This is a genomic window from Actinoplanes sp. NPDC051861 (assembly GCF_040681145.1).
Lineage (GTDB): Bacteria > Actinomycetota > Actinomycetes > Mycobacteriales > Micromonosporaceae > Actinoplanes.
Genome location: NZ_JBFAYE010000027.1, coordinates 56,181 through 113,851 on the forward strand (window position 1 = coordinate 56,181; position 57,671 = coordinate 113,851).

The window sequence follows — 57,671 nt, forward strand, 5'->3', positions numbered from 1 at the left end:
ATGGTCCAGGCCCAGCTTGCGCAGGGACCTGTCGAACTCGCGGCGGGCGGTCTCCTCGCCGGTGTGCTGGATCCACATCTTGGTGGTGACGAACAGCTCGTCGCGCGGGATGCCGCTCGCGGCGATCGCCCGGCCGACGGCCTCCTCGTTGCCGTAGGAGGCGGCGGTGTCGATCAACCGGTAGCCGGCCGCGAGGGCGTCCGTGACGACCTGCTCGGTCTGCTCGCCGGGGACCTGGAAGACGCCGAACCCGAGGATTGGCATCGGCACGCCGTTGTTCAGCGTGATCGTTTGGTGCTGTGCTGCCATGACTCCACGAAACCCCACGGGCGGCGCGGGAGGCAGTGGAGGTTTTGCCTGGTATTGACAGACCCTCCCTGGCGGCTGCCGCGCGCCGTACCCTTCGACGACATGGGCAACCGGGACGAGGTGCGCGACTTCCTCACCACCCGCCGTGAACGGCTCACCCCGCAGCAGGCCGGGATCCCGTTCTACGGCGGCAGGCGGCGGGTGAAAGGCCTGCGCCGCGAGGAGGTCGCGATGCTGGCCGGGATGAGCACCGACTACTACACCCGCCTCGAGCGGGGGAACCTCACCGGCGTCTCGCAGTCCGTCCTGGAGTCCCTTGCCCGCGCGTTGCACCTCGACGATGCCGAGCGTTCGCACCTGCTCAATCTCGCCGACACCGCCAACGCCGCCGGGCGGTCGATGAGGGGGCCGGTGCGGCGCTCGGGTGTGCGCGAGGGGGTCCAGCGAATCCTGGACACGATCAGTGCGCCCGCATACGCACGGAACGGACGGACCGACGTCCTGGCCGCCAACCGGCTCGGCCGGGCGCTGTATGCCGACGCCAGCGCGGGCGGGTCCACCTTCAACCTCGCCCGCTATCTGTTCCTCAATCCCGGGTCGCAGGACTTCTACCGTGACTGGGAGAGGGTGGCGCGGGACTGTGCGGCGGCGCTGCGCACCGAAGCCGGCCGCAACCCCTACGACCGCGGCCTCACCGATCTGATCGGCGAACTGAGTGCTCGCAGCGAGCAGTTCCGCACCTGGTGGGCCACCCACAGCGTGAAGCTGCACTACACCTCGACCAAGACGATGCACCATGCCGTCGCCGGCGAGCTCGAGCTCACCGGCGAGGCTCTGCACCTGCCCGGCGATCCCGGCCTGACGATCGTCACGTACACCTTCGAACCGGCCAGTCCCACCGCCCAGGCGCTGGACTTCCTCGCCAGCTGGACCGACCGCGAGGCCGCCACTCAGTAAACGGTCAGGCCGTGGGCGCGGAACTGGGTGCGGACCCGGTCGATCAGCTCGGGGGAGGGCGCGGGGGTGTCGGCGAGCGGGAACGGGATGCTCAGGGCGGTGTACTTGGCGGCGCCGAGGCGGTGGAAGGGGAGGACCTCCACGCGCTCCACGGTGCGGATCGAGGCGGCGATCCGGGCCACCGCCTCGACGTTCTCGGCCGAGTCGGTGAGGCCGGGGACGAGAACGAAACGGACCCAGACGGGTACGCCGAGGGCGGCGAGCCGGTGGGCGAACTCGACGGTCGGCGCAAGTTCTCCGGTGCGGGTGACCTTCCGGTAGGTCTCCTCGTCGCCGGCCTTGATGTCGAGCAGTACGAGATCGGTCACGGCGAGCAGGTCGTCGGAGGCCTTCGCGCCGAGGAAGCCGCTCGTGTCGAGGGCGGTGTGCAGGCCCTTGTCGTGGCAGCGCGTGAAGATTTCGCGTACGAAATCGGGTTGTTGCAAGGCCTCCCCACCACTCAGGGTGACGCCGCCGCCCGCGACCTTGATGAAACGCTCGTAGCGGGAGATCTCCGTCAGGAGATCGTCGGCGGTCATCTCCCGGCCGGTGCGCCGATACCAGGTGTCCGGACTGTGGCAGTACTGGCAGCGCAGCGGGCACCCGGCCAGGAACGCGACGAATCGCGTCCCCGGCCCGTCGACGCCGGTCGAGACGTCGAACGAGTGCACGCTGCCCGTAACGGTCACAGCGACCCGTGGAACGTGCGGGAGATGACGTCGCGCTGCTGCTCCTTCGTCAATCTCACGAAATTCACGGCATATCCGGACACCCGGATCGTCAGCTGCGGATACTTTGCCGGATTCTCCATGGCGTCCTCGAGGGTCGCCCGGTCCAGCACGTTCACGTTCATGTGGAAACCGCCGCCGTCGGTGTATCCGTCGAGCACCCCGACCAGGTTGCCGACCTGCTCGTCACGGGTGCGGCCGAGACCGTCCGGCGTCGAGGTGATGGTCAGCGAGATGCCGTCGCGGGCGCTGCGGTACGGCAGCTTCGCCACCGACAGAGCCGCCGCCACCAGGCCGTGCTTGTCCCGGCCGTTCATCGGGTTGGCGCCCGGCGCGAACGGCTCGCCGGCCCGGCGCCCGTCCGGCGTGTTGCCGGTGTGCTTGCCGTAGACGACGTTCGACGTGATCGTCAGCACGGAGAGGGAGGGCTCGGCGCCGCGGTACATCGGCTGCCGGCGGATCTTCTCCATGAACCGCTCGACGAGGTCCACGGCGATCGCGTCCACCCGGTCGTCGTTGTTGCCGAACGTCGGGAACTCGCCGTCCACCTCGTAGTCGACGACGATGCCACGTTCGTCGCGAACCGCCTTGACCTGGGCGTACTTGATCGCGGAGAGGCTGTCGGCGGCGACCGAGAGGCCGGCGATCCCGGTGGCCAGGAAGCGGTGCACGGGGTAGTCGTGCAGGGCCATCTCGAGGCGCTCATAAGCATATTTGTCGTGCATGTAATGGATGACGTTCAGCGCGTCAACGTACGTCTCGGCCAGCCAGTCGAGCATGCGGTCATAAGCAGCAAAAATCTCCTCATAAACCAAAATGTCCGAAACTGGCGGGCTGGGCGGTGCCACCTGTGCGCCACTGATCTCGTCCCGGCCACCGTTGATCGCGTACAGGAGCGCCTTCGCCAGATTCGCCCGCGCACCGAAGAACTGCATGTCCTTGCCCACCCGCATCCCCGAGACACAGCAGGCGATCGCCGCGTCGTCGCTCAGGTACGGCCGGAGCAGGTCGTCGTTCTCGTACTGGATGCTGCTGGTGTCGATCGAGACCCGCGCGCAGAACCGCTTGAAGCCCTCGGGCAGGCGCGGCGACCACAGGACCGTCAGGTTCGGCTCCGGCGCCGGGCCCAGGTTGTAGAGGGTCTGCAGGTACCGGAAGCTGGTCCGGGTCACGAGCGGCCGGTCGTCGGTGCCGATCCCGCCGATCGACTCGGTCACCCAGGTCGGGTCGCCGGAGAACAGCTCGTCGTACTCCGGGGTGCGCAGGAACCGCACGATCCGCAGCTTGATCACGAAGTCGTCGATCAGCTCCTGGGCGTACTGCTCGTCGATCCGGCCCTCCTCGATGTCCCGCTGCAGGTAGACGTCGAGGAACGACGAGGTCCGCCCGAGGGACATGGCCGCGCCGTTCTGCTCCTTTGTCGCGGCCAGGTACGCGAAGTACAGCCACTGCACGGCTTCCCGCGCGGTCGAAGCCGGCCCGGAGATGTCGAAACCGTACGCGGCGGCCATCTGCTTGAGCTCCCCGAGCGCCCGGGTCTGCTCGGCGATCTCCTCGCGGTCGCGGATCACGTCGGCGACCGAGAGGCGGGCGTCCAGGGCCGTCCTGAGCTGCCGGCGCTCCTCGATCAGCCGGTCCACGCCGTAGAGCGCCACCCGGCGGTAGTCGCCGATGATCCGGCCACGGCCGTACGCGTCCGGCAGCCCCGTGATGATGTGCGAGCGCCGGGCGGCGAGCACGTCCGCCGGGTACGCGTCGAACACACCCTCGTTGTGAGTCTTGCGGTACGTGCTGAACACCTTCCGGACGTCCGGGTCGAGTGTCCGCCCGTACGCCTGGAGCCCGCCCTCCACCATGCGCAGCCCGCCGAACGGCATGATCGCCCGGCGCAGGGGCGCGTCGGTCTGCAGGCCGACGATCAGCTCGGCGTCGCGGTCGATCCAGCCCGGCGCGTGTGCCGTGATGGTCGACGGGGTGACGGCGTCCACGTCGTAGATCCCGTTGGCGCGCTCCTCGGCGAACATCGCGGAGAGCCGCTGCCAGATCCGGGTGGTCCGCTCCGTCGGCCCGGCGAGGAAGGCGGCGTCACCGTCGTAGGGCCGCACGTTGTCGTGGATGAACCCGGAAACGTCGATCCCGGTGCGCCATGTCGTCCCCGTGAAACCTCGCCACGCGTGCATGTCTTTCCTCCCACAATCGGCTCACTCCCAGACTCCCGCCCAGGTCCCCTGCGGGGCAGGGCCGTTGGTCCCGAACGGCCGTTACAGGGGGAGCCGGACGCTCGCGATGGTCCCGCCCTGATCGCCCTCGGCAAGGGTGACGGTGCCTCCGTGCAGGTTGACGATCGCGCGGGTGAGGGCCAGACCCAGGCCGATGCCGGGGATGCCGCTGTGCCGGGCGTTCGTGGCGCGATAGAGGCGGGCGAAGAGCCGGTCGCCCTCGCCCGCCGGGATGCCCATGCCGGTGTCGGTCACGGTGAGCACGGCGGTGTGGTCGTCGGTGGTCAGGGTGACCAGCACCTCGGTCTCGGTGGGGCTGAACTTGACCGCGTTGCCGATCAGGTTCTCGGCGACCTGGCGCAGCCGGGCCGCGTCGCCGGGAACGATCAGCTGAGCGGGCAGGTCGGTGCGGACCGCGGGATGCGGATCGGGCGCGTCGGCCTCGACCGCGCCGGCGGCCGCGGTCACCACCGGGACCAGGTCGACGGCACCGACCGTGAGCCCGGCGTGGCCGGACTCCAGGGCGGCCAGGTCGAGGAGCCGCTCGACCAGGGACCGGAGCCGGGCGTTGTTACGCTCGATGACCGCGAGCAGCTCGCGAACCTCGCCGATGGTGGTGTCGTCGCCGGACTCGGTGATCAGGTCGGTGTAGGTGCCGATCGAGGTGAGCGGGGTGCGCAGCTCGTGGCCGACCAGGGCTACGTACTCGCCGATGCTGGCCGCCAGCTGGCCGGCGAGCTCGTCGGCACGGCGCCGGTCCAGGTAGGCGCCGATGTGCCCGGCGATGCCGGTGAGCAGGACCGCCAGGGCGGGCTCGGGCTCCTGGTGCTCGTCGGTGAAGAACGTCAGCACGCCGACGACCCGGTCGCCGCTGCGGACCGGTACCGCGCCGGCCGCCCGGTAGTCGCCGGAGGAGGCGACCTCGGGGAGCACGGGCGAGCCGGGGGCGTGGATGTCCGGTACCCAGACCAGCTCGCCGCGCTCCCAGCATGTCCCGGCCAGCCCGGAGCCGCGGTCGATGCCCGCGGGCAGGTGCATCTCGGCGTAGCCGGGCCGGCTGTGCGTGGCCACCGGGCGCAGCCGGTCGGTGACCTCGTCGACCAGCCAGAGCCGCAGGTACGGCCAGCCCAGCTCGCCGGAGATCGCGTCCAGGACGGACTCGGCGGCGTGCACGGTGTCGGTGGCGCGGACGAGCGCCTTGAGGACCCGGCTCTTGCAGCTCTGATACAGGTGCTGATGACGGTCGGCGGTCACGTCGTGCACGGCGGCGACCGCGCCGAGCGGGACACCGGCGGCGTCGCGTACCGGGCGGGCGTTGATCGAGAACCAGCGCAGGCGGTGCTGCCGGTCGTGTGCCAGCACGTCGGCGTGGCGGACGTCCTCGCCGGCCAGCGCGCGCAGCAGCGGCAGCTCGTCGGGTGGCAACGGGGTGCCGTCGTGGCGGCGCAGGCCGAACTGGCGCACCCAGTCGCGGATCGTGACCGTACGCAGCTGGTCGCCGAAGAAATCCCGGACCGCCTGGTTGACCACGACCGGCCGGCCGTCGAGGTCGCACGCCACCACACCGGTGTCCAGGCTGTGCAGCATCGCCTCGACGAAGGCGCTGTGGTGCCCGCCGGGCGGCGGCTGCGCCGGTGCCTCCAGGCAGGCGCGCAGCGTGTCGGTCAGCTCCTTGACCCGGAACGGCTTGGGCACCACGGCCACCGCCTCGGCGCCGGCGAGCAGCGAGTCGCCGGGCGGCAGGTACGCCGTGACGAGCACGACCGGCACCCCGGCGGTCTCCGGGTCGTCGCGCAGCGCGCGGCACATCCGGATGCCGTCCATGTGCGGCATGTCGACGTCCGCGACGACCAGGTCGGGCCGGTGGGCGAGAGCCGCAGCCAGCCCGGCCAGCCCGTCGCCGGCCAGCGTGACGTCATGGCCGAGCCGGCGGACCACCTCGGCGATGACGGCCTGGTGTTCCGGGTTGTCCTCGACGACGAGCACCGCTGCCATGCATAAATCATATGAAAAGCGACATTGCGCCTGGCGAGGTTTCGGCTCGGCCCGGCCCTGGGTATCGTCCGCCCGCACATCGGCGACTCCCGAGGTTGTACTGCATGAGCGCGTTGACCGCACACCTGGACGTCCCGCTGGATCGGGGCGCACCCGCCTCGGCCCGGCGGGCCGTCACGGCGGTCCTGGGCGGCTGGGGCTTCAAGGACCCCGACTGGCTGGACGGTGCCGCCGTCGTCGTCAGCGAACTGGTCACCAACGCCGTCCGCCACGGCGGCGGCTGCATCGAGCTCCAGCTGGAGGCACACGACGGGCGGGTGGTGGTGTCGGTCGCCGACGGTTCGTCGGTGGTGCCCCGGCGCCGCGACCCGGACGAGGGCGGCCGGGGCCTCGCGCTGATCGAGGCCATGTCATGCAGTTGGACCGTGCAGAACTACAAGGGCGGCAAGAGGGTACGCGTGGAGCTCCTCCCGTGCCCGACGGGAGAGGGCCCGCTCAGACGGTGAACCGGCCGGCCGCGGCCCGCAGCCGGTCGGCCAGGCCCTGCACGTCCTCGGCGGCGCGGGCGGCCTGACCGACGGCCTCCCGGCTGGCCGCCGTGCTGTGCGCGACGCCGGCGATGTTGGTCGCGATGTCGGTGACGCCGCTCGCGGCCTCGCCGACCCCGCGGTTCATCTCGGCGGTGGTGGCGCTCTGCTGCTCCACCGCCGAGGCGATCGTGGTCTGGTAGTCGCTGATCTGCTCGATGATCCGGCTGATCTCGTCGATCGCGGTGACCGCCTGGCCGGTGTCGGCCTGGATCGCCGAGATCTGCTGGGAGATCTTCTCGGTCGCGCGCGCGGTCTCCTGCGCCAGGTCCTTGACCTCGCTGGCGACCACGGCGAACCCCTTGCCCGACTCGCCCGCCCGGGCCGCCTCGATGGTGGCGTTCAGCGCGAGGAGGTTCGTCTGCGCCGCGATCTGGGTGATCACGTCGATCACGTCGCCGATCTGCGCGGACGACTCGCCGAGCCGGTTGATTGTCTCGCTGGTGGACCGGGCGGCGCCGACCGCGTCCGAGGCGACCTGCGCGGCGTCGGCGGCGTTGCGGGAGATCTCGACGATCGCCGAGCCCATCTCCTCCGAGCCGGCCGCGACCGTGTGCACGTTGCCGGAGACGCCACCGGCGCTGGCCGCGGCGAGACCCGCCTGCTGGTCGGCCTCGGCGACCGAGCTGTCGATCTGGTGGCTGATCCGGCGCATGGTGTCGGACGCCGTGGTGAGCCGGTCGGCGTCCTCGACGATCTCCAGCACGGTGCCGCGTACCCCCTCGACGGCCTCGCCGACGGCGCGGCTCATCGCGCTCATCTCGTCGTTGCCGGACGCGTCCACGGCGACGGTCAGGTCACCTCGCGCCATGCCCTGCAGGGCCTCGACCAGGCGCCCGGCCGGGCGCACGACGCTGCGGGTCACCAGGACCGTGCAGAACAGCGCGGCGATCGCCGCCAGCACGAAGATCACGATCATCGTGGTACGCGCGGTCCGCGCCGCGTCCTGCGCGTCCCGGGCCGCCGCGGACGCCCGTTCGGTCACCGAGGCGACCAGCTTCCCGGTGCCTTCGACGATCTTGAAATACAGGTCGTAGCTGTCGCCGAGCAGCAGCGCGTCGCCGTCCTTGACCTGCCCGGAGTTGTAGAGGGCGGCGATCTGCTCGTCGGCGGCGAAGAACTGGTCCCAGAGCCCGCGCAGGTCCTCGAAGATCGCGCGCTCGGTGCTGGTCATGGCCGACACCGGGAAGTCGGCGAGCAGCTTGCGCAGCGTTTCCGCGTCGGTGAGGAAACCGGCGCGGTTGGGGTTCTTCGGATCCACGGCGGTCTTCGGATCGAGGCGGTAGACGTCCCATGCGTACGCGAGCTGCCACCCGGAGATGTCGGCGTTGTAGAAGTTCTGCAGGTCGACCTGGTGCATCAGCTCCTGCAGGCGGTGCAGCCCGCGGGTGACGTCCTGCTGCCGGGTCAGCCCGGCCGCGCCGACCGCGACGGCCGCCCCCAGCAGGACCAGCACCAGCGTGAACGCGATGCCGAGCCGGCCGCTCAGCCGCAGACGCCGCAACAACGCCATGGTTCCCCCTGCCCGAAACCGGTCTTCTGCCTCCTTTTCGGCAGGACCGGCACCGGACTGAGACAGTCAGTCCTTGGGGAGCGACATCGTGGCGATCGTGCCGTGTCCGGACCCGTTCGACGTGACCGTGAGCGTGCCCTCGTGCGCCCGCACGATCCGGTCGGCGATGCTCAGGCCCAGCCCGACGCCGGGCACCGCCTGGTCCCGGGCGAACCGGCCACGGTAGAAGCGCTCGGCCACGTGCGGCAGCTCGTCCGCGGGGATGCCGGCGCCGGGATCGGAGACCTCCAGCTCGTCGGTGGTGACCCGGACGGTCACCGTCGCGCCGGCCGGGCTGAACAGGACCGCGTTGCGGATCAGCTGCTCGGCGGCCTGGCTGAGGCGGGTGAGGTCGCCGGGGACCGGGGCGGGGGAGACCACGGCGTCGACGACGACCCGCACGTCACGAGGCCCGGATTGCGGCCGGCAGGCGGCCACCGCGGCCTCGGCCACCGTGACGAGGTCGGTGCGGGCGCGCAGCAGCGGCAGCGGGGTGCCGGCCGGGCGGGTGCCGGCGAGCAGGTGGTCGACCATGCGGACCAGTCGCTCACCGTTGCGCTGGATCGGGTCGATGAGTTTCCGGTACGGCGTGAGCTCCTCGTTGTCCACGAGCAGCTCCAGATATCCCTGGATGGTCGTCACCGGCGTACGCAACTCGTGCGAGACCGTCGCGACGAAGTCCTCCTCGCGGCTGATCGCCCGGGACAGCTCGTCGCCGACCTCGGCCAGCAGCAGGCGGTTGCGGATCGCCGCGAGGTGACCCGCGGCCTGTCCCGCCATCGTGCTCAGCAGATCGAGCTGGCGGTCGCTGATCTCGCGGGGCTGGTGGTCCAGCACGCACATCGTGCCGATGACGAACCCGTCCTCGTCGACGATCGGCACACCGGCGTAGAACCGGATGTGCGGCACGCCCACGACGTTGGACCAGGTCCGGTACTCCGGGTGGGCCAGGGTGTCGGCCACCACCAGCGACAGCCGGCGGTCGACGACACGGCCGCAGAACGACGAGCTGAGAGGCCCCTCGCCCGCCCCCGGCATCCCGGTGTTGCCGGCGAACCACTGCCTGTCCCGGTCGATCAGCGTGACCGTGGACATCGGGGTCTCCAGAACCGAGCTGGCCAGTCTGGTCAGCTCGTCGAGCACCACCGGGCGGGGGGCGTCGAGCAGGTGGTAGCTGTGCACCGCGGCGAGGCGGGCGTCTTCCCCTACTGCGCTCACATCGGATCCGTTCTCCAGAGTCGGCGTTGGCACGAATGTCGGCGGTCCGCCGGGTGTGCTTGAGGAGTTCGGGGCGGCGAAATCACGCGGTGCTGATCACTCATGCGGCCTGAGCGGGTGGCGATAGTTCCCGGCGTATCCGAAGTGCCGGTGAAGGAGAGCACCACATGCGGACCGAGCTGTACCGTTCGGCGGGAGCCGACAGCGGCAAACCCCTGGTTTTGCTGGTCGACGACGAGGAGTCGGTCCTCGAGACGCTCTCGATGCAGCTGGGCCGTGACTACCGGCTGCTGACCGCCGCCGACGGTGCCGAGGCGCTGCGGGTGCTGGCCGAGCACGGCCCGGCCGCCGCGGTCGTCAGCGACATGCGGATGCCCGGGATGAACGGCATCGAGCTGCTGCACCGCGTGCAGATGGAGTACCCGTCGACGACCCGCGTGCTGCACACCGGGCACGGGGACATGGCCACCGCGGTCGCCGCGATCAACTCCGGCGGCGTCTACCGGTACCTGCCGAAGCCGGCCGGCACGGAGACGCTGCGGGCCGCGATCCGTGACTCGGTGCGCCGGAACGAGGAGGCGCGGGAACAGCGGCAACTGCTCGACCGTACGCTGCGGACCAGCGTGAAAGCGCTGTTCGGGGTGCTTGAGCTGTCCAATCCGCCGGCCTACAAGCGGGCCGGGCGGATCAGCACGCTGGTCGGCGAACTGTGCGAGATCCTGCAGCTCGGCGGCCTGTGGGAGATCGAGGTCGCGGCGATGGCGTCGCAGCTCGGCGCGGTCACCGTACCGGCCGCCACGCTGTCGAAGCTGGACCGGGGCCTGCCGCTGAACAGCGACGAGCAGGCCTCGGTGGACGCCATGCCGCGTATCGCGCTGCGGCTGCTTGGCGACATCCCGATGCTGCAGGACGTGGTGCAGATCGTGCAGGGTCTCACCGGCGCGCCGGCTCCCGCGGAGGGTCGCTCGGCGCTGGTCGAGGACGCGATCGCGGTGGTCCGCACGGCGATCGTCTTCGAGACGCTGGAGAGCCGCGGGCTCAACAACGTGAACGCGATCACCGCGCTGGAGGAGCGCGACGACGCGGCGCCGCACGTCATCGCCGCGCTGCGCCGGCTCAAGGGCGTGCGGGCGGCGGTACAGGACACCGTGCGCAGCGTGCGGGTCATGGAGCTCGAGGTGGGCATGCGCCTGGTCGAGGACGTGGTCGCCACCAACGGGCTGGTGCTGATCGGCAAGGACACCGTGATCACCGAGCTGATGCTGGACCGGCTGCAGAACTTCGCCCGTGCCGTCGAACTGGTCGAGTCGGTGCTGGCGGCCGTGCCCGTGCTGCGGGGTGCGCTGGTCGGCAGCCGCTGACTCAGCGTTCGTACTCACCGGCGATCACGGCGACCGCTCGCAGCGCCCCGGCGACCTCGTCGCGGACCCGCACCGAGGTGGTCGCCGGGTCGGCCACCACGCCTACCCGGGCCTGATCCTCGACATCGGCGCAGAGATCGGCCAGAGCCGTCGCGCCGATGTTCGCGGCCGACCCCTTCAAGGCGTGCGCCTGTTCGCGCACGGGGCCGGGTTCACCGTCGTGCAGCATGCCGACCAGCAGGTCGGCGGCGGCCGGGACCTTGCCCTCGAACGAGCGCAGGAGCCGGATCACCAGGGCTACCTCGGCAGGGGTCGGGTCGTCCTCGGTCAGGTCGGACAGGCGGGCGCGCACCTCGGCGATGCGGATCTGGTCGCGGGCGTCTATGACGCTTTCCATGCGTCACATGGTGCGCCGTGGCAACGGTCCGGCGTGGAAGGTTCCGGGATTTCCTCTCGGGGCCAGGCCGCCGTACCGGCCTGGCCCCGAGAGCTCAGGCGCCCCAGCCGGCCTGTGTCCCGCCCACTCGCGCGGCGGCGACCGTGTCCGCGTACCCCGAGGCGGCGAACGCGGCGACCGGGTCGCGCGGCAGGCCGCGCTCCTCCCGCCGGTCCGCGAGCGTGGCTCGCACATCGGTCTCGTACGCGTCCATCAGCACCGCGTTCGCCCCCAGCACATCGCCCTCGCGCTGCGCGGTGGCGAGCGCGCCCTGGTCGACCAGCAGCGCCTTCGCGAGGGCCTGCTCGACGTTGAGCACCGAGCGGATCTGGCCCGGGATCTTCTCCTCGATGTTGTGGCACTGGTCGAGCATGAAGTTGACCTTCGACTCGGGCCGGTGCGCGCCCACCGACACGATCTCCGACATGATCCGGAACAGCTGGAACGGGTCGGCCGAGCCCACGATCAGGTCGTCGTCGGCGTAGAAGCGCGAGTTGAAGTCGAACGCGCCGAGCTTGTTGACCCGCAGCAGCTGCATCACGATGAACTCGATGTTGGTGCCGGGCGCGTGGTGGCCGGTGTCGAGCACGACGGTCGCCTTGTCGCCGAGTGCCAGGCAGTGCAGCAGCGAGGTGCCCCAGTCCGGGATGTCCATGCTGTAGAAGTGCGGTTCGAAGAACTTGTACTCGAGCAGGATCCGGTGGTCGTCGTCGGTCGCGTCGTAGATCGTCCGCAGCGACTCGGCGAGCCGGTCCTGCCGGCCGCGCAGCGAGTCCTGCCCGGGGTAGTTGAGGCCGTCCGGCAGCCAGATCTTCAGATCCGTGGAGCCGGTCTGCCGCATCACGTCCAGGCAGCGCAGGTGGTGGTCGACCGCTTTGCGGCGGATCGCCGGGTCCGGGTGGCAGAGCGAGCCGAGCCGGTAGTCGTCCTCCTGGAACAGGTTCGAGTTGATCGCGCCGATCCGCACGCCCAGCTTCTCGGCGTGCGCCCGCAGGTCGTTCCAGTCGTCAACGACGTCCCACGGGATGTGCAGGGAGACCCGCGGTGCCAGCCCGGTGAGGCGGTGGACCTGTGCGGCGTCGGAGATCTTCTCGTACGGGTCACGCGGCACACCGGGACGGGCGAAGACCTTGAACCGGGTGCCCGAGTTGCCGTACGCCCAGCTGGGGACCTCGACAGTGAAGTCGTTCAGTTCGTCGAGGGTCATGAGGTACCTCCGTACCGTCTGTTGGTGAGCCCGTTGAGCAGGGCGGCGAAAACGAGCACCGTGCCGAGCGCCAGCAGCTGGTACTGCGCGCCCTCGTTGCCGACGAAGGCGAGCAGGATGCCCGCGTTCAGCCAGACGATCAGCAGCGTGGCGAGGACGACGCCGGCCACCCTGCCGATGCCGCCGGTGATGGCCACGCCGCCGAGCACGGCGATGGTGATGGCGGGCAGGGCCATGCCGCTGCCCGAGACGCCCGCGTCGGGGCGGGCGGAGGCGAACTGGGCGACGGTCACGACGGCCACCAGACCGGAGATCAAACCCGCATAGACGTACGCCTTGAAGCGCGTGTCCCGGACGGGGAGCCCTGACCAGCGGGCGGCGACGTCGTTGGTGCCGATCGCGTAAAGGCGCCGGCCGTAGGCGGTGCGTGCCAGCAGCACCCAGACCACAACGACCGTGGGCAGCAGGAACGTGAAGATGCCCAGTGGTACGTCGGGGACGTACTGGCCGAACACGGGCAGCTCGACGGACTTGCTGAGCGAGTAGAGGTCCTGGATCGGCGGGGTGCTGATCGGCTGCTGGTTGTTGATCACGATGGCGATCGACTTGAAGGCGTAGTAGGTCGCCAGCGTGGCGATCAGAGCCGGGAAGCCGATGTAGGAGACCAGTACGCCGTTGACGGCGCCGCAGAGGGCCCCGAAGGCGGCGGTGGCCAGGATCGCGATCCAGAGGGGCCAGCCCCATTCGCCGTACGCGAAGCCGAAGACCATGCCCGCGAGGGAGACGATCGCGCCTACGGAGAGGTCGATGCCGCCGCGGCCGGAGAGGATGACCAGCATTTCGGCGAGGCCGAGCATGGCCAGGGGGACCGCGTTGATCAATGCTGCCGACATGTAGTCGAAGTCGTACGGTGCGGTCAGGTAGCCGCCCGCGTCGTTGATGAAGAACGTGACGACGACCACGACGAGCAGGACGGCGAGCAGGGCGATGCGCTGGGTGAGGAGAATTTTCAGGAAATCTGGCCTTTGTCTGGTCTTTTCAGCCGTTAGGGTCATCGGTTCCTCCTCGCCCGCGCCCGGAGCAGGTCGGCGCCGACCGCCACGATGATGAAGATGCCGACGAACAGGTCGGAGAGTTGCGAGCGCCAGCCGAGCTGGGTCACGCCGGAGGCCACCGACTGGACCAGCAGCGCGCCGAGCAGGGTGCCGAGCACCGAGCCGCGGCCGCCCATGATCGAGGTGCCGCCGATGACGACGGCGGCGATCACGGCCAGTTCCTTGCCGGAGCCGACCGACTGGTCCAGCGTCGAGGTGCCCTGCGCGATCACGAAACACGAGGCCAGCCCCACGAGCAGGCCGGTCAGGACGTAGGCGAGCAGGACTCGGCGTTGTACGCGTACGCCCGCGAGCCGTGCCGCCTGCGCGTCCCCGCCGATGGCGAAGAAGTGCCGGCCGCCCGCGGTGTTCCGCAGGTACCACCAGGCCGCCGCGGTGAGCAACAGCGTGATCAGGAACGCGTGCGGGATGCCCAGGGTGCGCCCGTCCGGCCCGCGCCCGAAGAACGCCAGCGTGGCCGGGATGCCGTTGACCGTCCCGGAGCCGAAGATCCGCAGACCGGCGAACATGAACAGGTTGGCCGTGCCGAAGGTGATGATGATCGCGTGCACGCGCCCGTACGCGATCAGCACGCCGTTGATCAGCCCGAGCAGACCGCCCACGGCGACCGACAGCAGCACCGCGACGCCGAGGTTCACCTCCGCGTTGACCAGCGCCTTCGCGGTGATCACCGAGCAGACCATGATGGCGCCGCCGACCGAGACGTCGATGCCGCCCGTGATGATCACGATGGTCATGCCGACGCCGACCAGCGCGATCGGCGCCGTCGCCACCAGCAGCGGCTGGATCGAACCCGCGGTCATGAACGCCGGCGTGCTCAGCGCCAGTGCCACCCACAGCACCGCGATCACGCCGACCAGGACGATCTCCTGCCCGGTTACGCGGTTCCTTATTATTTTGAGCTTTGGCGCAGTCGTGGTCACTCCCGGCCTCCCGCCGCGGCGGCCAGCAGGTCGACCTGGCTCGCGTCCGGACCGAACTCGTCGGTCGTCGTCCCGCCCCGCACCACCTGGATGCGGTCGGCGATGCGCAGCGCCTCCGGCAGGTCCGACGTCACCACCAGCACCGCGGTGCCCTCCTCGGCCAGCTCGGTGATGATCCGGTGGATCTCCTCCTTGGCGCCGACGTCGACGCCCTGAGTCGGCTCGGCGAGCACGAGCACCCGCGGGCGCTCGACCAGCTGCCGGGCGAGGACCACCTTCTGCGCGTTTCCGCCGGACATCGCGTTCACCGGCTGGCGCTCGCTCGGCGTCTTCACCGCGAGCCGCTTGATCAGCCCGGTGGCGACCTTGGTCTCTTTCGCCCGGTCGATGAACACGTTCAGCTTCGACAGCAGCCTCAGGTGGCCGGCGGAGATGTTGAAGGCGATCGACTGGAAGCTGAACATGCCCTCGACCTTGCGGTTCGCCGGCAGTAGTGCGATCCCCATTCGCTGTGCGTGTCCCGGATCTCTTGGCTTGGCGACTTGTCCGTCTATGCGGAGTTCGCCGCTGGTAGCTCGATCTATGCCGTAGATGCAGGCGGCGATCTCCGAGACACCGCTGCCGACCAGCCCGTAGAGGGCCACGATCTCGCCGGCTTTCACGCTCACGTCCACGTCGCGGAACTTCCCGGCGCGGCTCAGCCCGCGCAGTTCGAGCACGGCCGGTCCCTGCGGGACCTCACGATGGGGCCTGGCGTCGGAGAGCTCCTCACCCACCATCAGGTGAGCGATCTGCCGCACGCTCAATTCACCGATCGGGTACGTGCCAATCGTTCTGCCGTCACGCATGACGGTGACCTCGTCCGCGATCCTGAAGAGCTCGTCGAGACGGTGCGAGATGTAGATGACCGAGACTCCGGAGGCGGTCAGTCGCCGTACCACCTCGAAGAGGACCTCGATCTCGGCGTCGGTGAGGATCGCGGACGGCTCGTCGAGGATCAGCACCTTCGCGTCGCCGGCGAGGGCCTTGGCGATCGACACCTGCTGCTGTTCGGCGATGGAGAGGTCGCCGACCGAGGAGGTCGCGTACTTCGCCGGGAGCCCGAGCAGTTCGAGGAGCTCGACGACGCGCGCGTTCTGCCCCGCCCAGTCGACCCGTCCCTGCTTCTTGAGCTCCCGGCCGAGGAAGATGTTCTCCGCGACGGTCAGCTCCGGGAACAGCTGCGGCTCCTGGTAGACGGTCGCGATACCGAGAGCGATCGCGTCCGTGGTGGAGTTGATCTCGATCTTCTGCCCGTCGTACTCGATCTCGCCGGTGTCGGCGGTCTCCGCCCCGGCGACGATTTTGATCATCGTGGACTTGCCGGCGCCGTTCTCACCGACGAGGGCGTGGACCTGCCCCACCCGTACGGTGAAATCGCCGTGCTGAATGGCCCGGACCGCGCCGAACCGCTTGGAAACAGCGGTCAGGCGCAGCCGGACGTTGTCGTTGTTGTCGGCCATCAGTAGTTGAACTGGTCGACGTTCTGGTCGGTGATAGCGAGGGCCGGGCCGAGCAGCAGCATCTTGTCGGCCTCGGTGTAGGCCACGGCCGAGAGGTCGGAGGAGACGTTGTTGGTGGCCGCGAACGGCTTGCCCTGCGCGATCTGGGCGCCGGCCCACGCGGTCAGGTAACCCAGGTTCTCGACGTCCCAGAGGATCGCCGCGGTCGACGACTTGTCCTGCAGGTACGGCTTCATCGCCTGCGGCGTGCCCAGGCCAACGGTGAAGACCTTGCCGATCTTGCCGGCGTCCTTGACCGCCTGCGCCACGCCCGGCGCGGACGAGGTGCACTCGCCGACCAGGCCGGTCAGGTCCGGGTGAGCGTTCATCAGGTCGGTCGCCATCTGCGTCGCCTTGGCCTGGTCCTCGCCGGCGTAGACGATGTCGACGATCTCGGCCTCCGGGTACTTCTCCTTCGTGTACGCCTTCTGCACCTCGATCCACGAGTTCAGGTTCTCGGCGGTCTGGCCGCAGGAGACGATCGCGTACTTGCCCTTGCCGCCCATCGCCTTGAGCAGCGAGTCGGTCAGTCCCTCGCCGATGCCCTGCGCGGTGGCCTGGTTGACGAACACCTCGCGGACACTGCTCGGGGCGTCGGTGTCGGCGGTGGCGACGTGGATACCCGCGTCCTTGGCCTGCTGCAGCAGCGGGGCCATGCTGTCCGGGTCGTTCGGCGCCACGATGAGCGTGTCGACCTTCTGCTGGATGTAGGACCGCACGATGTCGGCCTGCGCGGCGGCGTCGGCCTGGGTCGGGCCCTGGTAGAGCCACTCGACGTTGCCGAGCGCGGCGGCGGCCTCCTTACCTCCGGCATTCATCGCCTCGAAGTAGGGCACGCCCTGTAGCTTCGGGACAAAGGCCACCTTGTACGTCTTGCTACCGGCATCGCTCGTCGTGCCGGAGTCGGTGTCGTTCTTCTTGGTGCAACCGGTGAGCGCTATGGCAGCCGTCGCGGTGAGCGCGACGGCGGCGGCGAACCGAGGACGCATGACGCCTCCTGTTTAAAGGGCTTCTTGAAACGTTCTATCAGGGGTGTGACTCACGTTACGATCCAGTTAGCGCAGGGTCAAGAGTTGAGTCACACCGGTCCGAAGGACTCGCCCAAAGGTTGAGCCCTACAGCCAGGATGGTGAGTGAGACGTTTCAAGATTTGGCCGGTTGCGGCCCGCCGCGCACTCTGACCTCGGCCGTGCGTTGGCCTTCGCGGTCCCGCGTGGCCTTTCGCCTGTTGGTGCTGATCCTTCCGGGATCGCCGCGGTGGGTCCCGCCGGAGCGGGACCCACGGCAATCACCGCTTGCGGCGAATGAGAACGATGCCGGCGGCCGCGGCAGCGATCGCCGCACCCACCATCGCGTAGCGCTGCGGATCGGCCGAAATGCGCCGGGGAAGCGACCCGATGGCCGTCCCCGCACGCTGCGCCGTCTCGGCAGCCGACTCGGCAATGTGCGCCCGAGTCTCCGCGGTGGACTGCTTCACATGAGCCCCGCCGCCCCCACTCGTCGCGGCCTGCTTGACCCGCTCCGTGGTCGCCACAGCGGTGTGCTTGACCCGGTCCGCTGTCTCGCCGGCCGTCTGCTTGACCCGGTCCGCTGTCTCGCCGGCCGTCTGCTTGACCCGATCGGTCGTCTCGGCAGCCGTCTGCTTGACTCGATCTGCTGTCTCGCCGGCCGTCTGCTTGACCCGATCGGTCTTCTCCGCCGCGGCCTGCTTCATTCGCGCCGGCACATCTACCCGGGCGACGAGTTCCGCCGCGGTCTCACCCATCTCAGCCCGCGTCTGAGCGATCTCGGCCTTGAGCTCCTCGATCCGGCCCGGAGACTCCTCATGCCCGTCATCCGACCCGGGATCTCGTCTCCCGGTCGCCGCCTCCGGTGCCTTGTTCTCTCCCGATGCCGGCGCCGGCCTCGAACCTGGCGTGGGAGTCGCCACAACCCCGGCCCCCATCGACCCCGCCGCGGAACCCGTGCGGCTCTCACCCACGGGCCGCCCCGTCGTCGTGGTGTCAGTACTCCGCTCAGCCACACTCCGCTCAGCCACACTCCGCTCAGCCACACTCCGCTCAGCGGCACTCCGCTCAGCGGCACTCCGCTCAGCGGCACTCCGCTCAGCGGCACTCCGCTCAGCGGCACTCCGCTCAGCGGCACTCCGCCCAGCGGCCGAGGCCGTGTTCGCGGAAGTCGCCGGTTTCGCGCCTTGGGCCGGGTCGTCTGGCGAGGCCATGGGTGTTGTGGGTTTCGCCGTACTGGCCGGCTTGCCGGGGTGCGCCAGATCGCTCGGCGAGGGTGCGGCGGGTTTCGGGGTGTCGGCCGGCCCGGCGCCCTGTGCCGGATCGTTCGCCGATGTGGCCGTCTGGTCGCGGTTGGGCTTCGCCGGGGCCGGGCCTGACCGGTTCTGGCCGGCCGGCGCCGGGCGGGAGTCGGTGCGGTTGCGGCTCGGCGGCGCCGGTTTCGGGTCGGTGCGGGCCCGCTCGCCAGCCGTAGGAGCCGAACCCTGCCGATCCCGCTTCGGCTGGGCCGGGCCAGGCTTGGGGTTGCGGTCGGCGGTCACGACTGCCTCCCGTGGCGAGCCGCGGCCATCAGGGTGTCGACGTCACGTCGTCCGCTGGCCATCGCGGCCTCGGGGGTGGGCGGCACAGCCTGCTGCACCTGCTTCTTGCCCACCATGGCGGCGATTCCGGCCACCGCCAGCAGCGCCACCGTCACGATGAGGGCGGCCGCCCACACCGGCATGACGAGTGCCAGCGCCGCGCCGACGGTGACGAACAGGGCGCCGACCCCGTAGAGGGCGATCACACCGGCCCCGCCGAGCAGCCCGGCGCCCTTGCCGGCCTTTTTGCCCTTCTCCGTCATCTCGAGACGGGCAAGCGCCAGCTCGTCACGTACGAGCGTGGTCACCTGCTCGCTGAGCCGGCTGACCAGATGTGCCGTCGACTCCTGGTCGATTCGTGCGTCTGTGTGGGTCATCGTCCCCTCCGTCCTGCACGGTTGTCCGAAGGATCACGTACCCCTGCTAAACCCGACTAATCGCACTCAGCGCAGCGTGAGTGTCCTGGTCAGCCGCCGCCAGCAGTCCCATCGCCCCGGTGTGCAGCGGTTGCCCCTCGATGCCCGTCACCACACACCCGGCCGCCCGGCAGATAGCCATCCCCGCCGCGAAGTGCACGCTGTCCCGCAAGTCCCCATAAGTGACATATGCCGCACGCCGCCCGCCCGCCACCCACAAAAGCGCCAGCGTCGTGGACAACACCCGCGGCCGAAACCGCTCCACAAACCCCGGCGCCGCCAACAACAACGCCGGATGCCGCGGATAGGGCGGATCAAGGTTGACGTCCACCAGCGCCGACCCGGCCGACGGCACCAGCGGCTCATCCACCCAGTCCCACCCCGCCGATGCAGCCAGTTGCCCAGCCGAGCCCCACTCGCCCTCCAACTCCCGGTCGAGCCGAGCGGTCGGAGAAGCCGGCGGCGCCTGGTCCCGGTCGAGCCGTGCGGTCGGAGAATCCGGCGGTGCCTGGTCCCGGTCGAGCCGTGCGGTCGGTGGAGCCGGCGGTGCCTGGTCCCGGTCGAGCCGTGCGGTCGGTGGAGCCGGCGGTGCCTGGTCCCGGTCGAGCCATGTGGTCGGAGAATCCGGCGGCGCCTGGTCTCGGTCGAGCCGTGTGGGTGGTGCTACCTGGTCCCGGTTCCGGTCGAGCGGTGGGCTCGGCGCTGCGCGGTCCCCGGCGGCTGCGGTGTTGGTCCGCGCGCGCCGGCGCATCTGGGCGCTCACCCCGTCGGTCCAGAAGATCTCTCCGGCGAAGGGGTCGGCAGCCGCGGCCACCGTGACACCGTCGGCCGTGCGTAGAGCGACGTTGACCGCGACCATCGGCGTACGAACGGCGTAGTTCAAAGTCCCGCACAACGGGTCCACCAACCAGCGCCGCTCCGACCCCGCCGGCCCCGAGGCGCCTCCCTCCTCCCCGGTGACCCCGTCACCCGGCCGATGCTCTCGCAGCACCGCAAGAATCGCCCGCTCCGCGGCAACATCCGCCTCCGTCGCGAAGTCCCCGCCACCTTTGTCGAGCCGGGCCATCGCAGTGCCGTACCTCTCCCGAACCACAGCCGCCCCCGCCTCCGCGGCGGCAATCGCAACCTCATGATCAAGCATGCGCCAACGCTAGTGCGGCTCTCCAAGCGCCCGTTTGCGCCAGCGACGCGCCTGACAACGCTGGTGCGGCTCTCCAAGCGCCCGTTTTGCGGCGGCGGCGAGCAGTGGCGGTGATCAATGGGGCGCGGCCGACGGGTGTGCTGCGTCGAGCGGGCGGGGAGGCGGAGCGCGCTGTGGTGTCTGCATCGGATCAGCGGGCGGGGACCACGAGGCCCGACTCGTAGGCGACGATCACCAGCTGTGCCCGGTCGCGCGCCTGGACCTTGGCCAGGAGCCGGCTGATGTGTGTCTTCACTGTCGCGAGGCTCAGGCTCAGGTGGCCGGCGATCTCGGTGTTGGAGAGGCCGCCGGCGACCAGGGCCAGAACTTCGCGTTCTCGATCGGTGACGTTCGCGAGGTCCACGGCGGGCCGGCTGGACGGCTCCGGGCGAGCGGCGAAGTGGGCGATCAGCCGCCGGGTGATCGCCGGGGCGAGCAGGGCCTCACCACTGGCCACCACCTGGACCGCGGCGATCAGGTCGGCGGGCGCGGTGTCCTTGAGCAGGAACCCGCTGGCTCCGGCTCGCAGGGCGGCGAACACGTACTCGTCGTAGTCGAACGTCGTCAGAATCAGCACCCGAGTGCCGGATGTCTCGGCCGACCCACAGATCTGGCGGGTCGCCTGGATCCCGTCCAGTTCGGGCATGCGGATGTCCATGAGCACCACATCCGGCTGCTCCCGCCGAGCGATCTCGACCGCCTCCGTCCCAGTACCCGCTTCGCCGACGACGGCCAGCCCCGGCGTGCTGTCCACCAGCAGCCGGAAACTGGCGCGCAGCAGCGCCTGGTCATCCACGATCAGCACCCGAAGCGGCGCCCCGGCCCCGGTCACGATTCACCTCCGGCAGAAACGAACGATAGGAAAGCGGCAGTTCGGCTGGTCGCCTGCGAGGTCAGCGCCTGCTCGCCGCCGCCGAGTCGGGTGAGGCCGCGCATGATCGCGGCGATGCCGCTCGAGGTGGCAACCCGAGCGTTCCGAGCGGGAGGGGCGATCGCATCCGGCCGGGCGGCCGTCGGCCGGCAGTGCCTGGCGGCCGACGGCCGGCAATGCCTGGCAGGGACCACGGCAAGGACGGCGGTCATGGAGTGGCTCCGTAAGGCAGCGTGGCGACGACCGCGAAGCCGCCCCCGGCCCGGGGTCCCGCGCTGAACGTTCCCCCGAGCGCCGCGACTCGCTCCCGCATGCCGACCAGGCCTGTGCCGTCGGCGGCGAGGGCGGGGCGGCGGGAGCCGTCGTCGGTCACCTCGATGCGGAGCCGCCCGCCGGTGTCCTCGACGTCGACCCGGCATGCGGCGGGCGCGGCGTGCCGGACCACGTTGGTCAGGGACTCCTGCACGATCCGGTACGCCGCCAGTGCTATCCCGTCCGGGAGGGTGTCGTCTGCGCGTACGTCCAAAGAAACCGCAATGCCGGCGGCCTCCGCCTGGCCGGCCAATTTTCCTAGATCGGTCAGCGTTGGAGGCACGGAGTAGTCCGGCTCGGTGCGGAGCGCGCCGACCGCCCGCCGCAGCTCGGTGAGCGCGCTGCGGCTCGCCTGCTCGATCACCGACAACGCCGCGACCGCCGCCTCGGGACGCTCCGCCGCCACGTGGGTGGCCACGGACGCCTGCACGGTGATCAGGCTGAGGTTGTGGCCGACCGCGTCGTGCATCTCGCGGGCGATCCTCAGCCGCTCCTCCGCCACCGCCCGCGCGGTGGTCTGCGCCGCCGTCACTTCCGAGTGCCGCCGCCGCTCGCGCAGCGTCCAGCCGATCGCCCAGCTCGCGCCGCAGACCAGCGCGGCGAACGCGGGCAGGGGCGGGCCCGGCTCGTCAGCGCTGCCGACCGCCGGGCCGACGAACAGCGCGACGATCGTGCCGATGAGCACCAGGGCGGTCGCCGCCGACGCGAAGATCGCGCCGCGCCGGCCGGGGACGAGCCGGCCGACCGTATAGATGGTGAAGGCCGCGACAGCGATCGGAGCGGGTGAGGCATAGTCGGGGACGATGCCGGTCCCGAGCAGGACAGCGGCAACCAGGCCGGCGACGACGGCGGTCGCGCCCGGCCAGCGGCGACGGGCCAGCAGCGGTGCGCCGGACGCGACTCCGGCGAGGATGGTCAGCCAGGCCGGCTCGGGCACCGCGGCGGGCGGCGTCTCGGCTGCGGCATACCAGCCGAGCAGCCCGGCGCACTCCGCCAGGATGAGGTTGGCGGTCCACCTCGAGACCGGGCCGAGCCGGTTGATGAGCGACACCCGGCGAGCGTATCGATGAAGGCCCGGCGGTGCGTCAGCCCGCGGGACGTCATCCCCAGGGATGACTGCGGGCCCGCCGCCGTCCCACGGGATGACGCCCAGGTGCATTCCCTGGCCGGACGACTTTTCCCGGCCGCACCGACATCGTTTCAGGCATGACAGTCGATCTGCACGAGGTGAGCAAACGCTATGCCGGCGGCGCCGGTGAGGTGGCCGCGCTGGACGGGGTGTCGGCCCGGTTCGCCGAGGCGACCTTCACGGCCGTCATGGGCCCGTCCGGGTCCGGCAAGTCGACCCTGCTGCACTGCGCGGCCGGGCTGGAGCCGCCCACCTCGGGGACCGTGACGATCGCCGGCACCGAGTTGTCCGGGCTGGGAGAGACCGCACTCACCCGGCTGCGGCGTGACCGGGTCGGCTTCGTCTTCCAGGACTTCAATCTGGTCTCCTCCCTGACCGCCGCGCAGAACGTGGAACTGCCGCTGCGCCTCGCCGGGCGCCGTGCCGCACGGTCCGATGTGCTGGCCGCGCTTTCCGAAGTGGATCTCGCGGACCGTGCCGGTCACCGCCCCCGGGAGCTCTCCGGCGGCCAGCAGCAACGGGTGGCGATCGCCCGCGCGCTGTTCAGCCGGCCGGACGTCCTGTTCGCCGACGAGCCGACCGGCGCGCTGGACAACCGGACGTCGCACCAGGTCCTGACACTCCTTCGGGGTCTGGTGGACAGGCACGGCCGCACCGTCGTGATGGTCACCCACGACCCGGTCGCCGCGGCCGTCGCGGACAGGGTGGTGCTGCTGGTCGACGGGCGGATCACCGACGAGCTGACCGGCGTTGACGCGGCCGGCGTCGCGGACCGGATGACCGCGCTGGAGCGGACATGCTGAACCGTGACCGAATCGGCACATTCGTCGCGGTGCTGCTGGGCACCGCGCTCATCACCACGTTCCTGGTGCTGCTCACCTCGGCGCAGCCACGCGTTCCGGAGCGGCTCGCCGGATTCCCCGCGCTCGTGCAGGCACCCGCCGCCGACAACCGCCCCGACGAGTTCGCCGAGCCTGTGCCGTGGTCGCCGGAGACCGCGCAGGCCCTGCTCGACCGCCTGAGCGGCGTCCCCGGGGTCACCGGGGTGGTCGCCGATCGCAGCTTCTACGCCCAGCCGGTGCTGGACGGCCGCCCGGTCGAGGACAGCACCGCCGGTCACGCCTGGCGGGCCGGATCCCCGCTGGTCGACGGCACGGGGCCGGCCGCCGGCGAGGTGGTCGCGGATCAGCCGGTCGGCGCCACGATCACTGTGCTCACCGGCTCCGGCCCGGAGACGCGGCGGGTCAGCGGGCGCAGCGAATGGCCGGGGATCTACCTGCCCGAGAGCGAGGCCGCCCGGCTCGGCCCCGGCGTGCGGGTGCTCGGCGTGGCCGGGACACCCGATCCGGAGGCCCTGCGTGCCGCGGTCGGCGACAGCGGCGTCGTGCTGACCGGCGCCGAGCGGGGGAGAGCCGAGCCGCAGGACGACGCCCGGGTTCGGTGGATCGGCATGCAGGTGCTGACTGCCACCGCCGCCATAGCGGCCTTCGCGTGTCTGTTTCTGATCGCATCCACCTCGGCCTACGCCGTCGATCAGAGCCGCCGCGAGATCGGGCTGCTGCGCGCGGTCGGGGCCACCCCGCGCCAGGTGCGGTCCATGCTCTACCGATCGGCGCTGCTGCTCGGTGCCCGTGCTGCGGTGGTGGGTGTGGCGCTGGGTGCCCTCGCGGCCCTGCCACTCGCGTCGGTGCTGGTGGACGGGGGGTTCGAGCCGCACGGCTATCACGTGCGGTGGCAGTGGTGGGTGCTCGCGGTGGCGTTCGCGGCGGGCCCGCTGGTCGCGCTCGCGGGCGCGGTCACCGCAGCGCGGCGGGTCACCCGGATCGGCCCGATGGAGGCCCTGCGCACCGCTGAGCTGGAACCCCGGGCGATGAGCCGCGCACGCTGGGCGATGGGGCTGGTCGCGGTGGGCGGTGCGGTCACGGCGGGTGTCGCAGCGGCAGGGGCAGAGGACGTACGCGACCTGGGCACACTGGCCCTCCTAGGAGCAATGGCCCTGATCGTCGCAGCCGTCCTGCTGGCTCCCGCGGTGGTTCCCGCCCTGATCCGGGTTCTGCTCGCGCCCCTGTCCGGGATCACCGCCACGTTGGCGAGGGAGAGCGCGGGTGCTGCCGTGCGGCGTACCGCCTCCACCGCCGCCCCGATCCTGTTCACCGTCGCCTTCGCGGTGTTCGTCACCGGCACCGTCCGCACCTCGGCCGCCGCCTTCGACGCCGAGCGCGTCGCCGCCGTTCCCACCGGTCAGGTCCTCGTCCCGGACGGCACGCCCGGCCTGCACGACGGCGTCGCCGGGCGGGCACCGCTGGACAGCACCGTCTACCTCGACGGGTCAGCCACCGTCGTCATCGGCTCCGACGAGGTCACCCCTGGGACCGCCCTGGTTTCGTCCGCTGCAGCCGAGCGTCTCGGCGAGGCGGTCAGCGTCACGTTCGCGGACGGCAGCACCGAGCGCCTCCGCGTCGCCGGCCCTGCTCCGGACGGCCCGTTCATGTCCGACCTGGTTCTGTCGCGTGACGCCGTCCGGCAGCACGACCCGTCCGCGCTGGCGCCCGCCGTCTACCCGGCACCCGACGGACCCGCGGGCGTGGGCGCCCGGAAGGCGTCCCCGGCCGACATGGCCCGCCGGCTGGACGCCGAGGACGACCGGCTGGTCGCCACGTTCACAATCCTGCTGCTCGCCGTCTCGGCTGGGGCGGGCGCGCTGGCCGTGGCGAACACACTGCTCATGGCGTCTCGAGGACGCCGCCGCGACCTGCGCGTCCTGCGGCACTCCGGCGCCACGGGCTGGCAGGTGATCCGTTCGGTCGCCCTGGAGTCCGGACTGGCCGTGGCGATCGGGTCGCTGCTGGGCGGCACGGCCGGGCTGATCGCCGTCGCCGGTTCCGCGCGGTCGCTGGGCGAACAGGTCGGCACCCACGTCCCGGTCCTGATCTCCTGGCCGGTCATCGCGGGAACGGTGCTGGTCTGCCTCCTGCTCGCGGTCGGCGCCGCGGTCCTCCCCGCACTGCGCCTGATCCGCTCTCCGGCGGCGACCCGATGAGCCCCGCCGGAACCCGGGCGGTGCGCCACTGCCAGGGCGATGGAACGGATCGAATCCGCGGGCCGGGTGCGGTCGTGAGCTGTGGCCCTCACCGAGCCGTGGCGGCCTCCCTGAGCCGTGGCGGCCTCCCTGAGCCGCAGCCCCGGAGCCGTGCCCTCCCCGAGCCGGTGCCCTCCAGAGCCGTGCCCTCCCCGAGCCGGGGCCCTCCAGAGCCGTGCCCTCCCCGAGGCGGCGTCCCTCCTTGTGGGTGCTCGATGAGGCGACGAGGATCACAGGCTGCGGGTGGGTCGCGTCATACCTGATGGGTATGCGGCGTGTGTCGGGTACCCGGGACGGAGTGACACGTGCGTCGGGCGGGTATAACGGTGCCCATGCCCGATGCGCCCCCACTGCTCGCCGCACGTTACCGGCTCGGCGAGCCCCTGGGCCGCGGCGGCATGGGTGAGGTGTGGCTGGCTCGTGACGAGACGCTTCAGCGGGACGTCGCGATCAAAGCCATCGACCAGCCGCCGGGTGCGGAGGACGAGGCGGCCGCTCGGCGTACGTTGCGGGAGGCCAGGGCGGCTGCGCGGCTCAACCATCCCGGCGTGGTCCAGGTGTACGACGTGCTGCAGTTGGACGGGCGCACGTGGATCGTCATGGAGTACGTGCCGTCCCGGTCGCTGCGGGACGTCATCGCCGAGGAGGGGCCGCTCGAACCGGAGCGGGTGGCGCGGATCGGGCTCGACTTGGCTCTGGCCTTGCGGGCCGCGCACCGGGCCGGCGTGCAACACCGGGACGTCAAACCGGCGAACGTGCTGCTCGCCGACGACGGCCGGGTGCTGCTCACCGACTTCGGCATCGCGGCCGTGGACGACGACGGGGTGATCAGCAGGTCGGACGTGGTGGTCGGTTCGCCGCAGTTCATGGCGCCGGAGCGGGCGCAGACCGGCTCGGGTGGTGCGGAGGCGGACCTGTGGTCGCTGGGTGCCACGCTGTTCGCCGCGGTCGAGGGTCATGCGCCGTTCGAACGGCCGTCGACCATGGCCACGCTGGCCGCGCTCACTACCGAGGAGGCGCCGTCACCGAAGCGGGCCGGCTCGCTGCGGCCGGTCATCGACGGCCTGCTGCGCAAGAACCCGGCTGACCGGATCAACGCGGAGGATGTCGAGGCTCAGCTGCGGGCGGTGATCGGGGGCAGGACGTCGTTCGTGTCCCGGATTCCCCGGCAACGAAAGGCGGCAAAACCGGAACATGCGCCCGGAACGGCGGCGGCGGGAACGGCGGCGGGAACGGGAACGGCGGGGGCGGGAACGGCGGCGCCGGAGACCGGAGCAGCGTCGGAAGCTGTGGGCGCACCGGGTGAGACAGCGAAGGCCGGACCGGCCGCTGTGCCGGTAACAGCGCCGACGACTGACGCCTCTGGCGCAGCCGCGAGGGCCGGGGCGTCCGGTGCGGCGGCGAGCGCGGGGACGTCGGGTGCGGAGGCGAGCGCGGGGCTGTCGAGGGCCGAGGCGTCCGGTGCGGCGGCGAGCGCAGGGACGTCCGGTGCGGCGGCGAGCGCGGGGACGTCCGGTGCGGCGAGGGCTCGAGCGGCTGGGGCGTCGGATGTGGCCGAGACACGGGTGGCTGCGAGGTCGGCGGCTGTCGCCGAGGACGGCGCTCCGGGGGCTGGGCGGAACCAGCGGACGATCCTCGCCGGGGTGGCGGTGCTCGTGGTGCTGATCGTCGCGGGGGTTGCCTGGCTTGTGGCGTCGCGTGGGGACGGCAAGACGCCGCAGGCGCAGACCTCGCCTCCTGTTGTGACGAACGGGACGGCCACGGCGGCACCGTCGGCTGGGGTTTCGCAAGGGCCGGACCAGGCTATGCCGCCGCCGTCCACTGAGCCGGTGGCTACGCCCACTGCTGGCGCCGGCGGGCGGCCGGAGCTGCCGGCGGGGTGGCGGGAGTACACGGACTCGACGGGCTTCTCGCTCTATGTGCCGTCGGGTTGGAAGCGGTCGAGGGACGGGACGATGGTCTACTTCCGGGGGGACGGGCGGGTTCTCGGCATCGACCAGACCGACAGGCCCAAGTCGAACCCGGTGGCCGACTGGCGGGGGCAGGCCGATTACCGGGTTTCCCGGGGGGACTTCCCGTCCTACAAGGAGATCAAGATCGAGTCGGTGAAGTACTTCCGCAAGGCCGCTGACTGGGAGTTCACCTTCACCCGCAACGGCACCCGCCAGCACGTCAACAACCGCGGTGTGGTCGTGGCCGACGACAAGGCGTATGGCTTCTACTGGCAGACCGCCGACTCGGAGTGGGACGCCGCCCGGCCCGACCTCCAACTGGTCTTCGACAGCTTCCGCCCCGCGAAAAGCTAGCGCGGAAGGCCAGCGCCGAAGGCCAGCGAGAAGGCCAGCGCGGAAGGCCAGCGAGAAGGCCAGCGCGGAAGGCCAGCGAGAAGGCCAGCGCGGAAGGCCAGCGCGGAAGGCCAGCGCGGAGGGCCAGCGCGGAGGGCCAGCGCGAAAACCAGCGCGAGAAGCTAGCGCCAGAAGCCAGAGCGAGAAGCCAGAAGCCGGGACGTGCGAAACGGGCGCAGCGTCAGAGACAGTCCGGCCTCGGGCGGATGCCGAGCAGCATGGTGGTGTCGATTGCGATCGGGTAGGGCAGGTCTGAGGTCAAGATCTCGCCGAACCCGGCGATCGCGTGTTCGATGTACTTGTCACCGTCCAGGCGCAGCAGACATACGGTGACCGACTGGTAGGTCTTCTTGTCGGGCTCGATCAGCAGATACCAAGGGATCTTCGCGGCGGCGTAGAAGTCCTTCTTCTGAACGCGATCGACGGCCGCGTTGCTCGGCGAGGTGATCTCGCAGGCGAGCAGGACATCGGCAGCCTCGGCGATGGTGCAGACCTCAGGAAACATGCCGATGGCCAGGTCGGGTGACACGATCCGGTTCGGCGCGAGGCGGACGTTCACGGTCGGCAAGAGCTCCACGGCGAGGTCGTGTGGCTCCGGATCGATCATGCCAGCGATGCGCCGGGAGATGCGCTGGTGCGGGAAATCGGCGTTCGGGGTCACCCAGAGGCTCCCGTCGATGAGTTCGATGCGGTTGCGAGTTTCTCCGAGCGCGAGGAACTCCTCCTCGGTCCAGGGCCCGGAGTGGTCCAGCAACGGGTCGATGCTCATGGGCAGAGTCTCGCATGCGCTCATGTGGAACACTGTCGCATGCCTAGATTACAGCCGTCAACGGCACATGGGTCAACGGGGATCGGCTGAGCGGCCGCCGCCGCGGCCCTGGCCAGGCGTTCTGCCACGGCGGCGTGGTCGTCGGTCACCAGGCCGGATCCGCCGTCGGGTTGGAAGCGGCCGAGGGGCGGGACGATGGTCTACTTCCGGGGGCAGGCGGGTTCTCGGCATCGACCAGGCCGACAAGCCAAGGCCAAGGACAGCGACGAGCCAGGGGATCAGAATGCCGGGCCGTGAGGGCTGGGAGTGACGGGAAGCAGCGGCTCGGCCCAGAGCGCGCCCCCGATCAGGTCGACGCGGCGCATCGTCTCGCAGGGTGGTCGAGTGCGGAATCAAACACGCTTGTGGATGCCGAGGAGTCCTTGAGCGTTGATGGTCAGAGGGAACGGCTCATCCAGGGTCAGATTCTCGTCGCCTTCCGCCACCGCGTACGTGTCGTAACCGCCGGCGCCCAACCGGAAGAGGCGGAGCGTGACCGACTCGTAGGTGGTCATGTCGGGCTCGACAAGCAGGTACCACTTGATTTTCGCCTGGGCGTAGAGCTGCATCTTCAGTACGCGATCGCTGGTGACGTTGCTGGGCGACGTGATTTCGACAGCGAGTAGGACGTCCGACGCGTCGACCACCGTGGCAACCCTTGGCCCTCGGGCGAGAACAAGATCCGGTCTCATGACCGTCCCGGGTTCCAGCCGAGTGTTCATGTCTGACATGACCCAGATCGCCGCCTCGTCCGCGGCCGGCAGAAAGGCCGCGGTCAGGCGCCCGATCATCTGTTGGTGTGGTGAATTCGGTCCCGGGCTCACCCAGAGGCCCCCTTCGAGCAACTCGACTCGATATGACGACTCGTCGAGCGCGAGGAACTCCTCCTCGGTCCAAGGGCCCGAGTGGTCCTCAAGGGAAACCTTTGCCATGGGCAGAGTCTCGCATGCGCTCATGCGGAACACTGTCGCATGCCTAGATTGCGTGCGTCAACGGAACACAGGTCAACGGGGGATCGGCTGGGCGGCCGCCACCGCGGCCCTGGCCAGGCGTTCCGCTACAGCGGCGTGGTCGTCGGTCACCAGGCCCACTGTCACTCGCAGGTGAGGGGATCCGCCCGGTCCCACCGCGAACGCCGTCCCCGCCGCCGCCCCGATCCCCTCGCTGGCGAGGCTCAGCAGCGCCGCCTGCTCGTCCGCCACCGGCAGCCAGATGTTCAGCCCCTCCCCGGGCGGCAGGCAGATCCCCGCCGCCGCCAGGCCCGACGTCACCAAGCGGCGGCGACGGGCGTACTCCGAGCGGGCGGCCGAGACCGCGGCGACCGAGGGCGGGTCGGTGAGCAGGGTCAGCAGGAGGTGCTGCAGGAGACGGCTGGTCCAGCCCTGGCCGAGCAACCGCCGCTCCAGGATCGGGTCGAGGACGGTTGCCGGGCCGCTGACGGCCGCGAGGCGCAGGTCCGGGCCGTGGGACTTGGAGAAGCTGCGGACGTGGACGGTCTGGCGGGGCAGGTGCGAGCCCAGCGACACGACCGGGCCGGAGGCGAGATCTCCGGCGGAGTCGTCCTCTACCGCGTACGTCTGTGGGTGGAGCGCAAGCACCTCGGCGAGTGCGATGGCCCGCGAGGGTGACCACGACGCGCCGGTGGGGTTGAGGGCGCGCGGCTGCAGAAAGACGGCGGCCGGACGCCTGCCGAGGGCAGCGGCCAGCCGGTCCGGGAGCATGCCCGAGGCGTCCGTGTCGACGCCGATCACCGAGACGCCGAGCGCCTCGAGAAGGTCGAGCAGCGGCGGGAAGCACGGGTTCTCCACCACCGCGAGATCGCCGAGGCGCAGCAGCGCTGACGCCACCTGGTCGATCGCGTCCATCGCGCCGTCGAAGATCGCCAGTCGTTCGGCGGGATAGGGCCAGCGGTCGCGCAGGAGGGCGGCCAGCGAGGGCAGCACCGGCTCGTCGAGATAGCTGGAGGGTGCGGGGGAGAGGCCATGGAGGGCGGGGATCGGGGGCAACAGGCGCGGATCGGGGACGCCGGTGGAGAGATCAAGACCAAATCCGGAGGTACGCCGTAACGCCGCGCGATAACGACCCGGACCTCCCGCTCCCGGTGTGGCGACGACCGTGCCTCGCCGTCCGTCCGTCCGGATGGTGCCGGCGCGGCGCAGGAGCTGCCACGCTGCGTTGACCGTGCTGGGCGAGAGGTGCAGTTCGGCGGCGACCCGGCGGACCGGGGGAAGTTTGGCGCCGCCTGTCAGGGACCCGTCGCCGACCGCGCGGCTGACCGCCTCGGCCAGTCCTCGGGCACTGGGGTCGGTGAGCCGCGAACGTACGGGGTCCAGCATTTTTGTGACAGTACAAGCGAAGCATTGTTCGGTCCAGGGGCGTCACATAATCTCGGCGGCATGAACTCCATTGCGCACTGGATCGGCGGCGCCGAGCGCGCCGGCGAGTCCGGCCGGGTCAGCCCGGTGTTCAACCCCGCCACCGGCGAGCAGATCGCCGAGGTCGCGCTGGCGTCGGCCGCCGAGGTCGCCGGCGCCGTGGCCGTGGCCAAGGAGGCGGTCGCGGAGTGGCGTGCCGCGTCGCTGTCCAAGCGTTCCGCCGTGCTCTTCAAGTTCCGTGAGCTGCTCGCCGAGCGCTCCGGCGAGCTGGCCGCGATCGTCACGACTGAGCACGGCAAGGTGCTCGCCGACGCCGCCGGTGAGGTGGCCCGTGGCCTGGAGAACGTCGAGTTCGCCACCGGCATCCCGAACCTGATGAAGGGCTCGTTCTCCGAGCAGGCCGCGACCGGGGTGGATGTGTATTCGATCCGCCAGCCGCTCGGTGTGGTCGCCGGGATCACCCCGTTCAACTTCCCGGCGATGGTGCCGCTCTGGATGTGCGCCACCGCGATCGCCGCGGGCAACACGTTCGTGCTCAAGCCCAGCGAGAAGGACCCGTCCGCCGCGCTCTTCCTGGCGCGGCTGTGGAAGGAGGCGGGGCTGCCGGACGGCGTCTTCAACGTCGTGCACGGTGACAAGGAGGCGGTCGACGCCATCCTGGCGCACCCGGACATCGCCGCCGTCAGCTTCGTCGGGTCCACCCCGATCGCCAAGTACATCTACGAGACCGGCACCGCGCACGGCAAGCGCGTGCAGGCCCTGGGTGGCGCCAAGAACCACATGGTGGTGCTGCCGGACGCCGAGCTGGACGCGGCCGCCGACGCGGCGATCAGCGCGGGCTACGGCGCGGCCGGCGAGCGCTGCATGGCGATCTCCGTGGTGGTGGCCGTCGGTGACATCGCCGACCCTCTCGTCGACGCGATCGCCGCCCGCCTGCCCAAGGTGAAGATCGGTGACGGCGCGGACCCGTCGTCGGAGATGGGCCCGCTGATCAGCGCGCAGCACCGGGACAAGGTGGCGGGCTACATCGAGGCCGGCGCCTCCGAAGGCGCGAAGATCGTCGCCGACGGTCGTGATATTTCGGAAATGTCCGGCTTCTTCCTCGGCCCCACGCTGCTCGACAACGTCAACCCGAGCATGACGGTCTACACCGACGAGATCTTCGGGCCGGTGCTCTCGGTGGTCCGGGTGGACACCTACGCCGAGGCCCTCGAACTGATCAACAGCAACGAGTACGGCAACGGTACCGCGATCTTCACGAGGGACGGCGGCGCAGCCCGGCAGTTCCAGTTCGACGTCAACGTCGGCATGGTCGGCGTGAACGTCCCGATCCCCGTCCCGGTCGCCTACTACTCGTTCGGCGGCTGGAAGGCCTCCCTGTTCGGCGACACGCACATGTACGGCCCCGACGGCATCCACTTCTTCACCCGCAGCAAGGTCGTGACGTCCCGATGGCCGGACCCCGGCACGTCGACCGTCGACCTCGGCTTCCCCCAGACCCGATGAGCGCCGAAAGCGTCCGCGCGGACGACCGCGCCCACGTCTTCCACTCCTGGTCCGCGCAGGGGCTGATCAACCCGCTGCCGATCGCCGGTGCGGAGGGTTCCTATTTCTGGGACTACGAGAATCGGAAATATCTCGACTTCTCGTCTCAGCTCGTCAACATCAATATCGGCCACCAGCATCCACGGATGATTCAGGCCATCCAGGAACAAGCCGCGAAACTGTGCACCGTTCAACCCGCCTTCGCGAACGACAAACGCGGCGAGGCGGCCCGGATGATCGCCGAGATCGCGCCCGGCCCGCTCAACAGGGTGTTCTTCACCAACGGTGGCGCCGAGGCCAACGAGAACGCCATCCGGATGGCGCGGCTGCACACCGGCCGGCACAAGGTGCTCTCCACCTACCGCAGCTACCACGGCTCCACCGCCACCGCGATCACCGCGACCGGAGACCCGCGGCGCTGGCCGAACGAGCCGGTCGCCATCGGTGTCGTGCACTTCTGGGGCCCGTACCCGTACCGCTCACCGTTCCACTCCGAGTCCCCGGAGCAGGAGTCCGAGCGCGCGCTGCGGCACCTGCGCGACACCATAGTCTTCGAGGGCCCGGCCACGATCGCCGCGATCCTCCTCGAGACCGTGGTCGGCACCAACGGCATCCTGGTCCCGCCGCCCGGCTACCTGGCCGGCGTCCGCGAGATCTGCGACGAGTTCGGCATCGTGTTCATCGCCGACGAGGTGATGGCGGGCTTCGGCCGCTGCGGCGAGTGGTTCGCGGTCGACCGCTGGGGGGTCACCCCCGACCTGATCACTTTCGCCAAGGGCGTCAACTCCGGCTACCTGCCGCTCGGCGGCGTGATCATCTCGGACGAGATCGCCGAGACGTTCCGCGAGCGGCCGTTCCCGGGAGGGCTGACCTATTCCGGTCACCCGCTCGCGTGCGCCTCCGCCGTCGCATCGATGCAGATCTTCAAGGAGGAGGGCATCGTCGAGCACGCCCGGATGCTCGGCGAGGACGTGATCGAGCCCGCGTTGGCCGGCCTTCAGGAGCGGCACCCGAGCGTCGGAGAGGTGCGTGGCCTGGGCGTCTTCTGGGCCGTCGAGCTGGTCACCGACCGCGCGACGAAGGCGCCGCTCGTGCCGTTCAACGCCTCCGGCGCGGCCGCGGGACCGATGAACGAGGTGGCCGCCGCGTGCAAGGAGCGCGGGCTCTGGCCGTTCACCCACTTCAACCGGATCCACGTCGTTCCGCCCTGCACGATCTCGGTCGACGAGGTCCGCGAGGGCCTCGCGATCCTGGATGAGGCGCTCACTGTGGCCGACCGCCATTACGAGGGCTGAAACCCCGGATTACGTCGTCTGAACGGCTCTCGAAGTTCTGATTCCGTTTCCGGCTTGGAAATTACTTCGGATTCCCTTGCCCGGACTGTCACTCGTGTGACAACCTCCCACCCAGCCCCGACCGGAAGGCCGATCCCAGTGAGCACCGCTGTTCCCGTGCTGCGCAATTTCGTCAACGGTTCGTTCGCCGACACCGAGGACGGGATCACCTCGCCGGTTGTCGACCCCAGCACCGGGGAGACCTACGCTTCGGCGCCGGTCTCCTCGGAACGGGACGTCGAAGCGGCGGTGGCGGCCGCCGCGCAGGGTTTCGAGGTCTGGCGGGACGCCACTCCCGCCGAGCGGCAGCGCGCGCTGCTGCGCATCGCCGACGCCGTCGAGGCGCGCGGCGAGGAGCTGGTCGAGGCCGAGTGCCGCAACACCGGCAAGCCGATCGAGGCGACCCGGCAGGAGGAGCTCGGCCCGCTCCTCGACGAGCTGCGCTTCTTCGCGGGCGCGGCTCGGATCCTCGAGGGCAAGTCAGCCGGCGAATACCTGAAGGACCACACCTCTTTCGTACGCCGTGAGCCGATCGGCGTCTGCGCCCAGATCACCCCGTGGAACTACCCGATGGTGATGGGCGTCTGGAAGTTCGCCCCCGCAATCGCGGCCGGCAACGCGGTCGTCCTGAAGCCCTCCGACACCACCCCGGTGACCAGCCTGCTGCTCGCCGAGATCGCGGCCGAGTTCCTGCCGCCCGGCGTCCTCAACGTCGTCTGCGGTGACCGGGACACCGGCCGCAGCCTGGTCTCGCACCCGCTGCCGCAGTTCGTGTCGATCACCGGCTCCACCCGGGCCGGCATGGAGGTGGCCGCCTCCGCCGCGCCCGACCTCAAGCGGGTGCACCTGGAGCTGGGCGGCAAGGCTCCGGTCCTGGTCTTCGACGACGTCGACATCGCGGCCACCGCCGCCGCCGTCGCCGGGGCCGGCTATTTCAACGCCGGCCAGGACTGCACGGCCGCGACCCGGGTGCTGGTCCACGAGCGGATCGCCGCCGACTTCACCGCCGCGCTGGCGTCCGCGGCCAAGGGCACCAGGGTCGGCGGGCCCGCCGACACCGGCGCGTACTTCGGGCCGGTCAACAACGTCAACCAGCTGGAGCGGGTCAGCGGGTTCCTGGCCCGCACGCCGGACCACGCCGAGGTCGTTGCCGGCGGCAACCGGATCGGCGACCGCGGCTGGTTCTTCGAGCCGACCGTCGTCAAGGGTCTGCGCCAGCAGGACGAGATGATCCAGGACGAGATTTTCGGCCCGGTCATCACGGTGCAGAGTTTCAGCGACGAGGACGAGGCTGTGCGGTACGCCAACGACGTCCGCTTCGGCCTGAGCGCCTCGGTCTGGACCCAGAACCACGGCCGGGCCATGCGGGTGTCCCGGCGCCTCGATTTCGGCGCGGTGTGGATCAATACGCACCTGCCGTTCGTATCCGAAATGCCGCATGGCGGCTACGGTCACTCCGGTTACGGCAAAGACCTTTCGATGTACGGCTTCGAGGAGTACACCCGGATCAAGCACGTCATGAGCTTCAACGGGTAGTCCTCCAATTCTTTGAAAAATCCGCCTCCGAGGTGATAAATGACGACTTCCCCCCCGCACCAGGCCACGAGCGTGCACCCGGGCACCGCTCAGCACGCCGGGCACCCCGCGATCGAGTTCGTCGGTGTGCGCAAGGACTATCTGTCTCACGGTGACGCCGTGCCCGCCGTGAAGAGCCTGGACCTGGCGATCGGACAGGGGGAGTTCTTCTCGCTGCTCGGCCCCTCCGGCTGCGGCAAGACCACCACGATGCGGATGATCGCCGGCTTCGAGGAGCCCACCGAGGGCAAGGTCTTCCTCGACGGCAAGGACGTCACCGGTGTGACTCCGAACAAGCGCGACGTCAACATGGTCTTCCAGTCGTACGCGCTCTTCCCGCACCTCAACGTGCTCCAGAACGTGTCCTTCGGGCTGGAGCGCAAGCGGGTCTCCAAGAGCGAGATCAAGCGGCGCGTCGGCGAGATGCTGGAGATCGTCTCCTTGACCGGCATGGAGAAGCGCCAGCCCAGGGAGATGTCCGGCGGCCAGCAGCAGCGGGTCGCGCTGGCCCGGGCCCTGGTCAACCACCCGCGGGCGCTGCTGCTCGACGAGCCGCTGGGCGCCCTCGACCTCAAGCTGCGCCAGCAGATGCAGGTCGAGCTGAAGCGGATCCAGCGCGAGGTCGGCATCACCTTCGTCTACGTCACCCACGACCAGGGCGAGGCCCTGACCATGTCGGACCGGATCGCGGTGATGAACGCCGGGCTCATCGAGCAGCTCGGCACGCCGCGGCAGATCTACGAGAAGCCGTCCACCCGGTTCGTCGCCGGCTTCATCGGCACCTCGAACCTCATCGACGGGCAGGTGAGCTTCGTCGACAACGGGGTGGCCGTCCTCGATGTGGCGCCGGGTGAGCGGGTCCTGGTGCCGGTCACCGGCAGCGTGCAGCCGGGGCGCAACCTCGAGGTGTCGGTCCGGCCGGAGAAGATCGACCTGCACCGTGCGGCGCCGCAGAACAGCGCGGCCAGCGTGCTCTCCGGCGTGGTCACCGAGGTCGTGTACCACGGGACATCGACCAACTACACAGTGGCGACCTCCGCTGGATCTGACTTCGTGGTGTTCGACCAGAATGCACACGATGCCGAGGACGTCGCGTCGCGCGGCGAACGCGTCTTCCTCACCTGGGCCCCGCAGCACTCGTATTCGATCGGAGTCTGATGTTCCCCACCGATAAGCCGGACCCCTCCCTCCTCCGGGGCATGACGCAGCGGCGGCTCGGCCGTCGTGACGCGCTGCGCCTCGGCGGGTTGTCGGCGATGGGTGCGTTCCTCGCCGCGTGCGGCGTGGAGGGTAAGGGCAAGCCGCAGGCTTCCGTGGCTCCCGACGCCGTCGCCAAGTTCTGGAACGGCAAGGTTCAGAACGGCAAGGTCGACTTCGCGAACTGGCCGCTCTACATGGACCCGAAGAAGCCGGAGCTCGCCGCCTTCACCAAGAAGACCGGTATCACGGTCAAGTACGACGAGGTCATCCAGGAGATGGGGCCGTGGTTCGCCAAGGTCCAGCCGCAGCTGTCCGCCGGGCAGTCGATCGGTTACGACCTCATGGTGATCACGAACTCGATCCAGTTCGGCCAGTTCCGTGACGCCGGCTTCCTGGCGCCGCTGGACCACTCGAAGCTCCCCAACTACACCGCCAACGCCGCCAAGTCGTACGCCGAGTCCTCCTACGACCTCGGCAACGTCTTCAGCGTCCCGTGGGCGTCCGGCATCACCGGCATCGCCTACGACCCGACCAAGACGAAGCGGCCCATCACCAAGCTCGCCGACCTGTGGGACCCGGAGTTCAAGGGCAAGGTCGGCATGTTCCGTGATCTCCAGGAGCTGGGCAACTTCGGCCTGCTCGCGGCCGGCCTCACCCCGGCCAAGTCGTCGGAGGCGGACTGGAAGAAGGCCGCGGCCAAGCTGCAGGAGCAGAAGGACCTCGGCGTCGTCCGCAACTACTACGACCAGAGCTACGTCGACGCGCTCGGCAAGGGCGAGGTCTGGATCACCCAGGCCTGGTCCGGCGACATCTTCCAGAAGAACGTCTCCGACGGCACGAACTTCGAGTTCGTGATCCCGGAGGAGGGCGGCACCATCTGGACCGACAACATGACCATCCCGGTCACGGCGGCCAACCCGGTCGACGCGATCACGCTGATGGACTTCTTCTACGAGGTGGAGAACGCCGCCACCCTCGCCGAGTACATCAACTACGTCTGCCCGGTCCCGGCCGCGCAGGAGGCGATGAAGGCGCACGCCGCCAAGGCGACCGGCGAGGACAAGGAGTACCTGACCTCCGTCGCGACCAGCCCGCTCGTGTTCCCGGGCCAGTCCGACTACGCCAAGCTGCACTACTACGTGGACTTCAACACCGCGGAGGAGCAGCAGGACTTCACCAAGGTGTTCGAACCGATCGTGCTGGGCTGATGCGATGAACCGGGTAAAACGTACACTCGCGCCCTACCTGCTCGTTCTGCCGGGCGGGCTGTGGCTCCTGCTGTTCTTCGTGGTGCCGATGGCGACCATGCTGTCGCTGTCGCTGCAGGAGGGCGACATCGTCAACGGGTACGTCTTCACGGGTCACTGGCAGACCTACGTGGAGGCGATCTCGGGTTACCAGACCCAGTTGATCCGCTCGCTCGTGTACGGCGCCATCACGTCACTCATCCTGATCGTGCTGTCGTTCCCGGTTGCGTACTGGATCGCCTTCTACGGGGGCAAGAAGAAGACGATCTACCTGTTTCTGATCCTGCTGCCGTTCTTCGTGTCGTTCGTCCTGCGCACCATCTCGTGGCGGATGATCCTCACCGACGACGGCGTTCTGCTCCACCCGCTGAAGGAGGCCGGCCTGCTCTCGGCCGGCTTCCACATCCTCGGCACCCCGGTCGCGGTGATCGGTGGCCTGGTGTACAACTTCCTGCCCTTCATGGTGCTGCCGATCTATGTCGCCCTGGAGCGCATCGACCCGCGCATCGTGGAGGCGGCGCGGGACCTGTACGCCTCACCGGCCACCGCGTTCCGGCGAGTGATCTTCCCGCTGGCGCTGCCCGGCGTCTTCGCCGGTGTGCTGATGACGTTCGTGCCGGCCAGCTCCGACTACGTCAACTCGGAGCTGCTCGGCGGCACCGAGACGACGATGATCGGCCAGGTCGTCCAGAGCAAGTTCCTGACCAGCTCCGACTACCCGTCCGCATCGGCGCTCGCCTTCACCCTGATGGCCGTGCTGCTGATCGGCGTGTTCGCGTACGCGCGGGCCCTCGGCACCGAGGACGTGATGAAGGTGGCAGCCCGATGACGCAGACACTCGTGAAGCCCGACAAGGTGCGCATCAGGAAGGCCGGCGGTGTCCGGGTGATGTACGTCTACACCTGGGTGCTGATCGCCTGGCTCGTGCTGCCCATCGCCGTCATGATCCTGTTCGGGTTCAACGACACGACCGGCCGCTACAACCAGACGTGGCAGGGCTTCACGCTCGAGCACTACCGCGAGCTGTTCGCCGTACCCGATCTGACCGACGCCCTGATCGCCTCGCTCATCGTCGCCGTCGTCAGCTCGCTGGTCTCCGGTGCCCTCGGCACCGGCATCGGGTATGCCCTCGGCCGCTACCGTTTCCGCGGCGCCGGCGCCACCAACCTGGTCATGTTCGCCGCCATCTCCTCACCCGAGCTGGTGATGGGCGCCTCGCTGCTCACGCTCTTCGTCTCGATGGGCGTGGGACCCGGCTGGATGACGCTGATCATCGCCCACGTGATGTTCTCCATCTCGTTCGTCGCCACCGTGGTCCGGGCCCGCGTCATCACGCTCGACCGCTCCATCGAGGAGGCCGCCGCCGACCTCGGCGCCACCGCCTGGACGACGTTCTGGAAGGTCACCTTCCCGATCCTGCTCCCGGCGATCTTCTCCGGCGTGATGCTGGCGTTCGCGCTCTCCATCGACGACTTCGTGATCACCAACTTCACCGCGGGCAACGTGCAGACCTTCCCGCTGTGGATCTGGGGCTCGACCCGCGTCGGCCTGCCGCCACAGGTCAACGTCATGGGCACGCTGATCTTCGCGGTGGGCGTGCTGATCGCCGTCGTGGCCAACCTCCGGTCGAGGCCGCGAAAGACCCAGGACTGAGAACGCCGGAGCCGGGGCGGCACTCCGCACCCGGCTCCGGTTCCAAAAGAAGGTCAGACGATGATGCCGCCGTTCGCCCGGCAGGTGTCCCGCACGGACCAGAAGTTGCGCAGGTAGTCGTCGTGCGTCGCCCGGCCCATCACCCGGACCATCGCCTCGTCCGCGAGCCGCAGTGCCGACCACGCGTAGTTGTGGCTGCCCGTGTACGTGCGCGGAGTGATGTCGTCGTCGTACCCGCCGTCGATCAGCATGTACTTGTGGTGCACGCGGTAGGTGAACTCCTCGTTCACCTTCCACCAGCACCGCGTGGTCTGGACGCCCCCGTTCTTCAGGGTCTTCTCGACGTCACCGCCGATCTGACTGGCGACAACATCGATCCAGCACCCGGCTTTGCGCAGCTCCACCAGCTTCGCGGCGATCGGCGTCCGGTTGAACGCCAGCTGCATCACCCGCACGTCCGTCTGCCGCGTCACGTTCGCCTCGTCCTTGTACGAGCACTTGACGCTGTTCAACGTGTTGTAGATGGTGTCCGTCGCCGACCCGGTGAACGCCTCACCCGACGCCTCGTGCCGAGGGAAGAAGAACGCCCGGTAATCCGTCCCGCTGCCGGTGTCGGTGTAGTAGTTGTTGTTGCCGGCCGTCGTCCTCCGGTAACTGACCAGGTCCCTGTGGTACTTCACGTACGCGTTGTAGACCTTCGTGTCCACGAACGTGAGCGCGTTGTTCCACCCCTCGTTCGCGTCCCACAGCGTCATGTTCGCCGACGCCTGGTAGACCACACCCGAGTACTCGGTGCCGTTGTCCAGCACCAGCTTCGAGATCGCCATGAACTTGTTGTGGTTGTACGCCGTCGACGTTGTCCCGTCCGACCAGGTGTGGGAGCGGGTCGCGATGCACCCTCGGGTCCCGCCGTGGACGTCGTCGCACGAGACCACGAACGACGCCTGGGTGTCGTCGGTGCCCAGCCTGGCCCGCAGCCGCCCGGCCGCCGTGAAGTTCTTCGACGCCTGGTCCAGGACGACCTTCACCGCGACGCCCCGCTCGTGCGCCGCCACCAGACGGTCGACGATGTCCGGGTCGTCCTCGGTGTCCGCAGTGTCCGGCGTCTCGAAGTGGTACATCGACATCCGCAGCTCGGCGCCCTGCGGCACCCGGTCGATGAGCCGGGCCACCTGCTTGTAGATCGTGTTCTGCTCGGCCTTGGTGCCGAGCGGGTTGTTGAACACCGCCTTGTTCAGGACCGGATCGGGCTCGGCCGCCTGGGCCGGGCTCGGAGCGGCGAATACGGCGAGCGCGACCATCCCCGCGGTGATCGCGGACCGTGTCTTCAAGATTGTCCTCCCCATGAGTTGAAGATCATTGATGCGGGGAGGGTAGTCGATGCCCCGGTGACCGAGTGGCCCCAGTTGTCGCCGAGGGTCCGGTTACCGGTGATGCGATAGTTGAAACAGCGCGGAAATAGTGGTCCATAGACTTGTGTGCAACGGATTCCGTAGGCAGGATCGAGCGCAACCGCAGAACTCGTAGGAGAGATATCCGTGACCGACCAACATCCCGCCGACGTGGACGCCCTCTCCGCGACCGCCCGTGACCACCTCTGGATGCACTTCACCCGCCTGTCGGCGTACCAGAACGCGCCCGTGCCGGTGATCACCCGCGGCGACGGCTGCTACGTGTGGGACTCCACCGGGCGCCGCTACCTCGACGGCCTCTCCGCCCTCTTCGTCGTCCAGACCGGGCACGGACGGCAGGAGCTCGCCGACGCGGCCGCCAAGCAGGCCAGCGAGCTCGCCTACTTCCCCATCTGGTCGTACGCGCACCCGAAGGCGATCGAGCTGGCCGGCCGTCTCGCCGAGATGGCGCCCGGCGACCTGAACCGCGTCTTCTTCACCACCGGCGGCTCCGAGGCCGTCGAGTCCGCGTGGAAGCTGGCGCGCTCGTTCTTCCGGCGCACCGGCAAGCCGCTCAAGACGAAGGTGCTCTCGCGCGCCATCGCGTACCACGGCACCTCCATGGGCGCGCTGTCGATCACCGGCATCCCGGCGCTCAAGCAGGACTTCGAGCCGCTCGTGCCGTCGACGGTCCGGGTGCCCAACACGAACTACTACCGCCGCCCCGACGAGAACATGACGCCCGAGCAGTTCGGCGTCTGGGCCGCCGACCGCATCGAGGAGGCCATCCTCTTCGAGGGCCCCGACACGGTCGCCGCCGTCTACCTCGAGCCGGTGCAGAACGCCGGCGGCTGCTTCCCGCCGCCACCCGGATACTTCCAGCGGGTCCGCGAGATCTGCGACCGCCACGACGTGCTGCTCGTCTCCGACGAGGTGATCTGCGCCTTCGGCCGCCTCGGTGAGTACTTCGGCGCCGACAAGTACGGCTACCAGCCCGACATCATCACCGTCGCGAAGGGCCTCACCTCCGGCTACGTCCCGCTCGGCGCGATGATCGCCTCCGAGCGCCTGGCCGAGCCGTTCCTGACCGGCACGAACTGGTTCGCGCACGGCATCACCTACGGCGGCCACCCGGTCGGCGCCGCGGTCGCCCTGGCCAACCTGGACATCATGGAGCGGGAGAACCTGAACCAGCACGTCCGCGACAACAGCCCGCTCTTCCGCTCCTACCTGGAGCGTCTCCTGGACCTCCCGATCGTCGGCGACGTCCGAGGCGACGGCTACTTCTTCGGCATCGAGCTGGTCAAGGACAAGGCCACCAAGCAGACGTTCAACGAGGACGAGTCCGAGCGCCTGCTGCGCGGCTTCCTCTCCAGCGCCCTCTTCGAGGCCGGCCTCTACTGCCGCGCCGACGACCGTGGCGACCCGGTCATCCAGCTGGCCCCGCCCCTGACCGCCACGGAGACCCAGTTCACCGAGATCGAGCAGATCCTCCGCAGCGTTCTGACCGAGGCCACGAACCACCTTTAAAAACCATTTTCGGGTACGGGGTCGGCTGCCTCCCTCAACCGCAGCCGGCCCGTCCCGTGGGAACCACGCGACCACCTGCCACCCCAGGCCGCCCGGCGACCTACGGCGCCATGTGCAGGGTCACCCGGCACGCGGCAGCTGCAGTCCGTACCCGTACGGATAAAGGGGTTTGTAGGTTTTGTCCCCGACATTGATCGGCACCTGGGTGACCGAAACCGGCCAGCTCAGGGGAAGCCTGCCGGTGAAGGGTTCTCGGCCGAAGAGCACGTCGGCGACCCCCGCGCCCTCGCTGCCCGGCAGCCATGAAGCGACGAGTGCGTCGATCTCGGGCAGCTGATCGGTGATCACTTGCGGGCGTCCGGAGACCAGCAGGACCACGCACTTCGACGTCGCCGCGCAGACCTTGTCGATCACCTCGCGGTCACCGGCGGAGAGGGTGAGTGACTTGGGTTCCTTCTGCGTGGCCGGGCACCAGGGGCAGACCGGGCTCCCGACGTCGCCGTAACCCTCGGCGTAGGGCGTCTCGCCAACGACGACCACCCCGACGGCATCCGCGGGGATCGGCGCCGAAGCGCCGGGACTGAACGTGACGCGCGGTGCCACTGATCGGATTCCGCCAAGGATCGTCGTGCCCGGGGTGATGTCGCCCGATCGGCCCTGCCAGTCGATGGTCCATCCGCCGGCCTGATTGCCGATGTCGTCAGCGTTCCGGCCGGCGACGTAAAAACGGTCACCGGGTCGCAGCGGAAGCACCCCGGCGTTCTTGAGCAGCACCTGGGACCGGGCGACCGCCGTGCGCGCCAGGGCCCGGTGCTCGTCGCCGCCGATCTCGCCGGCGGTGGCGAACGGGTTCTCGAACAGCCCCGTCTCGAACTTGACCCGCAGGATGCGCCGGACCGCGTCGTCGATCCGGTCCATGCTCACCCGCCCGGCCTCGACCTCCTCGGTGAGCACCGCCTGGAACCGCGGCGCGGTCGCCGGCTCCATGAACATGTCGATTCCGGCGTTGACGCCCAGCCGGACCTGCACCGGTGTGGGCTCCTCGCCGCCGGCCGGGTCGGGGATCTGGTGGATCGCCTCGAAGTCGCTGATCACGAATCCGGTGAAGCCGAGCTCGCCCTTCAGCCTGCCGGTGATCAGCTCCTGGCTGGCGTGCGCCTTGACCGCGCCGCCGGGGCCGTCCTCGGTCCAGTCGAGGCTGGAGTAGGAGGGCATCACGCTGCGCACCCGATGCTGCGAGATCGCGGCGGCATACGGGGCGAGGTCGATCCGGTCGAGGTCGGCCCGGCTGGTCACGGTGACACCCTGGTCGATGGCGAAGCCGCTGTCGCCGGTGCCGTACTCGGTGTCGCCGTCGCCGCCGAAGTGCTTCACGGTGGCCACCACGCCGGCCTCGTGCAGGCCGTCCACGGCGGTGGCCATCCGGGTGACCAGCGCCGGGTCCTCGCCGAAGCTCTCGTACGTGCGACCCCACCGCTCGTCGCGCGCGACACAGACGCACGGCGCGAAGTTCCAGGTGATGCCGGTGGCGCGGACCTCCTCGCCGGTCGCCCGGTACACCCGCCGGACCAGGTCCGGGTCACCGGTCGCGCCGAGCCCGATGTTGTGCGGGAAGACGGTCGCCCCGTACGCGTTGCCGTGCCCGTGCACGGCGTCGATCCCGTAGATCAGCGGGATCCGCAGCGGGGTGGCCAGGGCGGCGCGCTGCAGCGAGTTCACCAGGTCGGCCCAGGCCTGCGGGGTGTTGGGGGAGGGCACCGAACCGCCGCCGGAGAGCACCGAGCCGAGCCGCCACTCGGTCACCCGGCCCGGGTCGGCGGCCACTGCCTTGCGTTCCGCCTGGGTCATCTGGCCGATCTTGTCGGCCAGGGTCATCCGGGACATCAGGTCGGACAGGCGACGTTCGAGCGGCTGGCTCGCGTCCAGGTACACCGCGCGGTCCCCGGAATCGCCGGACCGTTCGCGCACCAGCAACAGGACAGCGGCGACCACGACTGCCGTGAGTGCCAGGTATCCCGCGTAACGCCGCATCCTGGAAGTCTCCCTGATGCTCGGAGCGGAAGAATCGGCCCCGGAAGGACTCGTGCGGGGGCATTCTGAGAGCGAGCCTTCCGACGGAGCTGACCATGGCCGTTTTGTTGATAGCCGAGGACGACGAGGACATCGCCCGCGTGCTGGTCCGGGTCTTCAAGCGGGCCGGACTGACTGTGCTGCGCGCGAGCGACGGGCAGGCGGCCCTCGAGATGATCCTCCTGGAGCGGCCGGACGCCGTCCTCACCGATCTCGGCATGCCACGGATGGACGGCTGGGCGCTGATCGAGGCGGTCCGCGGCCACCCCGAGGTCCAGGACACCCCGATGGCGATCCTGAGCGGCCACCTGCATCCGGGTGATCCGCGCGCGGAGACGGCCAAGGTCTGCGCGATCCTGCTGAAACCCTGCCCCAACGACCGCCTCCTGGCGACCATGACCGGCCTGATCGAGGCCGGCCCGCACGGCCACGACTCCACCCAGGTCAGCTGTTATAGCGATATGCCGGTTTCAGTATGAAATCAGGATTATCGGGGTAAGTCGGCGAGCGGCCGTGACGACGGCCGGGGGCCGGAGGAATCGGGGCGCGTCATGGTGGTGCTGGACGAAGCGGTGCTGGGCAACCCCGTCCGCCTGGAAGCGGTGGACCGGGCTCTGCACACCATGCCCGGCCACGTCTCCCGCCTCGACGACGTCGCCTGCCTGGCCGCCCGGCTCCTCGACGCCCCGATGGCGACGGTGACCCTGGTCGGCGGCGAGGAGGAGTTCTTCGTCGGCACGTACGACATGCCGGAGCGCCTGGTCGCGCCGCGCCGGGCGCCGCTGGCGTACTCGGTCTGCAAGTACATCGTCTGCGCCGACCACCTGGTGCTCTCGACGAACATGTCCGCCGAGCCGGACGAGTCGCTCTGCAAGCACCTGCTCGGGCTGGAGTTCGGCATCCATTCCTTTCTCGGCGTGCCGGTCCGCGACGCCGACGACCGCCCGCTCGGCTCGCTGACCGTCCTCGACCGCCGCCCCCGGCAGTGGACCGACGCGCAGGCGGCCACGCTCATGACGATCGTCGAGACGCTGATCGCCCGCAGCGGCGTGCCGTCGGGCGCCGCCGTCACACCGGACGACGGCGCGTTCCTCGGTGCCCTGCTGGAGACCATGGACGCCGCCGTCGTCGCCTGCGACCGGACCGGCCGTGTCGTGTACGCCAACCGGGCCATGCGCGACGCCCGCGGGCTCCCGGTGGACGGGCCGCTCCCGGAGGACTACCACCGGCAGACGCCCGTCGTCCTGCAACACGCGGATCGCCGGCCGATGCTCTGGGAGAACACCCCGATGATCCGGGCGCTGCGCGGCGAGCGGATCTCCTCGGAGGACGTGTACACCCACGTGCCGGGACACCGTGCGCGTGTCTTCGACACCACCGCCCGGCCCGTACACGGAAATGGCGGCGAGCTGCTCGGTGCGCTGGCCGTCGCGCACGAGGTCACCGCGCTGCGCCGGGCCGAGCGGTTCCGCGCCTGCCACCTGGCCGTCGAGCACGTCCTGAAGAACTCCGGGTCGGTGGCCGAGGCCGCGCCGCATGTCCTGCAGGCGGTCACCACCACGCTCGGCTGGCCGGCCGCCGAGCTGTTCCTCATCGACGAGACCGGTGGCAACCTCCAGTCCGTGGGGCACTGGGACGACGCGGGACTCGAACCGGCCGGCTTCTTCGGCCACATCCCGGTGCGTGGCCAGGGCATCACCGGGCGGGTGTGGGCGAGCGGGCGGGCGATCTGGGTGCCGGACATCGGCGTCAGCCGCGATCTGCGTACGGCGTACGAGCGCCAGCGCGTGGACGTTTGCCTGCGCCGAGGGGTGCGAACGGCGCTCTCCGTCCCGGTCCGCGACGGCGGGTCGCTGCTCGGCGTCCTGACCTGTTACGCCGGCACCGAGGAGTACGAGCCCGACCTGCTCACCGTGCTGCTCGACGGTGTCGCCGCGCAGATCGGCGTCTTCGTCGCCCAGCGCCGGTGCGAGGAGCTGGCCCGTCAGCTGGCCCGCGCGCAGGGTGACTTCGTCGACCTGGTCGGGCACGAGTTGCGTACCCCGCTGACCGCGATCACCGCGAACGCGACCATCCTCGCCGAGGAGGCCTCCGGCCTGGACGCCGACTGCCGGCAGATGGCCCGGGCGGTCGCCCGCAACGCCGCCTCCCTGCAGCGGATCGCCGACACCCTGCTGGACCTGGCCGGCCTCGACTCCGGCCATCTGGTCCTGGACATCCAGCCGGTCGACCTGCCCGCCCTGATCATCGAGGCCGCCACCGCGGCGCGCCGGGCCGCGGACCGCCTGACCCTGGTCACCGAGCTGCCCGGCGAGCTGCGTCTGCCCGCGGACGCCGACCGGCTGCGGCAGGTGGTGGACGACCTGCTCTCCAACGCGGTCCGGTACAGCCCACCGGGCGCACCCGTGCACGTCACACTCCGCGCCGACGACACGATGGCCGACCTGTGCATCGCCGACGGCGGCATCGGCATGCCGGCCACCGAGCGGGCCCGGGTCTTCGACCGCTTCTACCGTGGCAGCAACGTCCGGCATCAGGGCCCGAGCGGCAGCGGTCTGGGGCTGAGCCTGGCACGCGCCATCGTGCTGCTCCACGGCGGCACGATCCGGCTGGCCGAGAACCGCCCGGCCGGCACAGTCGTCTGCGTCCGCCTCCCCCTGGCCGGCCCACCGAAGGCGGGCTGAGCCTTTTCAGGCCGCTCGGCGGCGGTCCCAGGCGTCCAGCAGCGCGGTCGCCTTCAGAGCCGTGTTGATGCCCAGCCAGCGGGCCGGCTCCGGCTCCCAGCGCCGGGAGCGGTGACCGACCCAGGGCAGCGACGTCAGCGGGCTCTCGTGCCCGGAGATCAGGTCGGCGAGGGTGCGCCCGGCCAGGTTGGCGGCCGCCACGCCGTCGCCGACGTAGCCGCCGCCCCAGGCGATGCCGTCGCGGAGACCGACCGACGGCATCCAGTCGCGGGGGATGCCCAGCGGCCCGCCCCAGCGGTAGGCGATCGGCGGATCGATCTCGAAGAGCTCGGTGAGGGTGCGGCGCAGCGCGTCGAAGACCTCCGGTACCCGGTCGAACTCCGGGCGGACACGGGACCCGAAATGGTACGGCGCGCCGCGCCCGCCGAAGGCCAATCTGTCGTCGGCGGTGCGCTGCCCGTAGATGATCATGCGGCGCTCGTCGGTGAAGGTCTCCCGGCGGGCCAGGCCGGCGCGCTGCCAGAACTCGCCGGGCAGCGGCTCGGTGGCGATCATCAGCGAGTAGACCGGTGCCAGGTTGCGCCGGTGCCCCTGAAGGTCGGCGGTGTAGCCCTCCAGCGCGCGGACCACCGTGCTCGCCCGAATCGTGCCGTGGTCGGTGACGACCCGGCCGCGTTCCAGGCGCAGCGCCCGGGTGCCCTCGTGAATGGTCACGCCGAGCCGCTCGACGGCGGCCGCCAGCCCGCGGACCAGCTTCGCCGGGTGCAGCGAGGCGCAGTGCTCGCTGTAGACGCCACCGAGCACACCGGTGGCGCCGCAGATCGCGCGGGCCTCGTCGGCGCCGACGAAACCCTCCGACCCGCGGGCGCGGCGCAGCTGCGCGGGGGAGCGGACCAGGGAGATGGTGCCGCCCTTCGCGTAGTCGCAGTCGATGCCCTCCTCGGCGGCGGCCCGCCCGACCTCGTCGACCGCGCCCTCCAGCGCGCGGTGCATGGCCGCCGCGCGCTGTGCGCCGTACCTCCGGGTGAGCCGCGCCTCGGAGACCGGGAACAGGCCGGACGCCCAGCCGCCGTTGCGGCCGGACGCCCCGAACCCGCAGAACTCCGCCTCGACGACCACGATCGTCAGATCGGGCGCCGCCTTGGCGAGGTAGTACGCCGTCCACAGTCCGGTGTACCCGCCGCCCACGATCGCCACGTCGGCGCAGGCGTCACCGGGGAGCGGGGGGCGCCTCCCGATCGGGCCGAGCGAGTCCAGCCAGAACGAGGGCGCGGTGGTGCTCATTATCGGGTTCCCCAGGCGTAGGTCTGTTTCGCGAGCTTCAGGTACATGAAGGTGTCGGTCGCGGTGACTCCCGGGACCGACCGGACCTTCTCGTTGAGCAGGTCGAGCAGGTGCTCGTCGTCGGTGCAGACCAGCTCGACGAGCAGGTCGTACCGACCGGCGCAGATCACCACGTAGTCGACCTCCGGTATCGCCGCGATCTCGTCGGCGATCGCGCGGAGGTCACCGTTGACCCGCAGGCCGACCATGGCCTGGCGGGCGAAGCCCAGTGTCAGCGGGTCGGTCACCGCGACGATCTGCATCAGGTCGTTGTCGAGGAGCCGCTGCACGCGCTGGCGCACGGCGGCCTCGGAGAGCCCGATCGTCTTGGCCAATGTCGCGTACGACATCCGCCCGTCCCGCTGAAGGTGCTCGATGATCTGCTTGTTGATCTCGTCCAGGGCAACGTCCGTCACGCCGTGATTCTTCACCACGGGCTCAGCCGAACGAAGCACGGAGGATCTCTATGCCTCGATCGAGGTCCTCGTCGGAGATCACCAGCGGTGGCAGGAAGCGGAGCACGTTGCCGTACGTCCCGCAGGTCAGCGTCAGCAGCCCGGCCTCGTGGCACGCCTTGGAGATCGCGGCGGTGCGTGCCGGGTCGGGCTCGACGGTCCCCGGCTGAACGATCTCGACGGCGAGCATGGCGCCACGCCCGCGCACCTCCCCAACCGCTTTATCCGAAATTTCGGATAAAGCGGGTTTTAGGCGCGACTCGATGCGCCGTGCCGCAGCTGCCAGATCCAGCTCACGCATCGTCTCGATGGCGGCGAGGGCCGCGGCACAGGCCACCGGATTCCCGCCGTAGGTCCCACCCAGCCCGCCGACGTGCACCGCGTCCATCAACTCGGCCCGGCCCACGACACCGGCGATCGGCAACCCGCCGCCCATCCCCTTGGCCGTGGTGACCAGGTCCGGCTCGATTCCCTCGTGCTCCGACGCGAACCACTGCCCGGTCCGGCAGAACCCGGTCTGGATCTCGTCGGCGATGAACACGGCTCCGGCCGACGCCGTCCACGCCGCGATCGCCGGCAGGAACCCCGGCGCGGGAACCACGAAACCGCCCTCGCCCTGGATCGGCTCGATCAGCACGGCCGCCACGTTGCCGGCGCCCACCTGCTTCTCGATCACGTCGATCGCCCGGCGGGCCGCCTCGGCGCCGCTGAGCCCGCCGTCGCGCAGCGGGTACGACATCGGCGCCCGGTACACCTCCGGCGCGAACGGCCCGAACCGGTGCTTGTACGGCATGTTCTTCGCCGTCAGCGCCATCGTCAGGTTGGTCCGGCCGTGGTACGCGTGATCGAACACCACGACCGCCTGCCGCCCGGTGGCGTGCCGCGCGATCTTGACGGCGTTCTCCACCGCCTCGGCGCCGGAGTTGAACAGCGCGGCCCGCTTCTCGAACGTGCCCGGCGTCAGCTCGATCAGCTGCTCGCAGACCGACACGTACGACTCGTAGGGCGCGACCATGAAGCACGTGTGAGTGAACTTCTCCACCTGCTCGCGGACCGCCGCCACCACTTTCGGCGCCGCATTCCCCACGTTGGTGACCGCGATACCGGAGGCGAAGTCGATCCACTCGCGGCCTTCGATGTCGGTGAGCGTTCCGCCAGCGGCATGTCCGACATATGACGAAATAGTGGAGCTAACGCCGCGAGCAACTGCGGCAAGCCGGCGCTTGTGCAGTTCTTCCGAGGCGGTCATCAGGCACCCACGGCGTGCATGACGTGCTTGATCCGCGTGTAGTCCTCGAACCCGTACATCGAGAGGTCCTTGCCGTGCCCGGAGTGCTTGAACCCGCCGTGCGGCATCTCGGCGACCAGCGGGATGTGGCAGTTGACCCACACGCAGCCGAAGTCGAGCCGCTGGGTCATCCGCATCGCGGTGCCGTGGTCGCGGGTCCAGACACTGGAGGCGAGTGCGTACTCCACCCCGTTGGCGTAGCGGACCGCCTCGTCCTCGTCGGTGAACTTCTGCACGGTGATGACCGGGCCGAACACCTCGTTCTGGATGATCTCGTCGTCCTGGCGCAGGCCGGACACGACGGTGGGGGAGTAGAAGTAGCCCCGGTCGCCGACCCGGGCACCGCCGGCCTGCAGGACCGCGTGGTCCGGGAGACGGTCGATGAAGCCGCTGACCCGGGCGAGCTGGTTGGCGTTGTTGACCGGGCCGTAGAGCACGTCCTCGTCGTCCGGCGCGCCGGTCCGGATCTCGCGGGCCTGCGCGGCGAGCGCGGCGACGAAGTCGTCGTAGGCGCCGGGGCCGACGAGCACCCGGGTGGCCGCGGTGCAGTCCTGCCCGGCGTTGAAGTAACCGGCCTCGGCGATCGACGCGGCGGCCGCCTCGATGTCGGCGTCGTCGAAGACCACAACCGGGGCCTTGCCGCCCAGCTCCAGGTGGGTGCGCTTGAGGTCGGCCGCGGCGCTGCCGGCCACCTCCATGCCGGCCCGGACCGAGCCGGTGATCGAGACCATCTGCGGGGTGCGGTGGGTGACCAGGGCGCGGCCGGTGTCCCGGTCGCCGAGCACCACGTTGAACAGGCCGGCCGGCAGGAACTCGGCGGCGATCTCGGCGAGCATCACGCTGGTGACCGGCGTGGTGTCGGACGGCTTGAGCACGACGGCGTTACCCGCCGCGAGCGCCGGCGCGATCTTCCACATCGCCATGAGCAGCGGATAGTTCCACGGGGTGACCTGGGCGCACACGCCGACCGGCTCGCGGCGCACGTAGCTCTCGAAACCGTTCATGTACTGCCCGGCGGAGCGGCCCTCCAGGACCCGGGCGGCGCCGGCGAAGAAGCGCAGGTGGTCGATGGCCGGCGGCAGCTCCTCGCTGGCGGTCAGGCCGAGCGGCTTGCCGGTGTTCTTCGACTCGGCGGCGACCAGCTCGTCGGCGCGGGCCTCGATCGCGTCGGCGAACTTCAGCAGCGCGCGCTGCCGGTCGCCGGGGGTGGTGTCGCGCCACTGCTCGAACGCGGCCGACGCGGCCCGCATGGCCCCGTCGACGTCCTCGGCGCCGGACACCGGAGCGGAGGCGAACACCTCGCCGGTGGACGGATCGATGAGATCCTCGTAGCGTCCCTCGACGGGCGCGACCGCCTCGCCGTTGACGAAGTTGTGCAGTGACGTCTTGGCGGTCATGCGGCCTCCAGCCGTGGTATCAGTGCATGCGGCCCCATCTTTTCCGCTGAATCCGTGGCGAACAAGAGGGCTGAGGCAATTTTCCGCAGCTTTAACTTTGGCGCCGAACGGCCAGAAGTGCGACGTCGTCGGTCGGCTGCTCCACGCCCGCATCCGCCATGACCGTAACGCAAACCGTCTCCGCCGGTGCCGCGCGAACCGAGTTGATCAAGCGGTGCACGCCGACGTCGATGACCCGGTCGCGGCGTTCGACGAGACCGTCGGTGTAACAGAGCAGAATGCCGCCGGGAGGAAACTCCAGCGTGGCGTTGCGGCGGGCGCCGGCCGCCCGGCCGATCCCGAGCGGCGGGTCGACCGGGAAGCTGACGAGGCAGGCCTCACGGCCCGGCTCGGCCAGGACCGGCATCAGGTGCCCGGCCGAGGAGATCACGATGCGGGTCCGGTCCGGGCTGATCATGGCGTACAGCGCGGTGGTCAGGCTGCCGGCTTCGAAGTGCCGGACCTTGCGGTCCAGCAGGGTGAGTGCCGCGGCCGGGTCGTCACAGATGAGAGCGTACGCGCGAAGCGCGCTGCGGATCCGTCCCATCACCACCGCGGAGGCGAGCCCGTGTCCCGAGACGTCACCGATCACCACGCCGAGCCAGCCGGAGGGCAGGAGGAAGACGTCGTACCAGTCGCCGCCGATGCCGACCACGTGACCGGGCACGTAGCGGGCGGCCATCTCCACGCCCGGTGCCTCGGGCAGGCGCGCCGGGAGCAGGCTGCGCTGCAGTGCGAGGGCGGCTGCCTGTTCCATCTTGGCCGACCGGATCCGCCCGGCTGTCCCGGCCCGGTCGGCGGCCAGCTCGAGGAGCCGCACGTCGTCGTCGCCGAACGAGCGCCGGGACAGCGTTCCGACGTGCAGCACTCCGACCAGGTCGCCACCCGCGATGATCGGCACGCCGAGCAGGGACCGGATCCCCTTCTCCACCAGGATCGGGTGGAGCACGTCCTCGCCGGTGACGTCGGTCAGCCGCACCGGCGCGCGGGTGGCGGCGACCCGGCCGGCGAACCCGTGGCCGACCGCGACCCGGAACCCGGCCCGGACCTCCTCCTCCAGACCCTTCGCCGCGGTCGCGACCAGCTGCTGGGCGTGCACGTCCAGCAGCAGGATCGCGGCCGTGTCGACGTCGAGCAGGTCGCGGACCCGGTCGAGCAACTCGTCGAGGAGATCGGAGACGTCGAGCCGGGACAGTGTCGCATCAGTGATCGCTTCGAGCCGGCGCAGGCGCTCGTCGTCATTGATGCGTCGGGGCACACCGAAAGCCTAGTGTCCGGAGCCCGGCGCGGGACGTCACCGCCTGTCACGAATCGGCGTGGACCACCTCCACCGGGGTCGCCAGCCGGCGGCCGGACCCGGTCTCGCGGGTCTTGCCGGTGAGGGTGACCGATCCCGTACAGGGCAGATCGGCCGCCGAGGTGCCGACGGAAATTCGCAGCTCACCGGCGTCCACGATGCGGCGCAGCGCACGGCCGGTGTAGGCGGTGCGGTCGGTGTGCACGCGGAACGTCACGTCCGCGGCGGCGCCGGCGGCCAGCTCGACCCGCTGGAACCCGGCCAGCTGAATCACCGGACGGGTGACCTCGGCGACCGGGTCGGTCAGGTACAGCTGGACCACCTCGGCGCCGTCGCGGGCACCGGTGTTGGACAGTCGCACGGTCACGGTGAACTCGCCGTCGGTCGGCACGCTGGTGTCACTGATCCGCAGGTCGCCCACGGCGAACGTGGTGTACGAGCGGCCGTGGCCGAAGGCGTACAGCGGGGTGGGGTCGAGGTTGCTGACACCCAGGTGCACGGCACCCAGACGCGGCTGCAGGTAGGTGCCCGGCTGTCCGCCCGGGTGGCGGGGGATCTGCACGGGCAGCTTGCCGCTCGGCTGGACGCGGCCGGAGAGCACACCGGCGATCGCGGCGCCGCCCTCCTCGCCCGGCATGAAGGCCTGCACCAGACCGGCGGTGCGGCCGGCGAACTCGCCGAGCGCGTACGGCCGGCCGGAGACCACCACGACGACCACGGGCTTGCCGGTCGAGAGAAGCGCTTCGACAAGATCAGCCTGCACACCGGGCAGCCGCAGGTCCGCGGCGTCGCAGCCCTCGCCGGAGGTGCCCTCGCCGAACATGCCCGCCAGGTCGCCGACGAAGGCGAGGCAGACGTCGGCGGACTCGGCGGCGGCCACCGCCGCGGCGAAACCGGACCGGTCGTCGCCCCGGACCGGGCACCCCGCCTCGTAAACGATCTCCGAACCCGGCAGCTCGGCCCGCAGCGCGGTCACCGCGTCGGGCATCTCGATGCCGTCCTCGACACCCGGGTAGCGGGGCAGGACGTGGTTCGGGAAGGCGTAGCAGCCGAGGAACGTCCGGGCGTCGGCCGCGGTCGGGCCCACCACGGCGATCCGGGCCGGGCCGGCCAGCGGCAGCGCGGTGCCGGCGTCGAGCAGCACGACCGACTTCTCGGCCAGCTCGCGGGCCAGGGCGCGGTTGCCGGCCGAGTCCAGGTCGAGCTCCGCCGCGCCGGCCACCGTGCTCTCCGGCGTCCAGCCCTCGTCCAGCAGGCCGAGCTCGGCCTTCTGGAGCAGCGCGCGACGGGCGGCGCGGTCCACGTACGCCTCGTCCACCTCGCCGCTGCGCACCCGGCTGACGAGGTTGTCGCCGTAGCCGATGGTGTCCGGCAGCTCGACGTCGATGCCGGCGGTCAGCGCGAGGACACCGGCGTGACCGGCGTCGGCGGCGACACCGTGGTTGCCGGACAGGAACGGCACGGCCCAGTAGTCGGAGACGACCGTGCCGGTGAAGCCCCACTCGTCGCGCAGCAGCTCGGTGAGCAGCCACGGGTCGGCGCCGGCGGGCACGCCGTCGATGTCGGAGTACGAGTTCATCACCGAGCCGGCTCCGGCCTCCAGAACCGCGGTCTCGAAGGGCGGCAGGATCACGTCGAGCAGCTCCCGGCGGCCCATCGGCACCGGGCCGTGGTTGCGGGCGCCCCGCGAGGCCGAGTATCCGGCGAAGTGCTTGAGCGTGGCGATGATGCCGGCGCCCTGCAGCCCGCGCACGTACGCGGCGGCGACCCGGGACACCAGGTACGGATCCTCGCTGATCGCCTCCTCGACCCGGCCCCACCGGTAGTCGCGGACCACGTCGAGCACCGGCGACAGACCCTGGTGTACACCAAGTGCCGACATGTCGCGGCCGATTGCGGTGGCCATTCGCTCGATCAAGTCGGGATCGAAGGTTGCCCCCCAGGCGGTGGCGGACGGGTATACGGTCGCACCGTACGCCGTGAAGCCGGTCAGGCACTCCTCGTGGACGAGGGCCGGGATGCCGAGCCGGCTCGAGGCCATCACGATGCGCTGCTGGCGGATCAGCTCGGCGGTGCCCTCGGCGATGGTCACCGGGTAACTGCCATATATCCGGGTCAGGTGGCCGAGACCGTGCCTGCTGGCCTCCTCGAGAGCGGGGGCACCGGTGAACTCGTCCTCCATCGGAGCCACGTTGTGGCTCTCCTCCGGTTCCGGACCGGCGGCGCCGGTGGCGCCCTTGTCCTTACCTATCCACCGGCTGCCGAGCTGTGCCACCTTCTCCTCGAGCGTCATCTCGGCCAGAAGAGCCTCGACCCGCTCGGCTACCGGAAGGTCGGGGTCGCGCCAGGGCCGGGGCGCGTGTTCTGTAGTCAACGGTTCCTCCGATAGTTTCCGAAAGTTTCGGGCGCCGCCGGACCTCGGCGGACAGCCCGCACCGGGCCCGCGTCCGGGTGCACTCGCCGCATACTCTCACGGTCTGAGCACTGTTACGGCAAGGGTCTTGACACTCGTCACAGCGAAACCCTACGTTTACGAAACCTCGCGTTAATTTGCAGCCTCTGATCGAAACTTTCGAAACTTAACCGGTTTTGGAAGGATCTGGGCAGGACATCGCCATATCACCAGCCGCTCCCGGCGGCTTCTTCGAGTACGGAGATCAGCGTGAAGCGCAGGAGTTTCCTCACCCTCTCCGCCGGTGTCGGCGCGGGAGCCGCCCTCGCTGCCTGCGGCAACGACGGCCCTTCCGGCAGTGGCACCAGCGGCACCGGTGGTGGGTCGGCAAGTTACTGGTCGCTGAGCGGCGAGCCCGGCCAGCCGTACCGGCAGGCCGCGATCGACCGGTTCAACAAAGCTAACCCCGACAGCAAGATCACCCCGACGTTCTTCCAGAACGACGCGTACAAGGCGAAGATCAAGACCGCGCTCGGCGCGAACCAGGCACCGACCCTGATCTGGGGCTGGGGCGGCGGCGGTCTCAAGAGCTACGTCGACGCCGGCCAGGTCGAGGACCTGACCGACTTCTTCGCCCAGAACGCCGCGGCCAAGGACAAGATCCTCCCGTCCTCGTTCGGCGCCGCCACCGTCAACGGCAAGATCTACGCGATGCCGGTCGAGACGGTCCAGCCGATCGTGCTGTTCTACAACAAGAAGGTCTTCGACCAGGTCGGTGTCACGCCGCCGCAGACCTACGGCGACATCCTCGACCTGATCCCGAAGTTCAACGCCAAGGGCATCGCGCCGTTCTCGCTCGCCGGCCAGTCCCGGTGGACGAACATGATGTGGCTCGAGTTCATGCTCGACCGCCAGGCCGGCTCCGAGGTGTTCGACAACGTGTTCGCCGGCAAGGCGGGCTCGTGGTCCGACCCGGCCGTGCTCGACATGCTGACCAAGGTCCAGGACCTGGTGAAGCAGAACGCGTTCCAGAAGGGCTTCGCCTCGACGGTCGCCGACACCAACGCCGACCAGGCCCTGCTCTACACCGGCAAGGCCGCGATGATGGTGCACGGCTCCTGGTCGTTCGGCATCCAGAAGGCCAACGGTGGCAAGTTCGTCGCCGACGGCGGCCTCGGCTGGATGAACTTCCCGCCGATCGACGGCGGCAAGGGCGACCCGACCAACACCGTCGGCAACCCCGGTCAGTACCTGTCGCTGTCGTCGAAGGCGACGGATGCCGACAAGGAGACCGCGAAGAAGTTCTTCTCCACCACGCTCGTCGACGACGAGGAGAAGGCCGGCTGGGTCAAGTCCGGCGGCGTTCCGGTGATCAAGGGTGCCGAGAGCCTGTTCACCGGCGACGACGCGCAGTTCCTCAAGGACATGGCCACGATCGCGGCGGGCGCCAAGACCTTCGCGCAGTCGTGGGACCAGGCGCTGAGCCCGACCGCGGCCGAGGTGCTGCTGGACAACATCGCCAAGCTGTTCCAGCTCCAGGTCACCCCGCAGCAGTGGGTCGACAACATGAACGGGGTCATCGGTAAATGACGACGCTCGCTCCGCCCGTCGTGCGCGGTCAGGAGCCCACCAGATCCAGCGGCGGGCGGAGCGGCTCCGTCGTTTGGATGGCCCTGCCGGCGTTCTTGATGTTCGTCTTCTTCGGGATCATCCCGCTGTTCGGCGTGATCGCGCTCAGCTTCGCCACGTGGAACGGCATCACGCCGACCATCGAGTTGACCGGCCTGGTCAGCTGGAAGGCGGCTCTGAGCGACCCGAACCTGCCCAACGCGATCTGGGTCACCTTCGTGATCATGATCTTGTCGTGGGCGGTGCAGACCCCGATCTCGATCCTGCTCGGTGTCTTCATGGCCCGGCAGAGCCGTTACCGAGGGTTCCTGTCTGTCTTCTACTTCATCCCGC

Annotated in this window: 45 protein-coding genes and 2 pseudogenes (2 of these 47 cut by a window edge); 18 read left to right on the top strand and 29 right to left on the bottom strand. The window is 70.0% G+C overall.

The window, feature by feature from the left end:
• Positions 1-309, bottom strand: partial view of an aldo/keto reductase gene (locus AB0M02_RS41455; RefSeq protein WP_364237790.1) — the start only. Its footprint begins 549 nt before the window's first position; 309 of the gene's 858 nt are visible here — the first part of the coding sequence; it begins with the start codon at positions 307-309; its stop codon lies off the left edge, out of view.
• A 54-nt stretch (positions 310-363) separates the two neighbouring features.
• Here AB0M02_RS41455 and AB0M02_RS41460 point away from each other — a divergent pair, with 54 nt between their 5' ends.
• A complete protein-coding gene (locus AB0M02_RS41460; protein WP_364237793.1) occupies positions 364-1,266 on the top strand; it encodes a helix-turn-helix transcriptional regulator in 903 nt (300 codons plus the stop codon).
• On the opposite strand, the gene pflA is transcribed toward AB0M02_RS41460, so the two are convergent.
• The 3 genes from pflA to AB0M02_RS41475 form a co-directional block, all read right to left on the bottom strand.
• Positions 1,260-1,994, bottom strand: a complete 735-nt coding sequence (gene pflA, locus AB0M02_RS41465; protein ID WP_364237796.1) for a pyruvate formate-lyase-activating protein — start codon at positions 1,992-1,994, stop codon at positions 1,260-1,262. The two genes, AB0M02_RS41460 and pflA, sit on opposite strands and share 7 nt — an antisense overlap.
• The gene (gene pflB, locus AB0M02_RS41470) at positions 1,991-4,213 is read right to left on the bottom strand and encodes a formate C-acetyltransferase (RefSeq protein ID WP_364237798.1); all 2,223 of its coding nucleotides are present in this window, start codon (positions 4,211-4,213) and stop codon (positions 1,991-1,993) included. Before pflB ends, pflA begins: the two co-directional genes overlap by 4 nt.
• 81 nt (positions 4,214-4,294) lie before the next feature.
• Positions 4,295-6,247 (bottom strand): ATP-binding protein, encoded by a 1,953-nt coding sequence (locus tag AB0M02_RS41475; protein ID WP_364237801.1) that lies wholly within the window; start codon positions 6,245-6,247, stop codon positions 4,295-4,297.
• Between the two features lie 104 nt (positions 6,248-6,351).
• Here AB0M02_RS41475 and AB0M02_RS41480 point away from each other — a divergent pair, with 104 nt between their 5' ends.
• Positions 6,352-6,753: an ATP-binding protein gene (locus tag AB0M02_RS41480; protein ID WP_364237802.1), complete on the top strand. Its 402-nt coding sequence runs from the start codon at positions 6,352-6,354 to the stop codon at positions 6,751-6,753.
• Here AB0M02_RS41480 and AB0M02_RS41485 read toward each other — a convergent pair.
• Both AB0M02_RS41485 and AB0M02_RS41490 read right to left on the bottom strand, forming a co-directional pair.
• Entirely contained in the window at positions 6,743-8,347 is a 1,605-nt protein-coding gene (locus AB0M02_RS41485; RefSeq protein WP_364237805.1) for a methyl-accepting chemotaxis protein, read from the bottom strand. The genes AB0M02_RS41480 and AB0M02_RS41485 overlap by 11 nt on opposite strands.
• A 66-nt stretch (positions 8,348-8,413) precedes the next feature.
• Entirely contained in the window at positions 8,414-9,604 is a 1,191-nt protein-coding gene (locus tag AB0M02_RS41490; protein WP_364237806.1) for a GAF domain-containing sensor histidine kinase, read from the bottom strand.
• Between the two features lie 167 nt (positions 9,605-9,771).
• Here AB0M02_RS41490 and AB0M02_RS41495 point away from each other — a divergent pair, with 167 nt between their 5' ends.
• Entirely contained in the window at positions 9,772-10,965 is a 1,194-nt protein-coding gene (locus tag AB0M02_RS41495) for a response regulator (RefSeq protein WP_364237808.1), read from the top strand.
• 1 nt (position 10,966) lies between these two features.
• On the opposite strand, the gene AB0M02_RS41500 is transcribed toward AB0M02_RS41495, so the two are convergent.
• The 12 genes and pseudogenes from AB0M02_RS41500 to AB0M02_RS41555 all read right to left on the bottom strand — a co-directional run bounded on the left by AB0M02_RS41500 (position 10,967) and on the right by AB0M02_RS41555 (position 22,604).
• Complete coding sequence (locus AB0M02_RS41500; RefSeq protein ID WP_364237810.1) at positions 10,967-11,362, bottom strand: Hpt domain-containing protein; 396 nt, start codon at positions 11,360-11,362, stop codon at positions 10,967-10,969.
• 94 nt (positions 11,363-11,456) lie between these two features.
• A complete protein-coding gene (rhaI, locus tag AB0M02_RS41505; RefSeq protein WP_364237812.1) occupies positions 11,457-12,608 on the bottom strand; it encodes an L-rhamnose isomerase in 1,152 nt (383 codons plus the stop codon).
• Positions 12,605-13,663 carry an ABC transporter permease gene (locus tag AB0M02_RS41510; protein WP_364237814.1) on the bottom strand — a complete coding sequence of 353 codons (1,059 nt, stop codon included), beginning with the start codon at positions 13,661-13,663 and terminating at the stop codon, positions 12,605-12,607. Before AB0M02_RS41510 ends, rhaI begins: the two co-directional genes overlap by 4 nt.
• The gene (locus tag AB0M02_RS41515; protein WP_364237816.1) at positions 13,660-14,646 is read right to left on the bottom strand and encodes an ABC transporter permease; all 987 of its coding nucleotides are present in this window, start codon (positions 14,644-14,646) and stop codon (positions 13,660-13,662) included. Before AB0M02_RS41515 ends, AB0M02_RS41510 begins: the two co-directional genes overlap by 4 nt.
• The gene (locus tag AB0M02_RS41520; protein WP_364237818.1) at positions 14,643-16,148 is read right to left on the bottom strand and encodes a sugar ABC transporter ATP-binding protein; all 1,506 of its coding nucleotides are present in this window, start codon (positions 16,146-16,148) and stop codon (positions 14,643-14,645) included. Before AB0M02_RS41520 ends, AB0M02_RS41515 begins: the two co-directional genes overlap by 4 nt.
• Positions 16,148-17,176 (bottom strand): autoinducer 2 ABC transporter substrate-binding protein, encoded by a 1,029-nt coding sequence (locus AB0M02_RS41525; protein WP_364237820.1) that lies wholly within the window; start codon positions 17,174-17,176, stop codon positions 16,148-16,150. The genes AB0M02_RS41520 and AB0M02_RS41525 overlap by 1 nt, the downstream gene beginning before the upstream one ends.
• A gap of 299 nt (positions 17,177-17,475) precedes the next feature.
• On the bottom strand, positions 17,476-18,408 hold the full coding sequence (locus AB0M02_RS41530) for a DUF3618 domain-containing protein (protein ID WP_364237917.1): 933 nt from the start codon (positions 18,406-18,408) through the stop codon (positions 17,476-17,478).
• A 323-nt stretch (positions 18,409-18,731) separates the two neighbouring features.
• Positions 18,732-19,151, bottom strand: a complete 420-nt coding sequence (locus tag AB0M02_RS41535) for a phage holin family protein (protein WP_364237822.1) — start codon at positions 19,149-19,151, stop codon at positions 18,732-18,734.
• A gap of 46 nt (positions 19,152-19,197) precedes the next feature.
• Positions 19,198-19,557: pseudogene (locus AB0M02_RS41540) on the bottom strand (inositol monophosphatase family protein); the annotation flags it as partial.
• 375 nt (positions 19,558-19,932) lie between these two features.
• Positions 19,933-20,331, bottom strand: a pseudogene (locus tag AB0M02_RS41545) (inositol monophosphatase family protein); the annotation flags it as partial.
• Positions 20,332-20,521: 190 nt separating this feature from the next.
• Entirely contained in the window at positions 20,522-21,202 is a 681-nt protein-coding gene (locus tag AB0M02_RS41550) for a response regulator transcription factor (protein ID WP_364237825.1), read from the bottom strand.
• Positions 21,203-21,449: 247 nt separating this feature from the next.
• Positions 21,450-22,604, bottom strand: a complete 1,155-nt coding sequence (locus AB0M02_RS41555; RefSeq protein ID WP_364237828.1) for a sensor histidine kinase — start codon at positions 22,602-22,604, stop codon at positions 21,450-21,452.
• Positions 22,605-22,759: 155 nt separating this feature from the next.
• Here AB0M02_RS41555 and AB0M02_RS41560 point away from each other — a divergent pair, with 155 nt between their 5' ends.
• The 3 genes from AB0M02_RS41560 to AB0M02_RS41570 all read left to right on the top strand — a co-directional run bounded on the left by AB0M02_RS41560 (position 22,760) and on the right by AB0M02_RS41570 (position 28,067).
• Positions 22,760-23,485, top strand: a complete 726-nt coding sequence (locus AB0M02_RS41560) for an ABC transporter ATP-binding protein (RefSeq protein ID WP_364237831.1) — start codon at positions 22,760-22,762, stop codon at positions 23,483-23,485.
• Positions 23,479-25,722 (top strand): ABC transporter permease, encoded by a 2,244-nt coding sequence (locus AB0M02_RS41565; protein WP_364237833.1) that lies wholly within the window; start codon positions 23,479-23,481, stop codon positions 25,720-25,722. The genes AB0M02_RS41560 and AB0M02_RS41565 overlap by 7 nt, the downstream gene beginning before the upstream one ends.
• A 371-nt stretch (positions 25,723-26,093) precedes the next feature.
• Positions 26,094-28,067, top strand: a complete 1,974-nt coding sequence (locus tag AB0M02_RS41570; protein WP_364237835.1) for a protein kinase — start codon at positions 26,094-26,096, stop codon at positions 28,065-28,067.
• A gap of 220 nt (positions 28,068-28,287) precedes the next feature.
• Here the strand turns inward: AB0M02_RS41570 and AB0M02_RS41575 are convergent, their stop codons facing one another.
• From AB0M02_RS41575 to AB0M02_RS41585, 3 genes are all read right to left on the bottom strand, one after another.
• Positions 28,288-28,875 (bottom strand): Uma2 family endonuclease, encoded by a 588-nt coding sequence (locus AB0M02_RS41575; protein WP_364237837.1) that lies wholly within the window; start codon positions 28,873-28,875, stop codon positions 28,288-28,290.
• Between the two features lie 392 nt (positions 28,876-29,267).
• Positions 29,268-29,846 (bottom strand): Uma2 family endonuclease, encoded by a 579-nt coding sequence (locus AB0M02_RS41580; protein ID WP_364237840.1) that lies wholly within the window; start codon positions 29,844-29,846, stop codon positions 29,268-29,270.
• A gap of 72 nt (positions 29,847-29,918) precedes the next feature.
• Complete coding sequence (locus tag AB0M02_RS41585; RefSeq protein WP_364237843.1) at positions 29,919-31,250, bottom strand: GntR family transcriptional regulator; 1,332 nt, start codon at positions 31,248-31,250, stop codon at positions 29,919-29,921.
• Positions 31,251-31,310: 60 nt separating this feature from the next.
• Between AB0M02_RS41585 and AB0M02_RS41590 the strand changes: the two genes are divergently transcribed.
• The 7 genes from AB0M02_RS41590 (at position 31,311) to AB0M02_RS41620 (ending at position 39,843) form a co-directional block, all read left to right on the top strand.
• The gene (locus AB0M02_RS41590; RefSeq protein WP_364237846.1) at positions 31,311-32,795 is read left to right on the top strand and encodes a CoA-acylating methylmalonate-semialdehyde dehydrogenase; all 1,485 of its coding nucleotides are present in this window, start codon (positions 31,311-31,313) and stop codon (positions 32,793-32,795) included.
• Positions 32,741-34,129 carry an aspartate aminotransferase family protein gene (locus AB0M02_RS41595; protein WP_364237849.1) on the top strand — a complete coding sequence of 463 codons (1,389 nt, stop codon included), beginning with the start codon at positions 32,741-32,743 and terminating at the stop codon, positions 34,127-34,129. Before AB0M02_RS41590 ends, AB0M02_RS41595 begins: the two co-directional genes overlap by 55 nt.
• 138 nt (positions 34,130-34,267) lie before the next feature.
• A complete protein-coding gene (locus tag AB0M02_RS41600; RefSeq protein ID WP_364237851.1) occupies positions 34,268-35,704 on the top strand; it encodes an aminobutyraldehyde dehydrogenase in 1,437 nt (478 codons plus the stop codon).
• Positions 35,705-35,743: 39 nt separating this feature from the next.
• Positions 35,744-36,901, top strand: coding sequence for an ABC transporter ATP-binding protein (locus tag AB0M02_RS41605; RefSeq protein ID WP_364237853.1), 1,158 nt, complete (start codon positions 35,744-35,746; stop codon positions 36,899-36,901).
• Between the two features lie 41 nt (positions 36,902-36,942).
• Positions 36,943-38,151, top strand: a complete 1,209-nt coding sequence (locus tag AB0M02_RS41610; protein WP_364237855.1) for a spermidine/putrescine ABC transporter substrate-binding protein — start codon at positions 36,943-36,945, stop codon at positions 38,149-38,151.
• Between the two features lie 4 nt (positions 38,152-38,155).
• Positions 38,156-39,019 (top strand): ABC transporter permease, encoded by an 864-nt coding sequence (locus AB0M02_RS41615; protein ID WP_364237857.1) that lies wholly within the window; start codon positions 38,156-38,158, stop codon positions 39,017-39,019.
• Positions 39,016-39,843, top strand: a complete 828-nt coding sequence (locus AB0M02_RS41620; protein WP_364237859.1) for an ABC transporter permease — start codon at positions 39,016-39,018, stop codon at positions 39,841-39,843. Before AB0M02_RS41615 ends, AB0M02_RS41620 begins: the two co-directional genes overlap by 4 nt.
• 53 nt (positions 39,844-39,896) lie before the next feature.
• Here AB0M02_RS41620 and AB0M02_RS41625 read toward each other — a convergent pair whose 3' ends face one another.
• Positions 39,897-41,174, bottom strand: a complete 1,278-nt coding sequence (locus tag AB0M02_RS41625; protein ID WP_364237861.1) for a phospholipase D-like domain-containing protein — start codon at positions 41,172-41,174, stop codon at positions 39,897-39,899.
• A gap of 207 nt (positions 41,175-41,381) precedes the next feature.
• Between AB0M02_RS41625 and AB0M02_RS41630 the strand changes: the two genes are divergently transcribed.
• On the top strand, positions 41,382-42,764 hold the full coding sequence (locus tag AB0M02_RS41630; protein WP_364237864.1) for an aspartate aminotransferase family protein: 1,383 nt from the start codon (positions 41,382-41,384) through the stop codon (positions 42,762-42,764).
• A gap of 120 nt (positions 42,765-42,884) precedes the next feature.
• Here AB0M02_RS41630 and AB0M02_RS41635 read toward each other — a convergent pair whose 3' ends face one another.
• A complete protein-coding gene (locus tag AB0M02_RS41635; protein ID WP_364237867.1) occupies positions 42,885-44,795 on the bottom strand; it encodes a glycoside hydrolase family 3 protein in 1,911 nt (636 codons plus the stop codon).
• A gap of 95 nt (positions 44,796-44,890) precedes the next feature.
• Between AB0M02_RS41635 and AB0M02_RS41640 the strand changes: the two genes are divergently transcribed.
• Both AB0M02_RS41640 and AB0M02_RS41645 read left to right on the top strand, forming a co-directional pair.
• Entirely contained in the window at positions 44,891-45,313 is a 423-nt protein-coding gene (locus AB0M02_RS41640) for a response regulator (protein WP_364237869.1), read from the top strand.
• Between the two features lie 72 nt (positions 45,314-45,385).
• Positions 45,386-47,518 (top strand): ATP-binding protein, encoded by a 2,133-nt coding sequence (locus tag AB0M02_RS41645; RefSeq protein ID WP_364237872.1) that lies wholly within the window; start codon positions 45,386-45,388, stop codon positions 47,516-47,518.
• Positions 47,519-47,524: 6 nt separating this feature from the next.
• Here AB0M02_RS41645 and AB0M02_RS41650 read toward each other — a convergent pair whose 3' ends face one another.
• The 6 genes from AB0M02_RS41650 to AB0M02_RS41675 all read right to left on the bottom strand — a co-directional run bounded on the left by AB0M02_RS41650 (position 47,525) and on the right by AB0M02_RS41675 (position 55,691).
• The gene (locus AB0M02_RS41650; protein ID WP_364237875.1) at positions 47,525-48,802 is read right to left on the bottom strand and encodes an FAD-binding oxidoreductase; all 1,278 of its coding nucleotides are present in this window, start codon (positions 48,800-48,802) and stop codon (positions 47,525-47,527) included.
• Positions 48,802-49,257, bottom strand: coding sequence for an Lrp/AsnC family transcriptional regulator (locus AB0M02_RS41655; RefSeq protein WP_364237877.1), 456 nt, complete (start codon positions 49,255-49,257; stop codon positions 48,802-48,804). The genes AB0M02_RS41650 and AB0M02_RS41655 overlap by 1 nt, the downstream gene beginning before the upstream one ends.
• 22 nt (positions 49,258-49,279) lie before the next feature.
• A complete protein-coding gene (gabT, locus tag AB0M02_RS41660) occupies positions 49,280-50,545 on the bottom strand; it encodes a 4-aminobutyrate--2-oxoglutarate transaminase (protein ID WP_364237880.1) in 1,266 nt (421 codons plus the stop codon).
• The gene (locus AB0M02_RS41665) at positions 50,545-51,981 is read right to left on the bottom strand and encodes a gamma-aminobutyraldehyde dehydrogenase (RefSeq protein WP_364237882.1); all 1,437 of its coding nucleotides are present in this window, start codon (positions 51,979-51,981) and stop codon (positions 50,545-50,547) included. The genes gabT and AB0M02_RS41665 overlap by 1 nt, the downstream gene beginning before the upstream one ends.
• 91 nt (positions 51,982-52,072) lie before the next feature.
• On the bottom strand, positions 52,073-53,278 hold the full coding sequence (locus tag AB0M02_RS41670; RefSeq protein ID WP_364237884.1) for a GAF domain-containing SpoIIE family protein phosphatase: 1,206 nt from the start codon (positions 53,276-53,278) through the stop codon (positions 52,073-52,075).
• 46 nt (positions 53,279-53,324) lie between these two features.
• Positions 53,325-55,691 carry a glycoside hydrolase family 3 N-terminal domain-containing protein gene (locus tag AB0M02_RS41675; RefSeq protein WP_364237886.1) on the bottom strand — a complete coding sequence of 789 codons (2,367 nt, stop codon included), beginning with the start codon at positions 55,689-55,691 and terminating at the stop codon, positions 53,325-53,327.
• Positions 55,692-55,979: 288 nt separating this feature from the next.
• Between AB0M02_RS41675 and AB0M02_RS41680 the strand changes: the two genes are divergently transcribed.
• Together AB0M02_RS41680 and AB0M02_RS41685 are read left to right on the top strand one after the other, a co-directional pair.
• On the top strand, positions 55,980-57,299 hold the full coding sequence (locus tag AB0M02_RS41680; protein ID WP_364237889.1) for an extracellular solute-binding protein: 1,320 nt from the start codon (positions 55,980-55,982) through the stop codon (positions 57,297-57,299).
• A protein-coding gene (locus AB0M02_RS41685) for a sugar ABC transporter permease (protein WP_364237892.1) crosses the window boundary here: on the top strand, positions 57,296-57,671 show its beginning. The gene runs 551 nt beyond the window's last position; only the first 376 of its 927 coding nucleotides appear in the window; its start codon is at positions 57,296-57,298; its stop codon lies off the right edge, out of view. The genes AB0M02_RS41680 and AB0M02_RS41685 overlap by 4 nt, the downstream gene beginning before the upstream one ends.

Excerpts from the sequence above, each read along its gene's own strand:
- AB0M02_RS41510 (WP_364237814.1), bottom strand. The coding sequence starts at position 13,663 with ATGACCCTAACGGCTGAAAAGACCAGACAAAGGCCAGATTTCCTGAAA.
- AB0M02_RS41615 (WP_364237857.1), top strand. The coding sequence starts at position 38,156 with ATGAACCGGGTAAAACGTACACTCGCGCCCTACCTGCTCGTTCTGCCG.
- AB0M02_RS41495 (WP_364237808.1), top strand. The coding sequence starts at position 9,772 with ATGCGGACCGAGCTGTACCGTTCGGCGGGAGCCGACAGCGGCAAACCC.
- AB0M02_RS41590 (WP_364237846.1), top strand. The coding sequence starts at position 31,311 with ATGAACTCCATTGCGCACTGGATCGGCGGCGCCGAGCGCGCCGGCGAG.
- gabT (WP_364237880.1), bottom strand. The coding sequence starts at position 50,545 with ATGACCGCCTCGGAAGAACTGCACAAGCGCCGGCTTGCCGCAGTTGCT.
- AB0M02_RS41500 (WP_364237810.1), bottom strand. The coding sequence starts at position 11,362 with ATGGAAAGCGTCATAGACGCCCGCGACCAGATCCGCATCGCCGAGGTG.
- AB0M02_RS41475 (WP_364237801.1), bottom strand. The coding sequence starts at position 6,247 with ATGGCAGCGGTGCTCGTCGTCGAGGACAACCCGGAACACCAGGCCGTC.
- AB0M02_RS41595 (WP_364237849.1), top strand. The coding sequence starts at position 32,741 with ATGGCCGGACCCCGGCACGTCGACCGTCGACCTCGGCTTCCCCCAGAC.
- AB0M02_RS41645 (WP_364237872.1), top strand. The coding sequence starts at position 45,386 with ATGGTGGTGCTGGACGAAGCGGTGCTGGGCAACCCCGTCCGCCTGGAA.
- AB0M02_RS41580 (WP_364237840.1), bottom strand. The coding sequence starts at position 29,846 with ATGGCAAAGGTTTCCCTTGAGGACCACTCGGGCCCTTGGACCGAGGAG.
- AB0M02_RS41565 (WP_364237833.1), top strand. The coding sequence starts at position 23,479 with ATGCTGAACCGTGACCGAATCGGCACATTCGTCGCGGTGCTGCTGGGC.
- AB0M02_RS41620 (WP_364237859.1), top strand. The coding sequence starts at position 39,016 with ATGACGCAGACACTCGTGAAGCCCGACAAGGTGCGCATCAGGAAGGCC.
- AB0M02_RS41530 (WP_364237917.1), bottom strand. The coding sequence starts at position 18,408 with ATGGCCTCGCCAGACGACCCGGCCCAAGGCGCGAAACCGGCGACTTCC.
- AB0M02_RS41650 (WP_364237875.1), bottom strand. The coding sequence starts at position 48,802 with ATGAGCACCACCGCGCCCTCGTTCTGGCTGGACTCGCTCGGCCCGATC.
- AB0M02_RS41525 (WP_364237820.1), bottom strand. The coding sequence starts at position 17,176 with ATGCGTCCTCGGTTCGCCGCCGCCGTCGCGCTCACCGCGACGGCTGCC.
- AB0M02_RS41535 (WP_364237822.1), bottom strand. The coding sequence starts at position 19,151 with ATGACCCACACAGACGCACGAATCGACCAGGAGTCGACGGCACATCTG.
- rhaI (WP_364237812.1), bottom strand. The coding sequence starts at position 12,608 with ATGACCCTCGACGAACTGAACGACTTCACTGTCGAGGTCCCCAGCTGG.
- AB0M02_RS41640 (WP_364237869.1), top strand. The coding sequence starts at position 44,891 with ATGGCCGTTTTGTTGATAGCCGAGGACGACGAGGACATCGCCCGCGTG.
- AB0M02_RS41485 (WP_364237805.1), bottom strand. The coding sequence starts at position 8,347 with ATGGCGTTGTTGCGGCGTCTGCGGCTGAGCGGCCGGCTCGGCATCGCG.
- AB0M02_RS41575 (WP_364237837.1), bottom strand. The coding sequence starts at position 28,875 with ATGAGCATCGACCCGTTGCTGGACCACTCCGGGCCCTGGACCGAGGAG.
- pflB (WP_364237798.1), bottom strand. The coding sequence starts at position 4,213 with ATGCACGCGTGGCGAGGTTTCACGGGGACGACATGGCGCACCGGGATC.
- AB0M02_RS41560 (WP_364237831.1), top strand. The coding sequence starts at position 22,760 with ATGACAGTCGATCTGCACGAGGTGAGCAAACGCTATGCCGGCGGCGCC.
- AB0M02_RS41520 (WP_364237818.1), bottom strand. The coding sequence starts at position 16,148 with ATGGCCGACAACAACGACAACGTCCGGCTGCGCCTGACCGCTGTTTCC.
- AB0M02_RS41570 (WP_364237835.1), top strand. The coding sequence starts at position 26,094 with ATGCCCGATGCGCCCCCACTGCTCGCCGCACGTTACCGGCTCGGCGAG.
- AB0M02_RS41605 (WP_364237853.1), top strand. The coding sequence starts at position 35,744 with ATGACGACTTCCCCCCCGCACCAGGCCACGAGCGTGCACCCGGGCACC.
- AB0M02_RS41585 (WP_364237843.1), bottom strand. The coding sequence starts at position 31,250 with ATGCTGGACCCCGTACGTTCGCGGCTCACCGACCCCAGTGCCCGAGGA.
- AB0M02_RS41610 (WP_364237855.1), top strand. The coding sequence starts at position 36,943 with ATGACGCAGCGGCGGCTCGGCCGTCGTGACGCGCTGCGCCTCGGCGGG.
- AB0M02_RS41635 (WP_364237867.1), bottom strand. The coding sequence starts at position 44,795 with ATGCGGCGTTACGCGGGATACCTGGCACTCACGGCAGTCGTGGTCGCC.
- AB0M02_RS41480 (WP_364237802.1), top strand. The coding sequence starts at position 6,352 with ATGAGCGCGTTGACCGCACACCTGGACGTCCCGCTGGATCGGGGCGCA.
- AB0M02_RS41665 (WP_364237882.1), bottom strand. The coding sequence starts at position 51,981 with ATGACCGCCAAGACGTCACTGCACAACTTCGTCAACGGCGAGGCGGTC.